Here is a 57,318-nt window from a genome sequence, read left to right as displayed (position 1 = left end):
GGAGGGCCTGGAGAAGCATTTCTACCAGGGTGCAGTGAAAGCGGGCAGCAATAACAGGCACCGCTACACCCTGCTGCAAGTCCTGCCAGATGGCTTTAATCATTGCTCCCGGGTCCATTTCTGCGCCAGTCAGGGCAAAGGGATAGGGCGGCCAGCTGGCCTGTTCGTCTCCGGCAGCCAGGGCGGCTTCCTCCAGCGCACAGGCGGCCTGGCTGTCGTAGGTATTTTCCAGGCAGATGCCACATAAGGCGGCGACGGCATCGAACAGCCGGCCCACGCTGGAAGTGGGAACGAGCTGGAAATTACGGCTGAGCATCTGCAGGACTATCTCCAGGGCCGGTCCCTGCCGGCCAAAGAGTTCCCGGGCCGCGGCTGTCCCCGGGCCGGGACCCAGGTAGTAGTATAGGTAGCTCACGGCCATATACCAGGGATGGCGCGCTCCCTGGTCGCCGCCGGGCAGGGGGACGTAGCGCAGGTGATAGAGGCGCTGGAAACCGTTATAGGAGCCCAGCAAAATTTCCCCGCCCCAGATGGCGCCATCCAGGCCGTAACCGGTGCCGTCACAGATTAACCCTAAAGCCGGCTCGGTAATACCATTTTCAGCCAGGCAACTGGCCAGGTGGGCATGGTGGTGCTGGACGCCGACCACGTTAGAACCCAGTTCGCGGGCCAGGCGGGTGGAGAAATAGGCAGGATGGAGGTCGCAGGCAATAATTTCCGGGCGGCAACCGCATAAAACCTGTAAGCGTTCTAAGGCTTCCCGCCAGGCTACCTGGGTTTCTACTGTGGCCAGGTCGCCGATATGTTGGCTTAAGAAGGCTTCCCTGCCTTTAAGCAGGCAGAAGGTATTTTTCAGATCGCTACCTGCAGCCAGGACATCCGGGCCATCCGGCAGGTCGAGCTGTAAGGCTGCCGGGACAAAGCCGCGGGAACGCCGGTAAAAATGGGTCTCCCCCAGCCGCCAGGCCACCACGGAGTCGTCGCAGCGGTTGACTATCTCCCTGTTGTGGCTTAAGAAATAATCAGCCACACCGGCCAGCTCTTGCAGAGCCTTTGTCTCCTCTTTGATCAAGGGCAGGTCACTGATATTGGCGCTGGTCATGACGAGCAGGGGCGGGCCAGCCTGGAGGAGGAGCAGGTGCAGGGGGGTATAGGGTAGCATGACTCCCAGGCTACTCAGTCCCGGCGCTACCTCCGGGGCGAGATCGGTAGCAGGACGCCGGCGTAAGACGACGATGGGGGCTGCCGGCGCCGCCAGGAGGCCGGCTTCATCCTGGCTGACATAGCAGTATTTTTGGACCATGGCCAGGTCCCGGGCCATGACTGCGAAAGGCTTGGTGAGGCGCCCTTTGCGATGGCGTAAATTGGTTACGGCTTCATGATTGGTGGCATCAACGGCCAGGTGGAACCCTCCCAGGCCTTTGATGGCCAGGATGCAACCCTGGCGGAGGAAGGATGCTGCCTGTTCCAGCCAGTCTCCGGCTACCGGTTGCCCTTTATTATCCAGCAAGGTCACCCGGGGCCCGCAGGCCGGGCAGGCTACGGGCTGGGCATGGAAACGCCGGTCGCCGGGGTTGACATACTCAGCCGCACAATCAGGACAGAGTGTAAAAGGGGCCATCGCCGTCCGAGCGCGGTCATAAGGGAGGGAGTAAATTATGGTAAAACGGGGGCCGCAGCAGGTACAGTTGGTAAAGGGATAACGATAGTGACGGTCAGCCTGGTCCAGGATTTCCCGCCGGCAATCAGGGCACAGGGCTACATCAGGCGAGGCCACAACCTTTTGTTCTAACCCGGCCATACTGGTTTTAATGGTAAAATCCCGCCAGCCTTTAGGGGGCAATTCCTCCTGTTGCCAGGCGGAGATCCTGGCCAGGCGAGGCGGCCGGGTCAGGATCTCCTGGATAAAGCTTTCCAGCTGTTCTGCTTCACCTTCGGCGTCAATGCACACCCCGCTGCTGGCATTATAGACCTCTCCCCGGATGCCCCAGGTCCGGGCCAGGCGGTAAACAAAGGGGCGGAAGCCGACGCCCTGGACGATACCCTGGAGGGTCAGGCGGTAGCGCCGCAGGGGGAGGTTTGCTTTTTTTTCGAGGCTACCAGCTGTTTGAGCCATAAAAACCATTCCTCAAGACCTTCTCCCGTACGCGCCGAGAGGGTTATTACCAGAAGATTGGGGTTTAAAGCTTTGAGGTCCTGGCGGAAGGCGGCCAGGTCGAAGTCGGTATAGGGCAGGAGATCAATTTTATTTAAGAGCAGGACCTGTGCTTCCTGGAAGACCAGGGGGTACTTTAAAGGCTTGTCGCTGCCTTCAGCAACGCTTAAGATGCCAACCTTGACGTCTTCGCCCAGGTCAAACTCGGCCGGGCAGACCAGGTTGCCGACGTTTTCGATGAAGAGCAAATCCAGCTCTTCCAGGGGTAGCTCCGGCAGGGCGGCGGCAATGAGGGCGGCATCCAGGTGGCAGGCACCAGCGGTGTTGATTTGCACTACCGGTACTTTCCAGCCGGCGATACGGGCGGCGTCGCGGCTGGTGGCGATATCACCTTCGATGACTCCTATCTTCATCTCCCCGGCCAGGCGGGCCAGGGTAGCTTCCAGGATGCTGGTCTTGCCGGCCCCGGGACTGCTGATCAGGTTAACTACCATTACGTCACTGGTTTTAAACCGGGCCCGGTTGGCCGCAGCCTGGTCACGGTTGGCCTGCCGCAGGTCCTGGGCCAGGATAACCTTGAAGTCAGCCATATTTTCACTTCCCTTCGTAGGATACCACTTCCATTTCCCGGCCGGATAAGAGCCGGGCGCCGGGGGTATGGCAGCGGGGGCAGAGGAGGAGCCATTCTTCCGGCCGGAATTCCTCACCACAACATGAGCACTGCGCCCAGGCCGGAGAGGTGGTAATATCCAGCTGCGCCCCTTCCAGCAACGTGCCCCGGCTGGCACAGGTAAAGGCCAGGCGCATGGCCTCCGGCATGACTGCCGTCAATTCCCCACACAGGAGCTTTACCCTTGTAACCTGCTGGCAACCCCGCCGGGCAGCATCCCGGGCTACCAGGCGCACTGCTTCCATGGCCAGGGCCAGTTCATGCACCATTACCACCGCCTAAAAGCTGGTAGACGGTTGCCACGGCCAGGGGCAGGGCGGCAGCTACCGGGGGACTTAAATTAGTTTGTCCCGGTGTCAGTGAACCGGCCTGGATGCCCACCAGGATTAACCGCGGCGGGAAGTTGGCCGGGTCCACCAGCCGTCCCAGGGCCAGGGCTTCACCAATACCTAAACTGTGTAAAGAGAGGCTCCGCCAGGAAAGCCGAGCCAGGTCCTTTTCCTGGCAGCAGATTACGGTACCAGGTTCCTGGCCAGCATGGACGGCGTCGACAATGACGGCCTGCTCGGCCCCACGCAAGTAGCCCAGCAGGGCCAGGCCGGGGAGACCGGCCGGGATGGTTTTGACACCCGGCGGCAGTCCCCGGCGTTCCAGTTCTTCAATTACTTTGAGGCCCACGCCGTCATCGCCGGCCAGGGGGTTCCCGCAGCCGATAACCACTTTGGCCATGGCTTATTCCCTCTCGATCTCCAGGCGCAAGGCATGGACTGAGCAGGAGATACAGGGGTCGTAATTACGAATGACCATTTCACACTTCAGGGTAGCTTCTTCGAGGGGCAGGTCCAGGACACCGGGCACAAAGGCCCGTAGGTCTTCTTCCATGCTGGCCACGTTGTGGGCCGTCGGGGTGACAATATCTGCCTCTTCAATCAGGCCCTGGTTATTGAGGCGGTAGCTGTGGTAGAGGACCCCCCGCGGTGCTTCGGTGATGGCAAAGCCCTGCCCGGCTTGAACGGTATAGGGAACTTCTTCCGGTCTAGGGTCAAGACGGTCGATTAGTGCCAAGCAGGCATCGATACTGTGCAGGAGTTCGATGGACCGGGCCAGGGCGCTGTAAAAGGGATTGCCAGTGGGAAAAACCCCGGTCTCTTTGGCTAACTTGCGGGCGGCGGGGGTGAGTTTTTCCAGGTTGAGGTTGACCCGGGCCAGGGGCCCCACCAGGAAACTGCCCCGGCCTTCAATGTAAGAGTGAAGGGCGTTGGAATGCTCCAGGTGGCGCTCCTTAATATGGCTGCGGTACTGCCAGGCTGGGATGTTGAGGCCTTTAGTGGAAACCAGCCGGCCGCTGTTGACGGCATAACTGTCAGTGTCGGTTAAAGCAACGTGTTCGCAATCCCGCTCCAGGACGGGTATGGACAGGGAAGCTACCAGGTCAATGGTGGCCAGGGCATCGGCCCGGGCAACTGCCAGGCGCTCACCGATAGCCTGCAGTTCCTGCCGGCTGGGAACGGAGGTAAAGCCGCCTACGACCGGCGTCACGGGATGCACCTCCCGGCCACCGACCAGCATGGTGAGATCGTTGCCCAGGCGCTTAAGCTCCAGAGCCCTTTGCACTGCCGGCAGGTGGTCTCTGGCTAGAGCAATGGCGCTCTCGTAGCCTAAAAAATCGGGCAAGGCTAGGAAATAGATGTGCAGGGTATGGCTCTGGATCCACTGGCTTAAGGCCAGCAGCAGGCGTAAATCCTTCGTTTGCTGGCTGACCTCGACACCCAGGGCGTCTTCCAGGGCCTGGATGGCCGTTAGCTGGTGGGAAGCGGGGCAAATGCCGCAGATGCGCGAGACGATGCCCGGCACTTCGTCGTAGCGCCGCCCTACCAGGAAGCCCTGGAAAAAGCGCGGCGGTTCGAAGATCCGCAACTGAAGTTCGCTGATATTGCCGTCCTTGACCTTAATCTTTAAAGCTCCTTCGCCCTCAACCCGGGCGATGTAGTCGACCTGGATGGCCTGTTCCGTCATACAGCCTCCGCCCCTTTGCTGAATTCCGGCGTCATGCCGGCGAACTTGCGGAAGTAACGCATAATGTCGCTGTGGTGCAAGCCGTGAGAAACCATGGTCTGGGCCAGGGAGACGGTGTTGGCGTCGTTAGCCGGGCCGCGGCAGCCGTCGCAGGGTTTACCCCGGGAAGGGCAGAGGGCGCCACAGCCGGCTGTGGTGACCGGCCCCAGGCAGATCGCCCCATCGGTTACGAAAAGGCAAACGTTTTCGTGCAGCTTGCACTCCACGCAGACACTGTGGGGCCTTAAATAGGGCCGCACACCCAGCAGGGTACTTTTAATAAAATCAAGTAATTCCTCGCGGCTAACTGGGCAGCCCTTGAGGTAAGCATCGACCGGTACGTAGTAGTCGATGCCGTAGGCAGTGGTGGAATGGATGGCCGCCAGGTTATCATAGACGCGGCTTTCTACCACCCGCTGGGGCTGCCAGTTTTTAATGGAAGGCAGGCCGCCGTAACAGGCGCAGGAACCCAGGGCCACCAGCAGGTGACACTCCTGGCGGGCTTTTTTTAGCCGCTCAATCTCTTCCCCACAGGTGATGGCGCCTTCCACCAGGCCAATGTCGTAAGGACCGGGCTCGTTTTCCCGGCGGGCCATGACGAAATAACTCAGTTCCACTGCCCCCAGGAGATCCAGCAGGATAGGTTCCAGGTTGAGGATCTCCAGCTGGCAGCCGGCGCAGGAACTCATTTTATAGACAGCAACACGGGGTTTGGTCACCTGCCCGCACCTCCTAAAACTTCTTCCGGTAAGGTTAAAAGCTCGGCATAGGCAAAAACGGGGCCGTCGCGGCAGACGAACTTCGGCCCGATCTGGCACTTGCCACACTTTTTGACGCCACAGTTCATGCGCCGCTCCAGGGAAACGTAGATTTGCTCTGGCCGGAAGCCGCGGGCCAGCAACCCTTTCACAACGTAGCTCATCATGATCTCCGGGCCACAGGTAAAAACGGTGGTTTCTTCCGGCCGGGATGACATGTACCGGAAAAGGTCGGTGACCACTCCTACCTGTCCCTCCCAGGTGTTGCCGCTTGGTACGGCGTCTACTGTCAGGCGTAAGGATATCCCTGCCTGGCGCCAGGTGTCATACTCGGCGGGATAAAGAAGTTCTGCCGGGGTGCGGGCACCGTAGAGGACTTCCACCTGGCCGAATTCCTGGCGGCGATTAATGACTTCCTGGATAACCGGCCGTAAAGGGGCTAGGCCGATACCGCCGGCAACAATTAGCAGGTTCTTGATGGGTAAAACATCCAGGGGCCAGCCCGTGCCATAGGGCCCGCGGATACCCACCATAGCGCCGGGTTGCATCTTACTCAAGGCATTAGTGACGTTACCCACATGGCGGACGGTATGCTGGAAGGTCTCCAGATCGGCCGGGTTGGAACTGATGGAAATGGGCGCCTCGCCGATGCCGAAGATGGTGAGCATGTTAAACTGACCCGGCCGGAAGCGAAATTCCTGGCGCCCCCCGTTGTCCAGGAAGCTGAAGGTGTAGGTGGTGGTATCTGCCGTTTCCTTTATAATCTCCTTGATGACGGCGCGTTCGGGCTTAAATGGATTTAACACCCCTATTCCCCCCTCAGCCGGCTGATGACATCGGTGATGTCGATTTTCTTGACACAGGTCTTGATGCAGCGGCCACAACCGACACAGCCCAGGGTACCAAACTGGGGCTCATAGTAGACCAGTTTATGGTAAATCCGCTGTTTCACCCGGGCATCCCGGTCTTTGCGGAAGTTATGGCCCAGGGCCACCTGGGCGTATTCCAGCAGCATGCAAGAATCCCATTCCCGCTGGCGCTTGCCGCTCTTGAGATTGAGGTCAATCTTATCTACCACGTTGTAACAGAAGCAGGTGGGGCAGACCATGGTGCAGGAACCGCAGGCCAGGCAATCGTGCATGAGTTCTTCCCAGATGGGGTGGCGGAAGTTTTCTTCCAGGAGTTCATGCAAGCCCTGGGTATTGAGTTTCTTATGAAACTTGCGCCGGGCATTTTCCAGTACCTTTTGTTTCTCCACCATGGCTACCCGGGGAGCAGGAGCCAGGTCTATGGTCTGGACTAATTCCCGACCCCGGGGGCTGCCGACCTCGATGAGATAACCGTGGCCCAGGTCGGTAAGCAAGAGGTCATAGCCTTCCTTTAGATCCGGCCCTGTGCCCAGGGACTGGCAGAAGCAGTTTTCCCCCGGTTCCGCGCAGTTGAGGGCCACCAGGAGGGTATTGCGGCGTTTGGCAATATAGTAAGGATCGGGATATTCGGCAGTATAGGCTTTATCCAGGATTAAGATGGCGTGGACATCACAGGGATGAATGCCGAAGATGACCTGGGGCCGCTGCTCCGGCGCGGTTTCGACGATTTGCTGGTCTTCGTGGAAGGAAAAAAGAACTTCAAAGGGGAGGTGCAGCACTTTCTTGGGCGGCAGCAGGGTGGTTTGATAATCAAGGGCCAGCTCGCTGGGGTCAGATACCGGCGCGAAAATAAATTCCTTTCCTTTGGCTACTGGGCCGATGACAGTGTAATACTCCTTTAACTCCTGGAGGAAGGGGTTTAATTTTGCCGCAGGTAAATGGTAGAGCTGGGGTATACCCCACTCTGCCTGGCGGGCATAGGCTACGGACATTAATCTCCACCTCCTGAAGACTATGTACTTGCAGGTGCCATCACAAAGATAACTTTTAAAAAATAGCGCCAACCTTATCATTACTTTCTCTTGTCACTTTATGGCCTTGATAGAAGTGTGAAAGTATCATCTAGAACTTACCTCACGATAACCTCCTTTCTCCAGGTTTAAAATACCCTCTACCCCTGCTCTCATTGCATGGTGGGATAAAAAGAGTGTTACCTGTTACTCCGTTAAAGATCTCACCCTCGCCTTGCTAGGAAGTTCACTTTTAACATAAACCTTCTTTCTTATCCCCAGGCAGACCCGGAAGGACTAATTATGATAGTCCTTTCGGACTATTCCTTTAAATTTGTCGTGAAGGGGTAGGCAAAGGTAATTCCGTATATGGAATGCCCTGGCTTCCAGACCTATTCCCTTAACTTTACCAGACCGTGCTGCAGGGCGTAATGGACAGCCTGCTGGCGGTTTTTGGTCTGCAGTTTTTCCAGGATGCTGCGCAGGTGGTTTTTAACGGTATTCTCGCTGATGAAGAGTCGACCGGCGATTTCCCGGTTACTTAAGCCCCGGGCAACCAGACCCAGAACCTCTTTTTCCCGCGGGCTTAAAAGGTCGCCTTTTTCCTGGGCTTTAAGCTGGGGCAGGATTTTTTTCGTCAGGGCAGAGGCCAGGGGTACCTCCCCGCGGGCTACCTCCTGGAGCAGGTAGTAGAGATGTTGGGGTTCGACGGTTTTTAACAGGTAACCTTCGGCACCGACCTCCATGGCCGCCCGGAAGGCTTCGTCGTCGTCAGCCACCGTCAGGATTACCACCTTGATTTCCGGCAGCAGAGCTTTAAGGCGGCGGGTTGCCTCCAGGCCATTCAGGCGGGGCATATAGATATCCATCAGGACAATATCCGGCCGTAGTTCCAGGGCCAGTTCGATGGCTTCATGGCCGTCAGCGGCCTCGCCTACTACTTCAAAGCCTTCCCAGCCGGCCATGAGCAGGCGTAGGCCCTTGCGGATGAGGGTATGATCGTCAACCAGGAGGAGGCGCTTTCTGACAGTCATGGCCGTCCCCTGCCGTTCAGAATATTGTTCGCGAGGACTGTAGATAGTTAACTTTCTAATAGCATTATATGCGCTAGTGATAATTTGTTCAATACATCGCATATAAAGAAAGAAAATTGCGAAAAACAAGGAGCTAATCCGCCCCTCCTACTGGCAACAAGCCTCCATCAGTCTTTTGCCATGATAGTAGGGCTCCCAGATAGATATCTAAAGACCAATCCAGTTCATCGCTCCAGCTAATACCGTAGCCGCCGGCATCACCCGAACCATGCTAAAAATAATGGGATCCCGCAAAATATCAAAGGGGGGCCTCGCGATCAGAGGTTTCATATTCACCCCCTACTCCAGACCAGGAAGTTGCTTGAAATCCTTGGTTTCCCACATTTTCTCCAGCTCCTTTTGATGAATTTCAGCCCATTTCACAATAAGCTTCCGGGCTCGCAACGGCATATCGCCTTCTATCATCTCCAATGTTTTGATGCTGAAAATAGCATTATACTCGTCATAGAGAGCGTGAAAATGAGGTGGTAGATGCCAAACCAGTTTCACGCGCCATCATTTCGGCCATGGCTTCCACGGCGATCCGGCCGTCGGGCAGCTCAGCCCAGGCTGCCACCTGGAAGAGAGACCCTTTTTCTCTGACGATGCGGCTGACGAATTTTATCCTTGCCCCAATAGGGATGGGTTTACGAAACCGTACTTCCAGGCGGGCGGTAACGGCCCACTGGCCCAGGCCTTTAAGCAGATGGTTACCAATCAACTCATCCAGGATGGTAATAACCAGGCCGCCATGCATGATACCGGCATAACTTTCATGGTAGCGTGTGGGCGTAAAATAAGTGGCCCACGTCCCGTCTGCCTGGGGAAAACAGTCCAGGTGCAGGCCAATGGGGTTATCGGGGCTGCAACCGAAACAGAAACTTTGACCCATGTTATGGATGCCTCCAGATATAGCGCTTATGGATAATTATAGCAGATGGATAAGATTTGTTAAGGGGATATTAATTGACGGAGCATGGTTATCATATCCCCCTTGCGATAAATAAGGTTTAAGATTATAATAGGTTAAAATATAAATTTATATAATTTCGCCCGAAGAAACCAAACCCTAGCAAGGGGGAGCGCTTATGAACGTCCTGGTGACTTATCCCGAACGCTGTGTGGGCTGCCGCATCTGTGAACAGTGGTGTTCCTGGAAGCATGAAGGCCTGGTCAATCCCACCAAAGCCCGGGTTCGGGTAAGTCGGGTGCACAGTAAATACCTTAATGTCCCGGTAACCTGCATGCAGTGCGCCAAAAGTCCTTGCATTGCCGCCTGCCGGGAGGGAGCCCTGAGTAAAGACCCGGTAACCGGGGCCGTTATTGTCGACGAAGAGAAATGCATCGGCTGCCGCCGTTGTGTCCGCGCCTGCCCCTATGGCGCTGTGGCCATCGACAAGGATAAAAGGGTAGTTCTCATTTGCGACCTCTGCGGCGGCGAACCCCAATGCGTAGCCCACTGCCGGGAGGGGGCCATAGATTACGTGCCCCTGGCCGTGGCTGACCGGGGCCAGCGGGCTGCTTATGTGGAAATGGTGGCCGCCGCCATGGCTGGCGAAGCAAACGACGGCCGCGGGGCCGCCGGGGAAGGGGGTCGTCGTTAATGGCTGTAAAGGGGGTGGCAGGAAAAATCTTGCGTGTTAACCTCACCAGCCGGGAAATTACCAAAGAGCCGACCCCCACAGACATCTTTGCCGGCTTTATCGGTGCCCGGGGTGTCGGGGCCTATCTGTTACTTAAAGAACTCAAGCCCCATACCGATCCCCTGGGGCCGGATAATAAGTTGATTTTCCTCACCGGGCCGGTGGAAGGCACCCTGGCCCCCGGCGCCAATAAAATTACCGTGACCTTCCGCTCGCCCCTGACCGGGACCTATTCCTTTTCCCTTTGCGGTGGGCACCTGGCACCGGAGGTGAAGTTTGCCGGCTATGACGGCATCATCATTGAAGGCCGGGCCGACCATCCCGTCTACCTCTGGATAGATGACGACAAGGTGACTCTGAGGGATGCCTCCCACCTTTGGGGCAAACTAACCCATGCCACCGAAGATGCCATCAGGGCTGAACTAAAGGACGAGGCCATCCGGGTGGCTTGCATCGGACCCGCCGGGGAAAAATTAAGCCGCTTTGCCTGCATCCAGAGCGATTATCACCGTGAGTTCGGCCGTGGCGGCCCTGGGGCCGTGATGGGGTCCAAAAACCTGAAAGCAATAGCCGTACGGGGTACCGGCGGCATTGAGGTGGCCGACCAGGCGGCCCTGGAAGCCCTGACAGAAAAGGTCTACAGCATCCTGGCTGGTAGTTTAAAGGTTAAAGCGAGGCGCCATTATGGTACGCCGGAGATGGTGGACGGCACCAACGGCGTCGGTTACTGGGGCACCTGCAACTTCAGCACCGGCTATTTTGAAGAGGCAGACAAGATTAACGCTGCCAGTATGAAGGAAAACATTTTCGTTGGCCACTCCTCCTGCTACGCATGTCCCATTGCTTGCGGCAAAGTGAGCTTTATCAAAAATGGCCCCTACGCTGGCACCATGATCGAAGGGCCGGAGTTTGAGTCGGCCGGGCTCCTGGGGGCAAACTGCGGCGTCTCTGATCTGGCAGCCCTGGTGAAGGCGGTAGAGATCTGCGATACTTACGGCCTGGACACCATGTCGGCAGGGGCGGTAGTATCCCTGGCTATGGAATGTTATGAGAAGGGGGTTATCACCTCCCGGGATACCGATGGGCTGGATCTGCGCTTCGGTAACGGCGAAGCCCTGGTAGCCCTGGTAGAGAAAATCGCCCGCCGGGAGGGCATCGGCGACCTCCTGGCCGAAGGTTCAAAGAGGGCGGCAGCAAAGCTGGGCGTCCCCGAGCTGGCCATGCAGGTCAAGGGCCAGGAATTCGCCACCTACGACCCCCGGGGCTGCAAGGGTATGGGCCTGGGTTATGCTATCTCCCCCAAGGGGGCCCACCATATGATCGCTCCCACCATGGGAGCCGAGACGGCCGGCGACGGCAGCAAGCGCTTTGAATACAAAGGCAAGGCCGCCCTGGTGCGGGAAACCCAGTTCCTGCTGGCCATCGTCGACTCCCTCTCCCTGTGTTCTTCCATGCGTTTTGCCCTGGGTCTAAAGGAACAGGTGGAACTGTACCGCGCCGTTACAGGTCTGGCCCTGGACGAAGCCGGGGCCATGCTTATCGGCGAAAAAATAACCAACTTGGAGCGCCTTTTTAACCTGCGGGAAGGTTTCGACCGCAAGGATGACTACCTGCCGCCACGGATGCTAAAGGAGAAGATGCCCACCGGGCCCAGCAGGGGCCACGTGGTAGAGCTTGAGCCCATGCTGGACGAATACTATGACCTCATGGGCTGGGACCGTCAGGGCCGGCCGACGGCAGAAAAATTAGTCGCCCTGGGCCTGGCCGACCTCTGGCGGGAGGTTAGTTGATTAAGTGCGTGGGCGGCATTTGTTAAGCCAATTCCTCCCCTTAATTATATAGCGGGGAAGGTTTCCCACCTTCCCCTAATTTTTAGGCTATGGCCAAAGAAGCTCTGGCCGGTTTCCTTTACGGCATGGAAGAAGACGGCGAGAGTATTCCTGTACCTTCAGATCCGGGAAAAATGGAAATACCGCCCGGTACCTTTGTTGCGTTAGTAGAAGCCTGGACAGATATGGTCAGGGACGAGATAGAAAAGAAGGCTATAAAAAAGAAGGCTATCAAAAAGACCCTGACAATCCCCAAATGGCTCAATGAAATAGCCGAAAGGGAGAAAGTTAATCTTTCCCATCTGCTCCAGACCAATTTAAAGCAGTATCTTGGCATCCCTGATTATAACCACCGTCAAATAAAGAAGCAGCCCTAAGGGGCTGCTTCTTTTGAAAGATGCCTACATTGCCAGGCATTACTGTAATGCCTCCTGCCAAAAATGCGGCAGTAGCATTTGCAGCTAGAAAACCGGTTTTGCTATTGCCAGGCTATTAAAATATGGTTATAATCTCTATAAGTATAAACTTATAATAATCGCAGGTGGCTTTCATGACCATCGATCGTAGCAAGCCCATCCCTTTGCATTACCAGATTACCAGTGATTTGCGCCGGGCCATTAAGGAAGGCGAATACCGGGTAGGGGACCTTTTTCCCACCGACAAGCAGCTTATGGAGAAGTACGGCGTCAGCAGCATCACCGTGCGCCGGGCCGTGGCGGCCCTGGTGGACGAAGGCCTGCTCGAGCGCAGGCCGGGCAAGGGGACCTTCGTCAAGCGGGAACCGGTGGAAGAAACCCTGGGGAAACTTACCGGCTTTTTTGAGGAAATGAAAGCCAGGGGTTACGAGCCGGGTGCAGCCATTATTTTTACCGGGCCGGTAAAGGATCCTGTAAAAGAAATGCAGAGAATACCCGGGTTAAGGGTCTTCGGCGATAAGCCCCTTTACCTCATCGAAAAAGTCCAGCAAATGAACGGGCAGCCCATTACCTACCTGCGCAGCTACTGGCCCTACGAATACGGCAGCCGCCTGGCTGAGGAAGACCTGGAGCGCCGCGGTTTATATGAGCTGGTGGAAGAAAAGCTGGGCCTGGTCCTGGAAAGGGCGGAACAGACCATTTCTGCCGGCAGGGCCGGGAAAAGGGAAGCTGAATACCTGCAGGTAAAGGTAGGGACACCCCTGCTGATTATGGAAAGAGTGGCCTACTCCGGCGACCGCCCAGTCGAACTTTCCATCAACGCCTATCGGCCTGACCGCTACAAATATCGTGTGGAACTGGACCGTAAGCGGCCGCACCCTGGTAGCAGCGTGATTATGGAGTAAGATTGCAACATTGGCAGTATCCTTGGCCGGGTTCGTTATTCCTGCTTAAGCCTGGCCAATATCCCTTGCAAACGCCTGTCAACGCGCAGGCTTTTTGTTTGCTGGCTTAAATAAACCATATCCAGATCTTCCTGGTGAGATAGTATGTTTTCCACATCCCACAGGTCCTTCTGGCCACCGGCTATAAGTTTGAGGATAATAAGATCTTCCGGGCTGATAATTTTTAGGTCGTGGTTTTCATATTGAATAATCTGTGCTCGCTCGATGGCTTTATAATGGTAGGTATATTTGGCGTCGATAAGCTGGACGGGAACAGTTAACTTTATGGTAACAATATCGCCGAGAGGATCTAAAAGGTCGGCCCTGGAGATCTCGAAAAATAGATTTTCTTCTTGTAAATTAGCTTGTAGCTGCTCACTATAATCTTTTAAGCGGGATACCAAAAAATCAACATCAGCGGTATATCTGGGTGCGCCATAGGCAGCAACAGCATAGCCTCCGATGAGGCAATAGGGCATATCTATTTTTTCCAGTATAGCGCTAACCTTAATTATCGGGTCGTCCATTTTTCCTGGCCCTCTTTACTCCTTGCCTTAGCTTTGCCGCATACCGCCCCAGTTCCGGTACCATCTTCATTTTTTGCTCTGGTGTTAGCTGTTTAAAGTACTTGATGAGGAGTTTTCTTTTTTTATCCATAACTAATAGTATCACTCCTGGAATGATTAACTAAATAATATCATTCTTTTTCCGAAGGGACAATAGAAGCGGGGTTGTTCTCCCGCCTTTTTTGATCTAAACTACGGTAGAAAACAATTTTTGCGGAGGCTGACCTATGGCTTATCTGCCGGAGAACCCCCTGGTAGTCCAGAGCGACCGGACCATTCTCCTGGAAGTGGACAACCCCCTCTATCCGGAAGCGCGGGACGCCCTGGCCCGCTTTGCCGAGCTGGTCAAGAGCCCTGAGCATATCCATACCTACCGCCTGACCTCCCTTTCTTTATGGAATGCCGCCGCCAGCGGGCTGGATGCCGCTACTATCATCCAGGTACTTGATAATTTTAGCAAGTACCCGTTGCCGGCCAACGTGGTCGCCGATATCAGGGAATATGTCGGCCGTTACGGGAAAGTAAAATTAATGAAGCAAGGTAACGAATTATATTTGGTGACGGCTGATCCGGTGGTGGCCACTGAGATAATCAACAATAAGCGCATCCAGCCTTACATCAAAGAGCGCCGTGACGCCTGCACCCTGGCCATTGAGCCCTGGCAGCGGGGGCCGGTCAAGCAGGCCTTGATTAAAATCGGCTATCCGGTAGAAGACCTGGCCGGCTATGTCTCTGGGGCACCTTTGCCCTTTAGCCTGCGCGGCAGGACATTGAGCGGGGAGGCTTTCAGCCTGCGTCCCTACCAGGCGGAGGCAGCGCAGGTCTTTTTTGCCGGGGGCAGCTCCCGGGGCGGCAGCGGCGTGATCGTTTTGCCCTGTGGCGCGGGGAAAACCATTGTCGGCCTGGCCGCCATGGCCCTCTGCCAGTGTTACACTTTAATCCTGGTGACCAGCGTCACAGCGGCCCGGCAGTGGCTGGCGGAGATCCGGGATAAGACGGACCTGCCGGCGGATCTGCTGGGCGAATATAGCGGGGAAAAAAAGGAGATCAAACCCGTCACAGTGGCTACCTATCAAATCATCACTCACCGCCGCCGGCGCAACGAGGACTACCCCAACTTCCAGCTCTTCAACCAGCAGGACTGGGGCCTGATTATCTATGACGAAGTCCACCTGTTACCAGCGCCCGTTTTCCGCATTACGGCAGAACTCCAGGCGCGCCGGCGCCTGGGCCTGACGGCCACTTTGATCCGGGAAGACGGCCACGAAGATGATGTCTTTTCTTTAATCGGTCCCAAGAAATACGATTTGCCCTGGAAGCAGCTCGAGGCCCAGGGCTGGATCGCTAAGGCCACCTGTTATGAAGTAAGGCTCAATTTGCCGCCGGAAGCCCAGCTGGATTATGCTGTGGCGGGCGAGCGCGATAAATACCGCATCGCCGCCACCAATGCCGCTAAAGAGCCCATCGTCGAGGCAATTATCCGGCGCCATGAAGGCGAGCAGGTCCTGGTTATCGGCCAGTATCTCGAGCAGCTGGAGCGCCTGGCCCGGCGGCTGGAAGCGCCCATTATCACCGGGAAGACCGGCAACCGGGAACGGGAAAGGCTTTACCAGGCCTTCCGCGAGGGGACACTGAAGTGCCTGGTAGTTTCCAAAGTGGCCAACTTTGCCATCGATCTGCCGGAGGCCAGCGTGGCCATCCAGGTATCGGGAACCTTTGGCTCCCGCCAGGAAGAGGCCCAGCGCCTGGGCCGGATTTTAAGGCCCAAGAAAAGAGGCCTGCCGGCCAGCTTTTATTCCCTGGTGACCCGCGAAACGGTGGACCAGGAGTTCGCCGTCCACCGCCAGTTATTTTTGACAGAGCAGGGTTACCGCTATGAGATTGTCGGGCCGGACCTGCAGCCGGAAAAGGTTTATTCTTTGTCAGCCCGGAGAGAAAAAACCGATCCCGGCAGGCAGGAAATCCGGCAGGAAAAGGCGCCGGTAATGCTTGCAGTTGAGCCGCAGCAGGAACAAATTGCGCAAGGTAAGGTCATTAATCTTGCGGCCTGGCGACAGAAAGCAGGACGTTAAACGGGGTGAGGAAATACACATGGATAGTTACCAGGACATATTAGGGGCAATGCCCCTGGATTTTTTGCAGCGGTTAAGCCAGAACCTCAACCTGAAGGTAAAAATGGAAAAACCATCAATCGCCCAGTATAAGGAAAAGTTGCGGGAAAAATTGTATACAGAGTTGCTTTCTTTTTATAGTTCCCCGGCGAATATAATAAAACTATGGCAAAAAGCAGGTCCGCCGGGCCAGCTGATGCTGGAAACAATCCTTTTCAATAATAATCTGGGTGGCCTTATCAACCGGGTCCATGAAAGGATTAATCAGGTACTGGGCAAGGGTACTGCCAGGGAGGTAGGTAATAAGCTTTTAAACCACGGTTTGCTATTTATCCGGGACGGCGGCTATGGACAGAAGTATTATTACCTTCCCGCGGAAATAAGGGCTTTCATTTACTATACAAAAGCGTTCTCCCTGCTGGAGCAGGAAGAGAGAACCGCCCCGGCGTCCATTGAAGACCAGGGCCAGTTCCTCTTAGTGGATTTCTATATCTTGCTGGCCGCAGTTTTGCGGGGGGACATAAAAATAGCCCAGGCGGGCCATATTTACAAGCGGGACCGCAAGAAAATCTTGCTTTTACAACATTACCCGGAAGCGGAAGAACGCTCTGAATTACTGGAACAGCTGGCGATAAAGATCGGTTTCATAGAAGAGGAAGATGGTAGGGCTGTTTTGAGTGCAGGGGCCTGGGACTGGCTGCAGATGTCCCGTTTTGAGCAATGGGCCTGCTTCGTCGACTGGCTGGTAGGCAGTGATGTAAAAGATAACTGGCAGGTATGGCCGGCCCATATTTTGACTTTGCTCCTGGCGGCGCCCCCGGACCGCTGGCTGTCCCTGCCGGCCCTGTACCAGCTCATACCCATGTATTACAGTAAAACTGATTGCGATTATATCTTCCAGAAAATCAAGGCATTGTTACAAAAATACCTCTGGATCGGTCTGATAGCCCGGAAAGGTGACCAGGAAACCGGGGCTATAAGAATGACTGAAGTCTTTCGCTGTTATTTCTCAGCTGTCGAAAATTGGGAAAAGGGTATAGAGACAGATGAGGAAGAACAAGAAGCGGTAGAATATTATAAGGCGCTGATGGCCCCTTATTTCCCGGAAGAAAGCTCCTTTGTCGTCCAGCCCAATTTTGAAATCATCGCCCCGCTGGAGATTGCCCCGGCCCTTCTCCTGCAGTTGAGCAGCTTTGCCGACCTGGCCAGCGCCGACCGGATGTTTATTTTCAACCTCAATGAAAAATCCTTCTATCGCGGCTTTCGTTCCGGCCAGCAGCCGGAAGCAATGATTCAAATAGTTAAAGAGCACAGTAAATATGAACTGCCGGCCAACGTCCTTGCTTCCCTGGAAGAATGGGCGGCCAGGATGGGCAAGGTTTCCCTGGTCAGGGGGGTGCTGGTGCGCTGCCAGCGGCCCGAGCAGGCGCTGCAGGTCAAAGCCCTCCTGGAAAAAAAGGAATGGCTGATCGAGGCCATAACACCCCGGGATTTTTTGATACCCGAGGATATCGCCCCGGACTTCCTGGATGTCCTGGAAAAGGAAGGTTATATGCCTTACCCGGATATTATTGTTTACGAAACGTTAGACGAGGATGGCTACGAGAATGACTATGAAGATGAATATGACCTGCAGGACCTGTTGAATAGAGCTGTAAAGGCTATTATAAAAGACAAGTGCTAAATCATACCATTATTTTTCCAGGCGGGCGATAGAAATTCCTTTTACTCCCAAAAACTAGCCCCGCTTAACCCGGGATGGTCAGCATCAGCTACCTGTTAGCAGTACTCTATCGTCGGCAAAGGCGCTGCCGCTGGCCTGTTCAAACATTTTCAAGAGATCGGCTACCGTGGTTCCGGCCCGCTGCGGGCCGGACAGGTCCAGGATAATACGCCCCTCGTGCATCATAATGGTGCGGTTGCCGGTGCGCAGGGCCTGCTCCAGATTGTGGGTCACCATCAGGGTGGTGAGCTGATGGCGGGCGATGATTTTTTCCGTTAGCTCCAGCACCGTCCTGGCCGTCCGCGGGTCCAGGGCCGCCGTATGTTCGTCCAGTAAGAGCAGCTTGGGTGTGGCAATGGTGGCCATGAGCACCGTCAGGGCCTGGCGCTGGCCGCCGGATAACAAACCCACGCGCGTGGTCAGGCGTTCTTCCAGGCCCAGCCCCAGGAGGGCCAGGTGTTCTTTGAACAATTGCCGTTCGGCCGGGGTAATGCCGCGGTGTAACCGGCGGGGGCGGCCCCGCCGCAGGGCCAGGGCCAGATTTTCTTCAATGGTCATGGAAGCAGCCGTACCCCTTAAGGGGTCCTGGAAAACCCGGCCAATCCAGGCCGCCCGGATATGCTCGGGCCAGCGGGTAATATCCTGGCCATCTAAAAGCACTTTCCCGGCCTCGATTTCGTAAACCCCGGCAATTACGTTTAAAAGGGTCGACTTCCCGGCACCGTTGCTGCCGATAATGGTAATTACCTCGCCCTGCTTGATATGGAAGGTAATTTCCCTTAAGGCTGCTTTTTCATTAACGCTGCCGGGATTAAAGGTCTTGGTTACGTTGACCAGCTGCAGCACCCTGCTCACTCCTCAAACGTAAGGCTCGCAATCCCAGACGCCGGCGTACCAGGGGAAAGGCCATGGCGATTACTACAATTAACGAGGTCAGCAACTTGAGGTCCGTAGGCGGCAGGCCCAGCTGCAGTACAAGGCTGATAACGGCCCGGTAAATTATCGAACCGGTGATGGCTGCCAGCAAGGCCCGGACCAGGGTTTGACTTCCCACCAGGGCTTCGCCGATAATAACCGAGGCCAGGCCGGCAATAATCATGCCGATACCCATGCCGATATCGGCAAAGCCCTGGTACTGGGCTACTAGCCCCCCCGAAAGGGCTACCAGGGCATTGGCGATGGCCAGGCCCACCAGTTTCATGGTACTGGTATTTACCCCCAGACTGCGGATCATCTGCTCGTTATCCCCGGTAGCTCTGATGCTCATACCCAGTTCTGTTTCCAGGAAAAGGTAAAGCAGGATAAGGACCAGGGCCGCCACCAGCAATCCCAGCAGGGCTGGGCCGAAGGGGCCCAGGGCCGGCAACCCTTTGGCCCAGGTAAAAATGGTCTTGACACGGAGAAGGGACAGGTTGGCCTGTCCCATAATGCGCAGGTTGATGGAATAGAGGGCAATCATGGTAAGGATGCCTGAAAGCAGTGGTGCTACCCTTAACTGCGTGTGCAGCAGGCCGGTAATAAGACCGGCCAGGGCGCCGCAGAGAACAGCCAGGAGCAGGGACAGCCAGGGGTTATAACCCGCGACGATAAACTTTGCCGCCACTGCTGCTCCCAGGGTAAAGGCGCCGTCGATGGTTAAATCGGGGTAATCAAGGATCCTGAAGGTCATATAAACCCCCAGGACCATGGCCCCCCACAGTAATCCCTGCTCCAGGGCTCCCAACCAGATGCTCAAGGACATGAAGTTTCACCTACTTGAAATGGAAGTGGGAAGTTGGAGGTCGGAGGTGGGAGACTTGTAGGAACTGGCTGAAGCCAGTTCCTGATCTAAAGGCCGCGGTTATTAGAATGCGAGCCTACTTCTCACTTCCTGGTAATTTTGCCAATGCGTAGAAGGGGGTATTGGCCCCTATAAGGGCTTTTTTATTAGTACCATGTAAGTGTCTACTCAATAATTTTACTAGCTTTCTTTTTAAGATCCTCGGGAATAGTTACCCCGAAGGCTTTCGCTGCTTTGGCGTTTAAGACGATGTTCAGGTCCTTCTGCTTCTCGATAGGCATATCCTGGGGTTTTTCTCCCTTCAGCACCCGCAGGGCCATCTGGCCGGTCTGCTGACCTAGCTTGTAATAATCAATGCCGATGGTCCCCAGGGCCCCGGACTCGACGGTGTTGCTTTCCCCGGCAATTACCGGTATTTTATGTTGCTCGGCTACCTGGAGTACCCCCGAGATAGAAGACACTACTGTGTTATCGGTGGGAACATAAATGGCCTCCACCCGTCCCACCAGGGACTGGGTGGCCTGGACCACCTCGTTGCTGGCCGTTACCGGGGCCTCCACCACGGTTAAACCCAGGTTAGAGGCTTCCTGTTTAACTATCTTAACCTGCACCTGGGAATTGACTTCACTAGAGTTATAGATGACACCCACTTTTTTAGCCGCCGGGACCAGTTGCTTTAACAGATCCAGCTGTTCTTTTATGGGATTCATATCGGTTGTACCGGTCACGTTGGTACCGGGTTTTTCCATGCTTTTAACCAATTTGGCCGCGACAGGATCGGTGACGGCAGTAATCAGAATAGGAATATCCTGGGTTTCATTGGCCATAGCCATGGCTGAAGGGGTAGCGATGGCCAGGATGAGGTCTTTTTTATCCTGGGCGAATTTACGGGCGATGTTTTGCAGGGTGGACTGGTCACCCTGGGCATTTTGAAAGTCTACCTGGAGATTCTTGCCTTCCTCATAACCATTGGCCGCCAGGGTGGCCAGAAAGCCCTTGCGGGCCGCATCCAGGGCCGGGTGTTCAACAATCTGGATGATACCCAGCTTGACTGCTTTGGCGTCGCTTTTGGTCTCGCTGGACTGGGGCTGAGATTGAGCCCCGCTACTGGACGGCTGTTTGCCCCCTCCTGATCCACACCCGGCCAATAATAAAGCTAGCATCAGCACCACCAGCAGTGACAACAACCAGGACCCTTTTTTCACTTCCTCCTTGCCTCCTTTACGTTTTCCCGGCTGACAAGGCAGTTTTTCCGCGCCAGAGTCATAAATAAAAATACTCCCGGCGGGAGCATCATTGCCCTTCCTGCCATCCTACCGTTTTTGGTTACGGCGGGCCAACCGGCGTATATTACGATTTAATCTTAATTTAATGTGGCGGAGCATGTCAATAGCTGCTGGCGACGATATTTTTTGTCCTGGCAGGAATTTTACTACCCGCGTCGAATTATTCATCATCTGAAATAAAGTTCTATATCTGAAACAAAGGAGAATAATGGCTCAAGCAATGGTAACAACTAGCACAAACGCTAAGAAGGTTAACGACCCTACGCCTGTGAAAACGTTAGAAGTGCTGGAAGTTTTGGCCTCGGTCAACGGCGGTATGGGGGTTACCGAAATCAGCCGGGCGTTAAACCTTAGCAAGAGTACCGTCCACCGTATCCTCACGGCCCTGGTGGAGAGGCAATACGTACTGAAAGACGAAACAAGCCGGCGTTACCGGCTGGGATTTAAGTTGCTTTTATTATCCAGCCAGGTGCTTGATTCCCTGGAACTACGGCAAATAGCCCGTCCTGAACTAGTTGAACTGGCTAATAAAAGCCGCGAAACAGTCCATCTGGTCTGGCTGGAAGGGGACGAGGGCGTCTACGTCGAGAAAATAGATACTCCTGAAACCATCGGCCTGCTATCGCGGGTGGGTAAACGGGTGCCTTTATATTCCACCGCGGTGGGCAAGACCATGCTAGCGTTTATGGAAGATAAGCGTTTGGCATCCTATTTGGCAAGGGTTAAGCTAACCCCGGTTACACCTAACACCATTACCGATCCGATAATGTTAAAGGAACACCTGGTCCGTGTACGGCAGCAAGGTTTTGCCCTGGATTGTGAAGAAAACCGCCTGGGGGTTATCTGTGTGGCGGCACCCATTTTTCACTCCAACGGGCAGGTAATAGCGGCCATCAGCATTTCAGGACCTGAATTCCGCTTTCCCGTGGCCAGGGCGCAAGAACTGGGACCGGTAGTCCGGGAAGCAGCCCTGCGCATTTCCAAAAAACTGGGCTTTATTCAAGGATTTTAGGCGGTTTGCTGTATGGATATAGGTGCAATTAGACAGCCTTCAGGCATCGAAATTGGTTTGCTGTTGCTGGCCTGTTACCTGGTGATTCTGGTTTTCATTTTCAATCAAATGAACCTGATACCGGCCTTTTTAATCAATATTATCCTCAGCGGCCTGTATGGCCTGCGTCTGGGGTTAACATGGCCACAGGTCGAAAAGCGCCTCGCCGACCGGGCGGGGGAAACCTTTATTTCCTTTTTCATACTATTGCTAATTGGGTTATCAATTGCTGCCTGGATAGCTGCCGGAGTGTTGCCGGCTCTGTTATATTATGGCGTAGCCTTTGTTTTACCCCGGTTTTACCTGGGAGAAGCTTTTATTATTTCCTTTATTACTGCGGTTGCCCTGGGTTCTACCGTAGGCGCTCTGGGGACGGTAGGAATCATCCTTTTAAGTATCGGCGTGACATTTAATATTCCCCAGCCCCTCGCCGGCGGTGCCATTATTTCCGGGGCCATAGCCGGCAATATCCTATCGCCGTTATCAGAGATGGTAGTCCTGGCCATGGCAGTGACTCGTGGCAATTTGCGTGATCACCTTTTCCATAGCGGGCGGATAATAATTATTGCTGTGGCGATCGCCTTTTTCCTGTATAGCTTAATAAATATATTTTGGTTCCAGACCGGCTTTGAAACCGCCATCGGACAGATTCAAAATGAGATTATGGTTAGGTATACGATCAGCCCCCTGCTGGTACTACCACCGATCATGATCCTAGTCTTAAGTATCACTAGGATCCCGTTACCCCTGACGCTGTTTTTAAATATGCTCATCAGTGTCTTACTGGGCTTTTTGCTCCAGCCAGGTTTTGCCCTGCAGCAAGTCCTGGTTGTTATTTCCGGTAGTTCCGTATTAACCGGGGTGGAATTCCTCGATTCCTTATTAACGAGGGGTAGCATTGATAATTATACCAGCGTGGCCGTCATGATGCTCCTGGCCAGTGCCTGGGGAATGTTGCTCCAGGAGCTGGGAGTGGTGGAAAAGGCTTTAGGTTGGTTGCTCAAGAGAAATAATTCCCCGAGGGATTTAATGCTAACGGCCCTGGCAACGGCTTTTCTAATTGGAGTGATTACTTGCGCTGTCGTGCCGGGAATTGTCATTGCCGGGACTTGTTTCCGGGAAAAGTTTATCCAGGCCCGGCTAAATACCGCCAATCTTTCCCGCGTAATCCTGGAGGGTACCCTAGCCTGTGCCCCCTTCTTTCCCTGGACCAATTTAACCTTTATGATTCAGGCTGCCCTGGGAATTAATCCGCTTAGCAGCGCCCCTTACTACTTTACCGGCTGGCTGGTACCGCTGGTTTCTATTCTGGCGATAAGTTTTTGTAAAGATCAAAAATCCTGGCGAGGGTAGTCACTGTTATGGCAAAATAAGTAATATCATTTTTTATTAACACCAGGCAGGAGTTAGCCTGCCAATGTCGAATAATGCTATATAAGAAACAATGTTCCATATATGGTACAAACTAAGGAAAGAGGCTTGCTTTAAATGACCAGGATCACCTTTAGTAATCCTTTCTTTAGCCATTTAGATATTGAGGCCAATATTGTCGCTGATGAGTATCATCCAGTTAATACCGAAAATTTATCTCTAGCTATGGAAGAAGAAATTATTAAAGCCGGCCTCGATAATCCCATCGGGACACCGGCTCTGGTAGAAATGCTCTCACCTGACCAGAAGGTGTTGATTATTGTTGATGATAATACCAGGACTACACCGGTAAATCGCATTTTACCTTATCTATTAGCAGAGCTAAAGGCGGCTGGGATCAGTGATGCCAATATAAAATTTCTGGTAGGACTAGGTACCCACCGGCACATGGAGGCGGAGGAGTTAAAGCTAAAGCTTGGCATTGAAATATATCAATACTACTCAGTTTATAATCATGATTGGCAAAAGCAGGATGCTTTAATCAATATAGGCAAAACCGCTTCGGGTATTGATATTTGGATCAACAGGCATTTAACGGAAGCTGATTTTATTATCGGCATAGGTCATATCGTCCCCCACCGGGTTGCTGGGTACAGCGGTGGCGGCAAAATTATTCAACCGGGAGTTTGCGGGCCAATTACCACCGGGCAGACCCACTGGCTCAGTGCCTATTATTCAGCGGCGGAAATTTTAGGCCACCCTGATAACCCTATCCGCCGGGAGATAGAAGAAGTAGCCATCCGGGCCGGTTTAAAGTTTATCATTAACGTCGTCCAGGATAAGACTGGCCGTTTAGTGGGGGTATTTGCCGGTGATCCAATTAAAGCCCACCGGCAAGGTTGCGCATTGGCCCAAAAGATCTATGGCGTTAGTATCAAAGCAAAGGCTGATATCGTCATCACCGAAGCTTTCCCAGCGGAATTAGAACTCTGGCAAGCCACCAAGGCCCTGCAAGCTGCTGATATAGTTGTAAACTCGGGCGGGGTGATTATTTTACTGGCTGAATGCCCCGAAGGTATATCTAAAAGCCATGGTCAGTTAATCTTAAAATATGGTTTTCGTCCCCTGCCGGAGGTTGAGAATTTAATCGCCAGGCAAGAAATAACGAATCTAAATGTTGCCTCCTACTTAGCCCGAGTTGGGAACATTGTTAACAGAGTTAAAGTTATTCTTGTAAGCAGAGGTATTGCGCCGGCAGAGGCTAGAGTCCTTGGGTTTGAGGCCGCCGCTACTCCGCAAGAGGCCTGGACTATGGCTTTAGGGTTAGCTGGGCAAAAAGCCAGATTAGCGGTTTTACATCATGGCAGTGAAATCTTACCCGTTTTATAAAATTTAAATCAAGCTATTACATTTACGATAAGGTGGTGATTAATAACAAATAATTATTTTTAATAAAAAAGAAGGGAGGTCACAAGGAAACTTTGATGCTGCCAAAATTTAGAGCTATAAAATAAAACTCAAGGAGGTACGGAAATGTTACGCTTACCTAAAAAATTAATCCTGCTTTTTAGTCTCCTGGTAATAACAACCTTGATGATTACCGCATGCGGGCAAAAACAGCAACCCAATCAAGCTAATCAAGTTAAAGAAGATGCCAATAAAGCTGCTACCGTAAAATATCCCGAGAAGGAAATTACTTTAATTTGTCCCTGGCCGCCTGGAGGTTCAAGCGACCTGTTAAGCCGGGCCATCGCCCAGGCAGCAAGTAAAAATTTACCTAAACCAATTGTGGTTATTAATCGAGATGGTGCCAACGGGATGGTAGCTACTACGGAGTTAGCCAAAACCAAGCCGGATGGTTACACCATTGCCCAGGGAGCAAGCGGGTTATTCGTAACGCAACCCTTCATCCAAAACAATTTAGGCTATAAACAAGACGATTTTGATTTCTTAATTGGCCTTACTAATGAACCCATTCTCCTTACAGTAAACGCCAACTCGCCTTACAAAACCTTAGAAGATTTAATTAAGGCAGCAAAAGAAAAAAATTTAGTTATACGTTACAGCAACTCGGGTATGGGCGGTATTCCACAACTTTCAGCAGCTTATTTATTCCAATTAGCTGGTGTTAAGTCTCAACCAGTACCATTTAAAGGTGGTGCACCAGCATTGGCGGCCATCTTAGGTGGACATGTAGAAGCTGCTGTTTCCCATCCGGGTGAAGCTTTACCCCATATCAAAGCAGGTAAATTGCGGCCACTGGCGATTTCCTCGACGCAAAGATTTCCTGATTTACCTGATGTGCCAACAATGAAGGAAAAAGGCTTTGAGATTGATATGGGGGTAAAAAAGTTCATTTTTGTTCCTAAAGGTGTTCCCGAAGAAGCCAAAAAGGTATTGACTGGGGCTTTACAAAAAGCAGCAGCTGATCCGGAATTTAAAAAAGCCATGGCCGATATCAATTTAATGTTGGAACCCATGACGGGCAAAGAAGTTGTTGATTATTTCAATAAGCAGGCTCCGATTATGAAGAAGCTAATTGAGTCAATGCCCAAGACTGAAGCAAAATAAGGCTTTGGGAAGGCGGAGAATATTTCCGCCTTCCCTTCTTGCCAAAAAATATAAGCAAGGGGTAAGAGGTTATGTTTAATGTCTTAATTACCGCCCGTGTATTTGGACGCTATTCCCAAGAGCCTTTCCGGATATTAGAAAACGGCAACTGCCGTATCGCACCAAATCCCTGGCCTGGGCAGAAGCTTAAAGAAGCGGAAATATTATCTTTAGTAGCTGACGTAGACGGAATTATTTGCGGTGAAGATGAAATAACGGCCAGGGTTATTGCCGCCGCCCAACAGCTAAAGGTAATTTCCAAGTTCGGCGTTGGGGTGGATAAAATTGATGTGGCAGCGGCAACGGAACGTAAAATTGCCGTATGTAATGCCCCCGGAGCCAATAGTAATAGCGTCGCCGACATGGCCTTTTGTTTGCTGCTGGCAGTGGCTAGAAAATTAACTTTAGCTGATAAACAGGTTCGCACTGGTGTCTGGCAAACGGTTGTGGGGATTGAATTATGGAATAAAACCATAGGCATCATTGGCTTAGGAAAAATCGGTAAAGCAGTGGCCCTGCGGGCCAAAGGTTTTCAGATGCGGATTCTAGCCTTTGATTCTTACCCCGATAGGGATTTCATTACGAGAGAAAGGATCGAGTTGGTTTCGCTGGAGGAACTTTTAAGCCAGGCGGATTTTATCTCCCTCCACCTGCCAGCTACTCCGGAAACTCGGGGATTAATTGGGGCTAAGGAATTAGCCCTTACCAAATCGGGAGCTATCCTGGTGAATACTTCGCGGGGGGACATTGTCGATGAAGCCGCCCTGTATACGGCCCTTAAAGAAGGAAGGTTAGGCGGCGCCGGTCTGGATGTTTTTAACATAGAACCTCCTGATACTTCTTCACCCTTATTTGAACTTCCCAATGTAGTAGTGTCTCCCCACAGTGGTGCCCATACGGTGGAGGCGATTAATAAGATGGGGACCATAGCAGCTCAGAATGTAGTTAATGTTTTAAACGGCATCCCCCCTATCGCCATTCTCAATCCCAAAGTTCTAAGGAAGGGGGATTAAGGTATGGCCAGGATTTCCCGGAATGTTATGGGGGCACTGGGTATAGGAATAATTACCTTGATATATCTGTATGAGGCTTTTCAATTACCCTTTGGTTCAGCAGGGGCACCCGATATGGGTTTTGTCCCGGTGTTAATGGGGATAGCTTTATTAGTCTTGTGTATTATGCTTATTGGTAAAGAATTATTATTACCGGCTAAAAGTGTTGGCCAGGAAGTTGACTTATGGGATGAAGAAGGAGAAGGGGAGAGTACAGGGTTTAAAAAACCCTTGATAATTATTGTTGCCTTACTTATTTACCCCATTATTCTGGTTAATCTGGGATTTATCTTATCAACCATTATCCTTTTATTTATTGCCTTAAGGGTAATGGAATACCGGAGCTGGCTAATCTCCCTCCTGGTAGCCTTAGTAACAACAGTGTTGGCTAATATAATTTTTTCCAGTTGGTTGAGTATTTATTTCCCCAAGGGTATCCTGGGCTAGGAGGAAGAACAATGGCAGGATTGTTACAAGGTTTTGCGGTGGCGCTGACACCCATGAATCTTCTCTTCGCCTTCATAGGAGTATTTTTGGGTACTTTAGTCGGTGTGTTACCGGGAATTGGACCGATAGGCTCCATGGCCTTGCTATTAGGGGCTACCTATGGCCTGCCGCCAGCAACGGCGCTCATTATGTTTGCCGGTATTTATTACGGTTCTATGTATGGGGGCTCCACAACTTCTATACTGGTCAACATCCCCGGTGAGGCCAGCTCCGTTGTTACAGCTATCGAAGGCAATAAAATGGCCCGCAAAGGCCGGGGTGGAGCTGCCCTCTCCCTGGCAGCCATCGGTTCCTTTATAGCTGGGACTATCGGGCTAGTAATTTTAACCTTATTGGCTCCTAAACTGGCCGAAGCAGCCCTCAAGTTTGGGCCGCCGGAGTATTTTGCCATTGCTGTCTTCGGTTTACTGGTGTTATCCCAACTCAGCGGCCAGGGTCTCCTGAAATCTTTTATTATGGTGGGTGTAGGCTTGCTTTTGGGGACGGTAGGGCTAGATATGATTACCGGCCAGCCGCGCTTTACCTTTGGTTCAGTAGAACTCCAGCAAGGAATAGATTTTGTCCCTATCGCCATGGGTTTATTTGGGATTGCCGAGGTACTGCAGGTTGCTGAAGAAAAGCTGGCTGAGAAAAAAGATATTATCCGGGTTAGGTTCAGGGAACTCTTACCCAACCGGACTGAAGCCAGGCGTTCGGTCGGTCCAATTATCAGGGGCTCGTTTTTAGGCTTTCTAATAGGTTTGATTCCCGGTCCGGCAGCAGTTATCTCTACTTTTCTCTCTTATACTTTAGAGCGCAAGATAAGTAAGTACCAAAAGGAATTTGGCCACGGTGCCCCGGAGGGCGTGGCCGGGCCGGAAGCAGCCAACAACTCAGCGGCTGTAGGAGCTTTTGTCCCCCTTTTATCGTTGGGCATACCCTTTGCGCCGCCGACAGCCTTACTGTTGTCAGCCATGATGATCCATGGCGTTACACCAGGCCCTCTTTTAATCCAGGAACATCCGGAAGTTTTCTGGGGGGTCATTGCCAGTATGTATATTGGCAATATCATGCTTCTGGCCTTAAATTTGCCCCTGGTAGGCTTGTTTGTCAATGTTTTGCGTACACCCAAGAACCTGTTAATGCCCATAATTTTGCTGTTATGTATAGTGGGCGCCTTTGCTATTAATAATTCAGTTACTGATCTTTGGATTATGCTGATAGCGGGTATTGCCGGTTATATCTTACGCAAATTACGTTTTTCCGTGGCTCCCCTGGTCCTGGCTCTGGTGATTGGCCCTATGATGGAAAATTCCTTACGCCAGTCTCTGATGCTTTCCCAAGGTGACTTTAGGATCTTTATTACCCAGCCTTTATCAAGAGCCCTTTTCATTCTGGCCGGAGCTGTTTTAATAATACCATTGCTGGTCAGGCTGGTTAAGAGAGGTGTTAAGAATACTAATGTAGCTGCTCCCCAGCAGAGATAGAGCATTATCTTTAATTTTTTAGGTTTCTAGGGGCAGGTTTATTTACTAATATCGGGAACAAGGTTCCATATATAAAATTTAGGGGGTTTTAAATTTGAACTACAGAAAGTTGGAAGGCATTATTGCAGCAACAGTTACGCCAGTTACAGAAGAAGGACAACTAAATTTAGAAGTGGTGGCCAGACTTACCCATTTCCTAATTGAAAAGGGGGTGCACGGCCTCTTTCCCTGTGGTTCCACCGGCGAAGGCGTCCTCCTAACAACGGTGGAGCGCAAGCAAGTTGCCGAAATTACCGTCAAAGAAGCAGCAGGGCGGGTACCGGTGGTTATCCATACCGGGTCCATTAATTTAACTGAAGCCATCGAGCTTACGACCCACGCTCGTGATATTGGAGCCGACGGGGCAGCGCTCATTCCGCCCTACTATTACAGTATCGATGAAATTACGATGCTGAATTACTACCGTGCCGTTGCCAGACAGGTACCCGATTTCCCTTTATATATTTACAATATCCCCGGCAATGTTAAGAATGCCGTTTCCCCAAAGGTTGTTGCCCAATTGCAATCTGAGTTTCCCAATATTGTTGGTATCAAAGACAGCAGCATGGACTTCATGAACTTCATTAACTTCCGGCAGGCTGTAACGGAGGATTTTTGCATCCTAATGGGTAATGATGCGCAAATCTATGCTAGCCTTTTAATGGGTTGTAGCGGGGCGGTTGCAGCAACGGCGACGGTCTTTCCCGAACCGGTGGTAGAGATTTACGAAAGCCTTAAGGCCGGCGACCGGGAAAGGGCTTTACGGGCCCAGGACTTGGTCATCAAACTGCGGGCCATCTTCAGGAGCTATACCCACGTTGCTCCTTATAAAAAAGCCCTGGAGTTCCGGGGAATAGATGCCGGTGTGCCCCATAGTCCCCTCCGGCCCCTGACATCGGAAGAGAGCAGAAAGCTGAGAGAACAGCTGGAAGACTTGGGATTACCCTTTTAACGCGGCTAGTATAGCAGCCGTGATATTGCAGACAGTCATTAACGGCAAGCTGTGGAGTAATTCATGCGGCTCATTACGATCCCACCTCTAACTTCTCACCTCGCACATCCCATTTACGGAGGAACCATATATGCTTACTAAAGATCATCGCTACCGCAGCTATGAAGTAGTTGAGGGTATGGACCGCGGTGGGCCGCGGGCCCATTTAAAGAACATAGGTATTTTGCCCGGGGAAATGCACAAGCCTTTCATCGGTATCGTCAATACCTATAATGAAATGCACCCCGGCCATTTCCACTTAAACGAGTTAGTTAAACATATCCGCGACGGGGTCTATGCTGCTGGGGGTATTCCCTTTGAGTTTGGTACCATTGCCATTTGCGACGGCTTTTCCCAGGCAAACCAGGGCATGTGTTATGTACTGCCCAGCCGGGAAGTAATTGTGGATTCCATTGAAGTAATGGTTGAGGCCCAGCGCTACGACGGGCTGGTCCTGGTGGGGGGGTGCGATAAGATTGTCCCGGCCCTGCTCATGGCTGCAGCCCGGCTGGACCTGCCGGCCATTGTGGTTACCGGTGGTCCCATGCTACCGGGACGGTACCGTGACCGGGAATATGCTACCTATGAATTAAAAGAAGCCGCCGGTATGGTACAGCGTGGATTGTTGAGCGAAAAGGAATTTGAAGAGATGGAAAACTGCCTCTCGCCCACGGCTGGTTCTTGCGCCATGATGGGTACGGCCAATAGTATGTCCATTGTGGCCGAGGCCCTGGGGATGACCCTGCCAGGTTGTGCTACTGCCCACGCTGTCGAAGGGAAGAAGCGGCGCCTGGCTAAAGCCAGCGGCTACCGCATCGTCGAACTGGTAAATAGCGGCTTTAAGCCCAGTTCGATTTTAACACGGGAAACTTTCTTTAATGCCATCAGGGTGGCCATGGCCGTAGGCGGCTCTACCAACTGCCTGTTGCATATCCCGGCCATTGCCCATGAACTGGGGATTAAGATTAGCCCTGATGATTTTGAAAGCATCAGCAGTTCCACCCCTTACCTGGCCAAAATCAAACCTAGCGGCCAGCATACCTTAAAGGACCTGGAAGACGCCGGCGGCGTGCCGGTGGTAATGAAGGAGCTGGGAGATCTTTTAGATAATTCCCGGCCGACGGTAAGCGGCATGACAATCGGCGAGATAGCTGCCGCTGCGGAGAATAAAGACCCGGAAGTAATCCGTCCGGTAGCAAGGGCCTATAGTTCCCAGGGTAGCCTGGCCATCCTTAAGGGTAATCTGGCTCCCCACGGGGCCGTGGTCAAACAAACGGCAGTCAAGCCGTTAATGTTGCGTCACCAGGGGCCAGCCAGGGTCTTTAACAGCGAGGAAGAAGCGGTGGCGGCCATTGCAAGCGGGAAAATTAATCATGGTGACGTAATTGTCATACGCTACGAAGGTCCGAAAGGCGGTCCCGGTATGCGGGAAATGCTGACGGCAACTTCTTACCTGGTGGGCATGGGTTTGGAGGATGTTGCTCTGGTAACCGACGGGCGCTTTTCCGGCGCTACCAGGGGGCCGGTGGTAGGTCATATATCCCCGGAAGCAGCCAGCAGTGGCCCGATTGGCCTGGTGCAAGAAGGAGATCAAATATTAATTGATATTCCTGAGCGCAGAATAGAGTTATTGGTACCTGAAACAGAAATAAATCGGCGCCGTGCTAGCTGGCAACCGCCTGAATTAAAAATAAATAAGGGCTATCTCAAGCGTTACGTTCACCTCGTTACCTCGGCGGATGAGGGAGCCATATTGAAGGAATAGTTATACCCGGGCAGCGTTGAAAAGAAGGCATATTGCAACAAAACTTAAGCCCCGGTGGCCTGAAACCTGCCGGGGCTTTGGCTTTCCTTGGAGCAATTATCTAACATAGATAGAGCGCCATTTTATGTTGAATAACAGTATACCGGCGGGCTAAAAATGTATCAACCTTCACGCCGCTTTACCCAGCAAAAGGCTTAACACCAGCATCAATAAAACATAGGTCGAAATAATAGCGTAGCTATAGTCACGGCGCAGCAGGAAAGCAACTATGGAGGCGGCTACCCAGAAGATGGGTGTGGCGAGAAGGATAAGCAGGCCGAATTCAATTATAGCGAAAGGCTTGAGCTGGATCAGGCCGGCCAGGACCTGCGTAATGGTGGTGGGAAAGGTGCCGGCCGGGTAACCGCTCTGGCCGGTGATGAGGAGTAATACCAGGCCGCTGGCCGTAATAACAGAGCTGATGATAACGCCGATCCGCAGGGCCAGGCTGATTAAGTCTTCCACCATAAAGGCAGGCTTTGCTTCTGTTTGTTTTTGCTCACCGGCTGAAGCCATAGGATCACCCCCGTATTCCTTTGATTAGCATTTGCAGGGCGACGTACACCAGGACGGGGAGAAACACTTTGCGTATGGTAGCGTTGCGCAGGCGAACCATCAGGCGTGTCCCCAGGATAGCGCCCAGGACTACACCCAGGGCCACCGGGGCTGTAATAGCAGGGTTGATATACCCCCGGGCGAAATAGATGCCGGCGCTGGCGGCTGCCGTAATGCCGATCATGAAGTTGCTCGTTGCTGTTGACACCTTCATGGGCAGCTTCATGAACATATCCATGGCCATTACCTTGAACACGCCGTTGCCGATGCCCAGGAGGCCGGAAAGGATGCCGGCAGCAAACATGGTGCCAAAGCCGGCATAGACCCCGGCCGAGATATAGTTAACCTGCTGGTGCAATACCTGATCGTAGTAGCTACCGGCAAGTTGTAGCTTGATAGCCAGGGGATGGGGGGGCAGATCTCTGGCCAGTTCCACGTTGCGGCGCTGGAAAAGGGCCATGGTGGAATAACCCATCACGAAGGCGAAAATGAAGTATAAAAGCCGCGAGCTGATCAGGCCTGCCATAAATGCTCCCACAATAGCGCCAGTGGTAGTCGCCATCTCCAGGAACATGCCGATGCGGATATTGGTAATGCGGTCACGGATATAGGCCGCCGCGGCGCCGCTGGAGGTAGCGATGACAGAGACGATGCTGGCGCCGATGGCGTAGCGGATGTCAATGCCAAACACCAGGGTAAGCAAAGGGATAATTATGATCCCCCCGCCCAGACCCAGCAGGGCACCGATGACGCCGGCCAGAACAGAGCCGGCGAAAATCATGAGGGTCAAAGAAAGACTGACCAAAAATAAGACCTCCTGCCAGATGTTTCTCCTGCAAACGCCCCCTCCAGTCATTGACCATTATAGCAGCCACTTTATTTAGCAGGTCTGATTAACGAGCCTGAGGCAGGCTGCTATCTTCACCCGGAGAGCAGCGAAGAGGTTTTTGCAGGGGAATCGTCATTTTGCGCTAACAACAAACTACTTAACATTCTTATTTTCTAATCCCACGGGGTGTCTTTGCAGGTTAACGTGATACTCGTAGCGGTCGCCACGGTAAATAGCGCAGGAGAAGTCGATGGGTAATCCTCCTTCGACGTAGGTGGTGCGCTTGACGACCAGGACGGGGCTGCCTGCCTTGCACTGCAGGTACCTGGCTTCTTCCCGCGAGGCGCGGCCGGCGCTAATCCTTTGCTTACCGTTGCTGATTTTATACCCGTAAAGCTCAAGCTGGGTATATATGAGATCTTTGGAAAGGTCGAGGTTCTGGAGCAACCGACCGATAGTTAGCGGGAAATAACTATGATCAAGTACCAGGGGCTGCTGGCCGGCGGTGATTAAACGGGCTACCCAAAAGACAGGCTCGCCTTCAGCTAGCTGGAGTTCCTGGCGGATCTCAGGTGTAGAGTCTTGGATAACGGTTTTAATAACCTTGATCTCTACCTCCAGCCCTTCCAGCGTTAGTTCTTCGGCTACGCCCAGGAGCCTGGCAAGGGGCCGCTCGATGCGTTTGGGGGCGACAAAGGTGCCTTTGCCATGATGGCGGTATAATAAACCTTCGTTGACCAGTTCGCCGATGGCCTGCCTGACGGTAACCCGGCTGACACCGTAGGTATCCATTAATTGCCTTTCACCAGGCAAGGCTTCCCCGGGCTTAAATTCCCCGGCGGTGATTTTTTGTTTGAGGATGTCTTTGAGTTGTTCATATAACGGTTTAGCGCTGCCGGGATAGAGCACAGGGGAAGCCTCCCTTAATTTCTCAATTAAAGCCTCTCACTTTCGCTTAGTTTGGTTTATGCCATGGAGGTTACAGATATAGCTTTTATCCTGTACTGATGCCGTCTGGGCCGTAGAAGTATACCCATCCCGTCGGGCCCTGCAGGGGTACACATGCCTGGTCTACTTACGTTTTAGATGTACTGAGACCTTCAGGAAAGATTCAGGGAGCACCAGGATGCGCGGGTTCTTACCCACATATTTTTCGGCTCGCTTCAAAGCTTCGGCAAAGGTATTGGTGGGGATACACCCCATGGCCCGGGCATAACCCGGTTTCCTGGCGCCAGGAATAAAAATGGCACTGGTGTGCTTTAAAGCTACGCCTCCCATGGAAACCATGGAAAGGGCATGGAAGGGGTGATAGCCGTAAGCGTAACGGTATTTATATATATCCTCCGGGTCATGGGCAATTTCATCCTCAAAGCGGACGGCTTCTGCAAAATCGGCTACTTCCTGGAGCTTATTAAATACCTTGCGGTAAGAGGGGAACCATTCGTCATTGAACCAGCCGTCGCACAGGGATGGGGCGATGATGACGCCGCCGTCGTTAAATACGTCAAAGTTGCGTGCCAGGTTGGCACCGATAGCCTGGAGCATCAGGATGGGGTTGGTGCCCATGCCCGGCCCATAGTGAAAAGTCCGGGGCAAACCAAAAACCATAATATCAAATTTATCTTTGATGTCCAGATAAACATTGGTGCGGCGCTCGGCCAGCTGCCAGCTGGCTTCCTGCACTTCTTTGGCAGCGCCTGCATAAACTCCCAGGACCTGGGAATTGGTGCCGGTGACGGCATCTACGCAGAAAAACTTTTTACCCATACCTTTTTCAATAGCCTGGCCGATGGAATCGAATTGCCGGCGCATTAAACTTTTGTTGGTGTTGACGGGGATAAAATCATCCCGGTGCATGGTATCCGGGCAGTGGTGGCAGCGAATGGAGCGCCAGGTGGTGACGCCGGTGACGCACATCTTATAGCCCCCGCTATAACCGCCGTAGGGGTTGCCCTGGACGTGGCCGATCATAATGGCCAGGTCGGCTTCAGCCACATCGCGGTTGACGTTGACGACGTTGCCCATTTCATCGTAGCCATACTCGACGATGCCCTCAGGGTCTTCGGCGTCGTGCATCACCAGGCGGTCGGGCCAGAAGGCGTCGACGATCTCCCGGCCCAGGTACCAGTAAAGTTCATCTTTGGTATTCTTGCGATGCAGCCCCATGGCGCAGATGAGCTTGATGTCCTTAGCCTCGACGCCGGCTTTCTGCAGTTCCTCAACAATAATGGGGATGCATACCCTCCGGTGAGCCCTTGCATGGGCGCCTCCTTTAACCCGGTCGGGAAAAGCGATGACCACCCGGCTGCCCTTTTTAACCAGCCGGCATAAAGGCGGCATGCCCAGGGGATTGGCCAGGGCCCGGCGCGTGGCTTCATAGGGATCGACTTCCGGCGGGTCGACGTTATCCCTGCCCACCTGGAAGATGGTGGCCGTATCCGGCACTTCAATGGGCATTTTGGCGTCGCCGTATTCTATCAGGACTTCCTGCACAGGGAACAACTCCTTTCTTTTACCTTCAAATAAAATTCCTGCCGTGCCGGCATTGTTATTGCTCACTTTCCGGTTTTGTCCAGAGCGGCTGAACCGTCCGGACCAGGTCGCTCGCTGCCGGTAGATGCCAGTAATGTTGCTGCAGCGGTATGGATGCCTTGATAACAATTAAATGCTACTTAATGAGCACTCCGGTTTCTCTCCACTTTCTCTCCGCTTCCACTCCGTTTTATGAACAAATGGATGATAAAGTATAATTTAATTAAACCATACTCCCCTTTTTAACCATCTCGATCAAGGGAAACAATTCTAAAGGATAAGCCCCTTGTTCTTAAAAAGATTATGCCACGTACTTGGCAATGATATTTTTCAATCCTTCCGGTTCAAAACCTATATCGCCGGTGAACCTGGTTAAAGCGACCAGACCGCCGCCTATTGTCTCAATTTCTGCTATCATTTTTGCGTTTTCTTCTTTCAGACCGCCGCCGTAGACAACAACAGGGTCGAAGTTAAATCTTTCCTTCACTATCGCCTTTATAGTTGCAGATACAAAGCTTATATATTCCCTGCCCGGGGGTGTCTTACCAGGGCCTATGGCCCACACCGGTTCGTATCCGATTACAATTTTATTGTCACCAGTTTTACCTTCAATACCCTGTAATCCCATTTCAAGCTGGGATCTTAAGACAGCTTCAATACGGGGTTTTTGTTCGGCAAAGCTCCCATCCCCTCTTTCGACTGCTGTTTCACCTACACACAACAATACATTTAACCCCGCCCGGAGAGCGCAGATAACTTCTTCATTAATGATACTGTTCAAAGCATGCATCGCTTTAGTTCTTGCCGTTTCACTATCATTATAAGAAGGATCATAACGCTCAATAATTCCCAGTTTATCTCTGCGCTCTTCGGAATGGCCGATGATCGTCCAGGTACAGCCCAGGTTTTTGGCCGCAGCGGCCGGCAGGTTGGTGGTGAAGGCGCCAAAGTTACCGCCGGGAGTGACATCTTCCCGGAAAACCCCCTGGCAGCCGATCTGCAGGTTTTGCACTTCGCCCGCCGAATAGGAGGCCAGTTTTGCTAAAGCGCTGATAATGAGAGCCTCGGGTAAAAGGTAGGTAACTCTTATGTCGGGCAGTTTCCCTAGCCCGTATGTTACGCTTTCCTCCATCACCCATTCAATCCATTTTATGGGATTGTCGAGCGGGCATATACCCCCCAGGTTTTTCGGAACTTCAAAGCGTTTGAGGTTAACGAAGATTTCCTTCATAGGCCTCCTCCTTGCTTCCCCTTTGAGGTATGCTGGTTAGTACCAGTATAATATATGGGAAAGTAAAAGGCAAGATGTAGGGATATTAAAAAAATAATACGGTACTGGAGAGCAGGGGTATGAAATGTACGTAACAAGGCTAAAAAATAATTGAGAAAAGTGATGGTATATGCTTTCCGATAGGATATAATATTTGAGGTGGCCTGATGTTAGCCAAAAGGCTTAATATAATTGGAGGTATTAAATATGGATGCATCATTTGCAATCCTGAAATTTTAGGCGGGAAACCAGTAATAAAAGGTACCAGAATAGCGGTTTATTTAATATTGGATCTACTTTCTGAGGGATATTCCTTTGACGAAATCATTAAGCTGTATCCGCATTTGACTTCAGAAGATATTAAAGCCTGCATGAGATATGCGGCGAAATTATGTAGGGTGGGGGAAATAGAGGAATCATATGGAGTCGCCAGCAATGGTTAAATTTTTAACCGATGAGAATGTTTTCCCCTCCACCTTGGCAATTCTTCGTTCCCCGTATCAAACCGGCGATTCCGCCAAGAATAGATAGGGCAATGGAAGACTTTTTAAGACAAATGGACCCTAAAAAGATTGAAAGAGCACTCGTTATTATAAGCGAAGATAAGTTTAGAATAAGGCGGTAAATAGTACCGCCTTATTTTTTTAGAACGATGTGGTATAACCCGCTGGTACTTGCGTGCGCTCTAAGCCTTGCCGGCGCACCCGCACAGGTGGATTTTATGCTTTACCACTTCCCGCACGGCTTCCCTGGCCTTAATCGCCGCCTTCCAGGGTTCCTTTTCCCCGGTTGTCAGGGCTGCCTGCATGGCTTCCGCCCAGGCAACCTTCAGTTCCGTACCAATGTTAACTTTGGCTATCCCCCTGCTGATGGCCTCCCGGATCATGGTGTCAGGGATCCCGGAGCCGCCGTGGAGGACCAGGGGTACCGGCGTCAGCTCCCGGATTTTATCCAGGCGTTCAAAGTCGATTTTCGGCTCGGATGTATACAGGCCGTGGGCCGTGCCCAGAGCGGGGGCCAGGGCGTCGATGCCACTTTCCTGCACCAGCCGCGCCGCTTCATCGGGGTCGGCCAGGCCGGTACCAGCGCTGCCCCGGTCAACGGAATCTTCCACCCCACCAATATGCCCCAGCTCGGCCTCGGCGGTAGCACCGGTGGCATGGGCAGCTTCAGCCACCTGCCGCGAGAGGGCGATATTTTCCGCCAGTGGCAATTTGGAGGCATCGATCATCACTGAAGTAAAACCGTGGGCCAGGGCCCAGACGATCCATTTAAAACTGTCGCTGTGGTCCAGATGCAGGGCTACCGGTACTCTGGCGGCGACTGCCGCTTCCCGGGCCATGGCGGCAGCGGCCGTAGCCCCGATTTTCTCCAGGTAGGCAGGCGTGATCTGCAGGATTATCGGGGCTTTTTCAGCTTCTGCGGTTTCGATTATGGCCTGCAAGATTTCCAGGTTGTGAAAATTAAAGGCGGCAATGGCATAGTTCCCCCTTTGCGCCCGGTCTAACAGTTCAGTAGCTGGTGTTAACATTTTTTTAACCTCCTTTTAAAAAAACTGCTTGACGCAATAATACTAACAAAATATAATTAAAGTGTAAAGACGCAAATATATAATATTACAAAGAGGAATGGGGCACCCCCTATGGCTTTTAATAAAAATGAACCCCTTCCATTGCACTACCAGCTCACCAACGACCTGCGCGAGGCCATCAAGAATGGCAAGTGGAGCGTAGGCGATCTTTTCCCTACCGATAAAGAATTAATGGAGAAGTACGGCGTCAGCAGCACCACCGTTCGCCGGGCGGTAGCTCAACTGGTGCAGGAAGGCTGGCTGGAGCGCAAGCCTGGCAAAGGCACATTTGTAAAGAAAGAACGGGTTGAGGAAACCTTGGGCCAGCTGACGGGTTTCTTTGAAGAGATGCGCCGCCACGGTTTTACCCCCAGCGCCGATGTACTGGACCTCCGTCCTGTGGAAATTACCCCGCGAGAACTAGAAAAAACGCCTGGCCTTAGTGTCTTTGGCAACCAGAAGATGTTCCTGGTGGAAAGGCTGCAGAAATTAAACGGCAAGCCCGTGGTTTATCTGCGCAGTTACTGGCCCTATGAATACGGCAAGCGTATGGCCGAATTCGACCTTAGCAAAGAAGCTCTGTATGAGATCGCCACCAGGGAGCTGGGCCTGACGCTGACCAGGGCCGAGCAGACCATTGCCGCCGGTGTGGCGCGCAAAAAGGAAGCCCAACTACTGGGCGTAAGGGTGGGCTTTCCTGTGCTCATCATGGAACGCCTCGCCTACGCCGGCGACCGCCCTGTGGAGCTTTCCATCAACGCCTATCGGGCCGACCGCTATAAGTACCGTGTCTTTTTGTACCCAAGTAACAAAGACATAGAAGGGATTTTGCTACCATAAAATGGAATTAAGCCAACATTAATTAAACATATACGGAGCGAGTGGTAATTTGAAATGAAGCAGAAGTCGTTGTTTGTGGCCCAATCAGGCGGTCCCACTTCGGTAATCAACAGCACCTTGGCGGGAATTATCGCTGAGGCCGGAAGGCAGGTGCAGGTAGACCGGGTATATGGCTTATTCCACGGCCTGGAAGGCGCTTTAAGGGGAGAAATTGTCGACCTAAGTAACTTAAGCAGGGAAGAGTTGCAAAAGTTACGGCACACACCGGCGGCTGTGCTGGGAGGCAGCCGTTATCCCCTGACTGATGAAGATATACTTAAGATTGTCAAGTTTTTTAAAGACAATGATTGCCATTATTTTCTATTTATTGGCGGGAACGGTACCATGGAGACCTGCCTACGGCTGCAAGAAGCCTGCCGGCAAAAAAACATGGCTATAGAGATTGTCGGCGTGCCCAAGACCGTAGATAACGACCTGGAAGTGACCGATCATGCCCCCGGTTACGGCAGCGCGGCCCGTTATGTAGCCATGTCGGTGAGGGACCAGGTTCTGGACCTACAGGCCATGCAGCGCTTTGAGCAGGTACGCATTATTGAAACCATGGGCCGCATGGTGGGGTGGCTGGCGGCTGCTTCTTTCCTGGCCATGGGCCCCACCACGACCATTAATCCCCTCTTTATCCCGGAAGTACCTGTTGATGAAGACGACTTTATCAATCATATTGAAAAGGTATACAAAAGCCAGGGCTATGTGGTAGCGGTTATCGGTGAAGGCCTGCGCAACAAGAAGGGTGAACCCATGGGCAATACGCCCTTTACTGGTATGACTGATGCGGGATGTCATACGGTGAGAACCGGGGCGGCTGAATACCTGGCGCAGCTGGTCAACGAAAGGCTGGGCGTACGGGCGCGGGCGCAGATCCTGGGGATGAATCAAAGGAGCTTTGCCGCCTGCGTTTCTCCGGTTGATGAGGAAGAAGCCTACCGGGTCGGGCGCAAGGCGGTGCAGGTGGCCGTTGCCGGGGGAGGGGGGCAAATGATAACCCTCATCAGGGAGGGGGACTACTCGGAAACCGGTGTTACTCCCCTGGAGCAGGTAGCCGGAAGAGAGAAACAGGTACCGTTGAACTATTACGACCAGGTCAATAAGAGAGTGACCCAGGAATTCGTAAAATGGCTGGCGCCCCTGGTAGGAGCGATAGAGCCGGTTCTATGGCCGGGCGATTTAAGAACTGGAAATGCTGCAACATGCGCTGTTTGTGGAGGGAGGACTTGCCTTGGCAGGAGTTAGGCTTGAAGGAGTGAGCAAGGTTTTCGGCAACACCACGGCTGTTGCCAGGACTGATCTGGAGATTAAAGACGGTGAATTTTTAGTTCTCGTGGGGCCTTCCGGTTGCGGCAAGAGTACCACCTTGCGGATGATTGCCGGTCTGGAGACGCCCACAGAAGGAGATATTTACATCGGCGAGCGGAAGGTAACCCACCTAGAGCCCAAAGACCGGGATATAGCCATGGTCTTTCAGAACTACGCCCTCTATCCTCATATGAAGGTCTTTGATAACATGGCCTTTGGATTGCGTTTGCGAAAATTGCCTAAGAAAGAAATTGAAGCCCGCGTCAAAGAAGCAGCCGAGATTTTAGGCATAGCCCACTTGCTGGACAGGTATCCCAAGCAGCTTTCCGGTGGCCAGCGGCAGCGGGTGGCCCTGGGCCGGGCTATAGTCCGCCATCCCCAGGTGTTTCTTATGGATGAGCCATTAAGTAACCTGGATGCCAAGCTGAGGGTGCAGACCCGGGCCGAACTGATCAAATTGCACCAGCGTCTAGAAACGACGGTTATTTATGTAACCCACGACCAGACGGAAGCCATGACCATGGGGACGCGGATCGTCGTCATGAAGGATGGGGTTGTCCAGCAAGTAGGGACCCCGAGAGAAATTTATAATAATCCGGGCAATATCTTTGTAGCCGGGTTTATAGGGTCGCCACCAATGAATTTTATCAAGGGCACTCTCGAAAAAACAAACGGGAAGTGGCTGTTTAAAGCCCAGGGGATCACCTTAACCCTTTTGGCAACAGATATGGCGACATCTCCGAACAAAGACGTTATATTGGGCATACGCCCTGAAAGCCTGTCTATAGTGAATGGCGAGAACAGTAAGAACGAATGTATATCCTGCGAAGTGGAGGTGGTAGAGAATATAGGCTCGGAAACAATTATCCATGCCAGAACTCCAGGTAAAGAGGAGGTTGTCATTAAGGCGAGCGGATTTGAGAAGGCGCCGCAAATAGGCGCAGTTATTAAAGTTAAAGCCAGTCAAGGAAACCTGCACCTGTTTGATGGTCAAAGTGGTACCTGTGTGAAGACTTTTGGTGTGGAAGGTTAAAAATGTAGATATCTGTTGCCTTAAAAGAAAAATTTAATATTTAATTCTGGGGGGTTCATAGATGGCTAAACAAAAATTAAAGATTTTAATTATTGTTGCGGGGCTACTTTTGAGCATCCTAAGCATTGTAGGATGCGGTGGGCAAAAAAATAATACTGTCGGGCAAAACCAACAGAATGTTTCCAAGCAGGGCGAAACGATTAACCTTTTGACTCAAAAGCATCCTTGGACGACTGCGATTGAACCCTTCATTCCTGAGTTCGAAAAAGAAACGGGAATTAAAGTAAATATGCAAATATTAACGGAGCAGCAGACACGCGATAAATCCTTAATGACCTTACAGGCTAAAAGCCCAGATATCGATGTGTGGATGTCATTGAAATCTTATGAAGGACTAGCCTATGCTAAAGCCGGTTTTTATGAGCCATTGGATAAATACGTTAATGATCCCAATTTGACACCACCAGATTATAAATTTAATGATTTTATGAAGGGGCCCCTGGAAGGAGAAAAAATAGAAGGGAAATTAGTTGGTATCCCTATAATTGTTGAAGGTCCAGTAGTATTTTACCGGAAAGATTTGTTCACAAAGTATAATATCCCTTTGCCTAAAACCTTGGACGATTTAGTGTCCATTGCTCGAACTATCCAGGAAAAGACCAATGGAGAAGTATATGGTGTGGCCCTGCGCGGTCTTCCGCCGGCAGTATGTTATACCTTTGGCCCCTTCTTTCATAATATGGGTTTAGAATGGCTGGATAGCAATGGTAAACCTAATTTTGACAAACCGCAAGCTATTAAAGCAATTGAGCTTTATGCTACATTAGCAGGCAAATATGGTCCTCCAGGAGTAGTTAATAATACATTTTATCAATCAACATCGCTGTTTACTCAGGGTAAGGTAGCGATGGAAATAGATGCCTCAAATGAGCTGGCAACAATAATTGATCCTAAAAGTTCTAGGGTCGTAGAAAATGTAGGTGTAATTCCAATTCCACCCGGGCCTGGTGGTGATCATCCTACCGTTTTACAATGGGGTATTTCCATCTCAGCGTTTTCGCAGCATAAAGAGGCTGCCTGGAAGTTTGTACGCTGGGCTACCAGCCCAGAGATGCAGTTAAGACTGGCTTTAAAAGGCATTGCTAGCCCGCGAGCTTCAGTATGGGAGAATGCTGAATTTAAGAAATCCCTAGCCGAGCCAGTCCGTCAAGAATGGGCCAGTGCCTTAAAAGTGATTATGGAAAAAGGTAATCCCCAAGTAGGTCCTCCAGCTGTTAAACAAGCTGAAGTGAGAAAGATCATTGGTGAAGCTATTGATAAAGCTATTCTAAGTCAGGCTACACCAACCCAGGTTGCTCAAGAGATTCAGCAAAAGTTGGTGGAGGTTTTAAAGCAACAATGAGTATATTAAGAAAGGGGGATGGGGCTCTGCCCCATCCCCACCCTTCTAATATGTGGAAAGAAATCTGGACACCATTTTTTATGGTAACACCAGCAGCTTTATTTACTCTGATAATGATTTTATTCCCCATAGGATATGCTGTTTTTCTTTCTTTGACAAAATGGACACCAGGTGGTGGGGTAACGGAATTTGTAGGTCTCAGTAATTTTACCCGAATGCTTAGAGATGAAGTTTTCTGGCTTGCTCTTCAAGTGACGATTAAACTTTTCATAATCTGTTTGTTCTTTGAAACATTGATCGGCACATATTTGGGCATTTTATTAAGCAGAGACATTCCGGGACAAAAAATATTTCAAGCTTTAATCTTAGTGCCTTCTATAATTGCCTCTGTTGCTATTGGGATGATGTGGATTCAGATTTATGATCCTACTTTAGGAGCAGCCAATTATTTACTTAAACTGGTTGGTTTAAAACCTCTGGCTTGGTTGGGTGATCCTAAAACTGTTTTGCCATCTTTGGCTATCATTGATATTTGGGAATGGACACCCTTTATGGCTTTAATTGTTACAGGCGGTATGAGAGCCCTTCCAACCGAACCGTTTGAGGCAGCTTTGATTGATGGAGCTACAAAATGGCAGACTCTTATCCATATAACTTTACCACTTTTGCGCCCGGTCATTGTGGTAGCAATGTTATTGAGAAGCGTTGATTTAATTCGTTTTTTCGATACGATTTATATAATGACCAAAGGGGGGCCCAATAACGCTTCTACTACCCTGAACGTTTACTCCTACCTCCAGGGCTTTAATTATATGGATATGAGCTATGGTAGTGCTATAATGCTGTTTTTATTACTTTTAGTCATGGCCTTTAGCTTGGTGTTTAGCGCTTTACGTAGGAGGGCTAATTAACATGTTTACGAAGAGAGAGCGCATTTGGATGTACATCCAGTATTTGATATTGCTTATAATTTTTTTGGGACCAGTTATATGGATGATATTATCCTCCTTTAAAAATAATATTGATATTACAGCTTACCCGCCAGTACTTATTTTTAAACCTACAATGATGAATTATATTGATCTCTTCCGGGTTTACCCGTTTGAGAGATATATTATAAATAGTATTGTTATTGCTGGTGGTTCAACTATGGTAGGCCTGGTACTTGGTGTCCCGGCTGCTTATGCCATAGCCAGATTTCGTTTGCAAAAGATAGCTATTTTTACCTTGGTAGCCCGCATGGCACCTGGTGTATTATTCTTAATTCCTTGGTATTTGATTGCCACACGCTTGCAGATAACTAGCAATAATGTAGCCGATTATATGATGCTTGTTTTTACCCACGCAGTTATCACCATGCCCCTAATCATCTGGTTGATGATCTCCTATTTTGAAGATATACCTTTAGATATAGAGGAATCGGCCTTAATTGACGGTTGCTCTCGATGGCGCCTCTTTTTCCAGATAGCTTTGCCATTGTCTTTACCTGGACTCGCTGTTTCACTTATTCTAGCCTTTATTTTTTCCTGGAATTACTTCCTTTTTGCCCTGGCGCTCGCCAATACCAAAACTATGCCTCTGACGGTGATCGCTTTTAACTTTATTGGAGAAGGCTCGACTAATTGGGGGGGGTTAATGGCTGCTGCAACTATTATTAGCTTACCTGCTTTGCTACTTACTATTTTTGCACAGAGGTTATTAGTAAGAGGCTTAACAGCAGGTGCTGTTAAAGGATAGGAGGATAAAAATGCTGGCTGCTATTTTTAAAGGAAATGAAGAAATAGAGATTGTTGACAAAGAAATGCCTGTAGCGGGACCGGACGATGTATTAATAAAAGTTTCCTACTGTGGCCTTTGCGGTTCTGATAAAAGGCTTTTTTATCAGGGAAGCGCTATCGTTCCCGGGCATGAAATTTCCGGAGTGATTGTGCAAAGTGGAGCCAATGTTAGTTTAAAAGCCGGTACAAAAGCGATAATTTATATACCTCTATTCTGTGGCAAGTGTGTTGAATGCCGGACAGGAAATAATAACCGTTGCCCCAATATAAACGGTCTAGTTGGCTGGCAACTTCCTGGGGGATATGAGGAATATCTGGTAGTGCCGGCGCGAAACGTTATTCCGTTGCCACCTGATATAAGCTTGGATGAAGGGGTTTTATTGCTTGATACTATTGGTACCCCAGCCCACGGGATAAGATTATGTAGCAAATGCGTTGGCCACCCAGCAACTGGGAAAGCTGCAATTATAGGATGCGGTCCATTGGGTTTGGGAAGCATGCTGGTGTTACAGGCTATGGGGTGCCAGGAAATATACGCCTATGACGTAGCAGAAGACAGGCTTGGATTGGCTATTTCTTTGGGAGCAAGGCCTTTACCATTACCAGCACAAAATCAGGAGGCGACTTTTCCTTTAATTATTGAGGCTACTGGGAATGAAAGGGGCCGGCAATTAGCCTTGGATTTGGTAAAAGCTGGGGGCGCAGTACTACTCCTTGGAGAGAGCAATAATCCATGGATAATTAAACCATCACCAAAATTAAGGCGTAAAGATTGCTTCTATATCAGATCGTTCTATTTTCCATTAAACGAAGTTGATGACAACTTTAAAATTTTCCGGGAGAAAAGAGATAGCTTCAAAAAATTAATAAGCAAGGTAGGTTCCTTGCTGGATATCGAAACTATGCATAAAGAATTTTGTGCAGGCAAAACGATTAAGCCTTTAATAAAACTGGAGACAGTTATGCATGAAGTTAAATAGAATTTCCTGGACAGAGGCTTTAGCTGCCCTAGTCCCGGCTATCCTGTTTTTGATAACGGCAAGCCTGCTGGGCTTGCCGTTACAGCTTCCCTTTTTGTTTGGGATATTTTTGGCCGGTGGGGTTGGCCGGCGTTGTGGCTACAGGTGGACGGAAATCGAAAAGGCTGCTTTAAAGGGCATGAACCAGTGCAGCTTCGCTTTGTTGATTTTAATTCTAATTGGGGCCACTATTGGCATCTGGATAGCAGCGGGTATTATCCCTACATTTATTTATTATGGCCTGCACTTGTTGTCACCAAGGTTTTTCCTGGCTGAAGCTTGCCTGTTAACTTTTTTGATGGCCCTGGCGACAGGTTCCGATGCCGGTGCCTTCGGGACGATAGGGGTGGCCTTGCTGGCTATTGGCCATGGCCTGGGGGTACCTGTTGCTATTACGGCTGGGGCAATTACTGCCGGGGGGATAGCAGGGCACATTATTTCTCCCTTGAGTGATTTAACAGCGCTGGCCGTAAGTACCAATGGAGGCAATACACCCGCTTTGATTAAATTATTTACCCGGAGGGTTATAACGGCTCAGGGGATCAGCCTATTTTTGTATAGTCTTTACGGGTTTTTCTGGATTGGCAATATAAATATGACAGCGACAATCAACCTCGCCGCCAGCCTGGAAAAGCTATTTGTTATCAGCCCATGGCTCCTAACCCCGATAATTATTTTGTTCTGTTTAATTGCTTTACGGCTGCCCCTGGTACCGGTCCTGGGCCTCAACCTGTTATTATCAGCTTTAGTAGCTATAGTTGTTCAGGGGCTAAAAATTGATGCCATTATCCAGGCTATGAGTGCAGGGTATGTCCCGGCTACCAGGGACGAAATAGCCGGTATGCTGGCCAGGGGTGGCATAATTAGTTTCGGTAATGTTATTGAACTGATTTTCCTGGCTTCGGCCTGGGCCTCTATTTTGCAGCACATTGGCGTACTTGAGTTCTTGCTGGGCAAACTTACTGACCTGAAGCTATTGAAAGGCAGGATATGTGCTACTGGTACTTTGCTGGGCGTTTTAATGTCTGTACTCACCTGTGCCATCATACCGGCGATCCTGGTTCCATCCTTATGGCTTAAAGACAGGTACATTGCTGCAGGCTACCGGGCTGAACATCTTTCCCGGGACCTAGTGGAAAGCTCCTTTGCCGCGGCGGCCCTTGTTCCCTGGTCCAATTTAAACTTTATTGTGTTAGGCACCCTTGGTACGGGTGCTTTTCAGACTACACCTTATAATTTCTTTGCCTGGCTAATAATTATCCCTGGTTTTGTGGCAGGATTGCGAAGCAAGGCTAGAACTTTTAAACAAAAAAGTTAGAGGAGGAGTTGTTAAAAATGCCGACTAAACTTGGCGTAGGCGTGTTGGGTTACGGTTTTATGGGTAAAGCCCATACTAATGCTTTTATAAAAATCTCTTATATTTTTTACCCCTTTCCAGCGGAACCGGAGCTGGTGACCATCTGCGGCCGCAATGAGGCCAATGTCCGGGATGCAGCCGCCCTGGTGATCCTGGGCGACAGGAAGTATATAGTAGCCCCAAAAAATGAAATCGAGCGTTTCCTGGAGGAGCAGGTGCCCGATCTGGGCTTTGAGCCCTGGACTTATGAATGGTATGAAAGCAGGGAAGAAGCCATTGCGCAACTTGCAGGCAACCGTAAGATCGGCAGCGATATACCCATGGGCGGCTGGCCGGTGCTGGGCGCCGACCTCAACCGGCTCCGCTACAGCCTGACAGACGAGGAGATTGCCCGGGCCAGGGATATAGGCGCTATGTTGGTGGCCGCTTCGATAAGAATAATAAAAGCATACTTGGCTGACCTGATAGCTTCCGCATTGTTTAAAAAGTCCTCATCGTTGCGGGCTGCATAATCGCGCAACACAGCCAAAGCTTCCTTGATATCAGCAACTTTTTGGCTGAGACGAGCTATGTTAAGATCCCTATAAGCCATAGGGCTTTAACTCCTTTTTGAGACCGAAATATTTGTCTCGTAATTATTTTACCATATTATGACGAGAACCTACCACTGGGAATCCTCTTGCCAGGGCTAAAAAAATAAGACTCAGGTTACCCTAAGCAAAGAAATACCGGCTTAAAGGGGGACCATTGTGGCTGCCTATCCGGGTTATCTTGATAGTTCCAGGAGCGGCAGGCTGAAGGAACTGGCCGCCGGGCTCATGAAGCTCCTTAAGGATTGCACTGTTTGTCCCCACCATTGTCATGTTAACCGGCAAAAAGGAGAGCTGGGCTTTTGCCGGGCTGGCCTGGAGGTGGAGATCGGCGGCTATGGCCCCCACTTTGGCGAGGAACCGCCCCTGGTGGGTAGGGGTGGCTCAGGGACCATTTTCTTCAGCCACTGTAACCTGGGTTGTGTCTTTTGTCAGAACTTCGATATCAGCCGTGGGCACCATGGCGAAAAGGTTTCCCTGGAGAAGCTGGCTCGCATTATGCTCTCCTTACAGGCCAGGGGCTGCCATAACATCAACCTGGTTACACCTTCCCATTATGTCCCCCAGATTATCGCCGCCCTGGCCATTGCCGCCGCAAGAGGCCTGAGGTTACCCCTGGTCTATAACTGCGGTGGTTATGAAGAGAAGGCGACCCTGGAGCAGATTGAGGGCCTTATAGACATCTACATGCCGGACTTTAAGTATGCTGAACCTGATGTTGGCAAACGCCTTTCCCATGTGCCGGATTATCCCCAGGTGGCTAAGGAAGCCATCAAAGAAATGCAGCGCCAGGTGGGCGACCTGCAGGTAGATGAAGAGGGAATAGCAAGGCGGGGGTTAATTATCCGTCACCTGGTCCTGCCGGGGGGCCTGGCCGGAACCAGGGAGGTCATGGAATTTATCGCCCGGGAAATCTCACCCTATGCCTACATCAACGTCATGAACCAGTATTACCCGGCCAGCGAGGCTTACCGCTACGGTCCTTTGAGCCGGCGGATTACCAGAGAAGAGTTTAAAGAGGCTTTAGAGGCAGCCCGCCGGGCCAGCCCCCATTTCCGCCTTGCCGAGTAGTCAGGCTACAGAATGCTAATACCACTCCAACCCAGGATTGCATAGCATATAAGGAAACAATTTCCGGGAGTGGTTTGCATGGCCGAAACACAAAGCTGGTGGCCGTCATGGCAGGCGGTTCCTCCCGGCGGGCACCGGCTGCCGCCCCTGCCTTACCCATATAATGCTTTAGAACCGGTAATCAGCGAAAGGCAACTGCGCACCCACCATGACCGCCATCACCTGGCTTATGTCGAGGGGCTCAACAAAGCGGAGCTAAAGCTGGTTGAAGCGCGGCAGAAAGGAGACTTTTCCCTGGTGAAGCACTGGGAGCGGGAACTGGCGTTTCACGGGTCCGGGCACATCCTGCACAGCATCTACTGGACGGTAATGGCCCCCTGGAGCGGGAGCGGGCCGGGTAGTTTACTGCGGGAGAAAATAAATAGTTATTTTGGTAGCATGACGGCCTTCCAGGAGCAGTTTATGAAAGCGGCTATTGATGTGGAAGGCTCCGGCTGGGCGATTTTAATCTGGCAGCCGGCCTGGGGTCGTCTGGAGATCCTGACAGCAGAGAAGCACCAGGATTTGACCCAGTGGGGTGGCATCCCCATCCTGGTGCTGGATGTGTGGGAGCATGCTTATTACCTGGACTACCAGAACCGGCGCGCCGACTATGTCAAGGCCTGGTGGCAGCATGTCAACTGGCCGGAAGTGGAAAGGCGTCTGCAGATGGCTATCCCGGCCGGGGTGCCTTTGACCTGTTGCCCAGGAGCCTTATAGGGAAGCAGGCCTTGTCGTGGTTCGGACCTACACCACCCGGACCATGCCTGCGTCATCTACTGGCTGGCGAAGACCCGGTAGTTTAGATCCGGGAATATATTATTACCTTCCTCCATGGCCTGCACCTTCTCCGGGTCCATGGCATTTTTATCGATGGAACGGGTAAGGTACCAGAAATTGAGCAGGTGTTTTTTCGTCCGCTGGACGGCGTAATCTACCATGGTGCCAGTTTTCATGATAAAGGCCCAATCGCTGCTCTGGGCCACCAGGAGTTCCCGGGCGGCCTGGTTTAAGGCGCGCAGCAACAGGCCTTCGGCGGTCTGGTACTGGTTGGCCAGGCGGATCATTTCGTCAGCGGCGTGGTGGAGATGGCGGTAAATCCAATCGTTGGAACCCTCCAGCCAGACCTCGTTATAACCGTTATTCCCCCAGCTGGACATGCAGGGCGTGGCCGGCTGGTTGACGGGGAAACGCTCCAGGTACTCGCTCGGCGTGATAAAGTTAAAGGGTTGATGGGTGAGCCCCGCCACCTGGCGGAAGAGCGATTCCAGGAACTGGGGTCCCTCGAACCACCAGTGACCGAAAAGCTCAGCGTCATAGGGGCAGACAATGAGGGGCGGCCGGTCCATGTAACCGGCCAGGTAGTTAATCTGGTGTTCCCGGTTAAATAAGAAGTTGCCGGCATGGGTATGGGCTTTAAAACTGGCCCATTCCGGGACGTAAGGCTCTTTATAGTTGGACTTGCCGGTGATGCGATAGTATTTTATGCCCGTATCCAGGCGTAGGCCCGACGGATGGATGTACGGCTTGATATACTCAAAATCCAGGTCATAACCAATATCCCGGTAAAACTCCCGGTAATCGAAGTCTCCAGGGTAGCCTTCCTGGGCACTCCATACCTGCTCCGAAGACTCCAGGTCGCGGCCGAAGGCAGCAACTCCTGCCGGGGTGTAGACGGGGGCAAAAATGCTGTAGCGGGGCCGCGGCGTGGCGTAAAGGAGGCCGTGGGCGTCGACGAAGAAGTATTTGATGCCGTAATCCCTTAAAATGGCGTCATCTCCCGGATTATAGGCACATTCGGGCAGCCACAGGCCCGCCGGTGGCCGGCCAAATAGGCGGCGGTGGTTGTTGACGGCTACCTCCACCTGGGCGCGGACTACCTCCCGTTGCAGGCCGATTAAAGGCAAGTAACCATGGGTGGCGGCGCAGGTGATTATCTCCACGTTGCCGCTATCCTGGATTTCCCGGAAGGCATTGATCAGGTTGCCGTCATAGGCCCGGTAAGTACGGTAGGTCTGTTCAAAAAGGTCCTGGTACATGCGGGCCACCAGGTGGAAACGCGGGTCGCTCCTAGTGCGCCAGACCTCACGGGCGGCCAGCTCCCGCAGGCGTTCCAGGTAACGGCGGTAATGCTCCTGGACCAGGTTATCGGCCATCATAGCAGTCAAAGGCGGGCTTAAAGAGATGGTCAATTTATAGGGTACCCGGTCCTGGTTGAGGCGCTGGCAGACATGGATCAAGGGGATATAGGTTTCGGTGACGGCTTCATGGAACCATTTTTCGGCCAGGGAAAAGTCGTCTTCCGTGTCACGGACGTAGGGTAAATGGGCGTGTAAAACCAGGGCGACATAACCACGGGGCATAGGTCTCTTCCTTTCATACATTCATACAAGCAGCCAGGAAGCGCTGGTTGGCATTCTGCTTGAGCCCCCAGGATAACTCCCATGCACTTGATGGCCTGGGAAGCCTTCAGAGAGGACTTTATGTAAATAATAGGGACGGGTCCTTGATTAAAGGGAATCCGTCCTTATTTTTGTGTTTTCACCAGCTGGGGAGAGCTGAAACCCCTGGCTTTACCGTAACGTTCCACCGCCTGCCAGCAGACTTCCAGGGGCGGCCATAAGGGGTCAATAACGCTGCTGGGTTTATCTGCCGGGGTAGTGACGATATTGGACCGGGCTATGGTAACAAAACCATATTCAGGAAACCAGCGTCCCAGGTCAACGCAAAAGGTGCTGGAGGGTTTACCGGTATGGATATACCAGTTGTCGGCCATGTCCGTAATGGCAATTTCAAAAAAGGGTGCCTGGAGAAAATCGTAGGGGTGGTTGGTAAGGTCGTAAACCCTGAGTAAAGGACGGGATTTTTCCCAGGCACCCGGGCCAAAGCGGCGCTTAAGCTCCTCCTTTTTGGCATCGCTTAATTCCCAGTAGGCATAGAGCCAGTAGGGGTCCTTGACCATGAGGACAACTTCGTCTTTACCATATTTTGCCGGCAACTCCCGGCCTGCCGGTGCCGGGACTGGCAAGGGTTTGGCTGCCGGGCGGGCGGTCTGCCAGCGCCGGTACCAGAAGAGCGCCCCGGCCAGGATGGCTATGATTAACAGGACAATAAAGGTTATCATGCAATAATCCCCGCTCTCTGGTGGAATAATGCTAAAGGACCGTTAAACTCATCGCTTAGTATATCCACTTACCTTTACTTTATTGCCGTTAAGATGAGGAAAGTGAAGGGGCGAGAACCATGCCGCGAGAACTGGCCCTGGGGAACGGGCGTTTGTTGATTAATTTTGATGCTGAATTTAATATGCGTGACTTATATTACCCTTATGTTGGCTGGCCCAATCACATTGGCGGGGAAAGAAATCGCCTGGGCTGCTGGGTGGATGGCCATTTTAGCTGGCTGGGAAGCCGGGAGTGGGAGCGGCAGGTAGGTTATGAAGCGGATACCCTGGTAGGCCATTGCCGGGCCAGGCATAAGGATATGGAACTGGAAATAAATATTAACAACGCCGTCCATTTTCAGGAAGATATTTACCTGGCCCGGATCACGGTTCACAACCTGGCGGGCCGCTCCCGGGAAGTGCGGCTGTTTTTTTATCATGATTTTACTTTAAATGAATCCCCCATCGGCGATACAGTGACTTACCTGCCGGACCAGAAGGTGTTGCTTCATTATAAAAGGGGACTATACCTTTTAATCAATGGCCGTGCTGGGGCCAATATTTTTTTCCAGTATGCCACCGGTAACAAGCGCTTTCGTGGTGCCGAGGGTACCTGGCGGGATGCCGAGGACGGCTGGCTGGAAGGCCATCCCATCCACCACGGTTCGGTAGACAGTACCTTTAGCTTTCGCCTGCAGCTGTCCGCGGGAGAGAGGGGAGAGATTACCTACTGGATTGTGGCTGCCGAGAACTTTACGGCTGCCGGAGAGCTAAATAACTGGGTGCTGTCCCAGGGGGTAAAAAACCTGCTGGCAGCCACGGCGGCCTACTGGCGGGGTTGGGTCTATAAAAATGGACGCGACTTTGCCGATTTACCCCCGGCGGTAGTTGACCTCTACCACCGCAGCCTCCTGGTCGTGCGCACCCAGATTGACAACCGGGGGGCGATCCTGGCGGCTACCGATAGCGACATCCTGGCGGAAGCCCGGGATCACTACGGCTACTGCTGGCCCCGGGATGGGGCCCTGGTAGCCAGTGCCCTGGACCAGGCCGGCTATGGCGAGTTAACGGCCAGCTTTTTTTATTATTGCTCCCGGGTGCTGGAGCAGGACGGCTTTTTTTATCAAAAATACAATCCTGACGGCAGCCTGGGATCCAGCTGGTTACCGCCGGTGCACCGGGGTGAGCGCATTTTGCCCATCCAGGAAGATGAAACAGCCCTGGTCCTCTGGGCCCTGGGCCAGTCCTTCCGCCTGGGGCGGAACTGGGGTCTCATCCACGACCTCTACCCGGCCCTGGTACGGCCGGCAGCCGATTTCCTGGTAGATTACCGCTATCCAGACCTGGGCCTGCCCCTGCCGAGCTATGACCTCTGGGAAGAGCGGCGAGGCATCTTTACCTTTACTTCTGCCGCCGTCTACGCCGGGCTACTTGCCGCTGCCGATATGGCGCGCCTGGCTGGTGACGTAGGCCTGGAAGACCGTTACCGGCGGGCGGCGGTGGAGGTCGGTGTGGGTATTAGCGAACACCTATATTCCCCGGACCTGGGGCGTTTCATCCGGGGTATTTACAGGGAAGATGACGGCCGCCTGGTGCCTGATTTTACCCTGGATGCCAGCCTCACGGCCCTGGCCCTGCTGGAAGCAGTGCCTCTGGCTGACCCGCGCCTGTCCCGGACTATGGCGGCAGTGGAGGAAGGACTGCAGGTCAAGACGGAAATAGGAGGAGTGGCCCGCTATACCGGGGATTACTACTTCCGTAAAAGCGATAACCTCCAGGTGGCCCCGGGTAACCCATGGTTTATCTGTACCCTGTGGCTGGCCGAGTGGCACTCCTTACGGGCGCAAAATTTAAATGACCTGGCCGCGGCCCGTGCCATTCTCACCTGGGCGGCAGAACGGGCAACGCCGGCGGGGATGCTCCCGGAGCAACTGCACCCCTTTACCGGCGAACCCCTGTCGGTTTCCCCTTTAACCTGGTCCCATGCCACCTTTGTTAGCGCCGTGGAAAAATACCTCGCACGGAGGCGTCAGTTGCTGGCATAATTTCTATAAAGGCTTTTCAAACACCCGGGGTTGTTATATATTTAGGCCATAAGGCCCGTTTAGTTAAAGGCTTAATGAGGTGGAATTTATGACAGGAGAAACGGAGAAAATGCCCTGGAATTTACGGCAGTGTCTCCTGGTATTACTGGGGATGCTGGCGGCAGGTTATGGTACGGCGTTAATGGTCCGGTTCTTTGCTTCCTGGTTACCCCTGGCCTACCGTTACCTGCTGGTGGGCCTGGCCCAGGGGGCGGCCGTCCTGGGGGGACTGCATTATTTCGTGCGCAAGAAAAACGGCCTGGGCCTGGAAGCTGTAGGTTTAAAAGCCGCTTCTTTGGTCCGGGCCATAGCTTCAGGCCTGGGAGGCGGCCTGGTTTTATTTCTACTGGTAGTTATTATCGGCAGTCTGTTACAGTTCTTTTTACCCGACCAAGCCCCCCAGCCCTTTACCGAACTGGTCATCAACGCCAGGCAGCCCCGTGACCTGATTATACCGCTATTTCTCGGTGCTTTTCTGGCTCCCGTTACAGAAGAACTCTATTTCCGGGGGTTTCTCTTCCCGGCCCTCAAAGCCCGCTACGGCTTTGTCAGGGGCCTTCTGGGGAGCGGCCTGATCTTTGCCCTCCTGCACCTGGACCTGGTGCGTTTCTTGCCCCTTGCTCTCGGCGGCATGGGCCTGGCTTACCTTTATGAGCGGACAGGAAATATCCTAACCCCCATCGTTGCCCATGCTACCTGGAATACCATTATGATTCTCCTCCTTTATTTTGCCCTGCGGCAGGTTTGAAGATATGGAATGCTGTGCCCTGTTCATAAGGGGAGGAATGCCTGGCCGGGTTGCAGTCAGGGGAACGAAATGTTAACATAATGAGAGAACAAGGCTGACCATACAGGGAGGGGAGAATAATGGCCGGGACTGCCAGGGATTTCTGGGGAGAAACCTTTAATGCGCTGCAGCAGGGAATGATCTATGTCGACGCCGGCGGTCACATCCTGGTGGCCAACTCCCTGGCTGCCGCCATCCTGGGGCTGGCCGGCCGGGATTTAAAGGGCCGGCGGCTGACGGAGGTCTTCCCGGAGACGCGTCTGGCCGAGGTCTTTACCCACCGCCGCCCCCTCCAGGGAACCTGTTTTGCCGCCGGGGGTAAAAACTACCGCGTCGATTATTTCCCCGACGGCCAGGGGGGAGTCGTCGTTCTTTTTACGGAAGAACAGCCGGACGCAGCCCACCTTGAGGCCCTTAATGAACTCTACGCCGCCCTCCTGGATGATTTTCCCCTCTACCTGGTGGTGGTTAACCGCCAGGGTGTAATCGTCAGTATCAACCAGATGTATGCCGAACTCCTGGGCCAGAGGGCTGATGTCCTGACAGGCCGGGAGATAAGAGATGTTTTAACCTTCAGCCGCTTGCCGGAGGTCCTGGCTACTGGCCGACCGGTAGTCGGCTTTGAGGTCCAGTATGCCGGCAAGAAACTGTTATTGTCGGAAATGCCTGTCAAAGATGCCAGCGGCAACCTTCTGGGTGCCGTAGGCAAGGCCATGGCAGTTGAAGACCTGGCCGCTTCAGGCCTCAAGGATATTTCCCGGCGCCTGCAGGTTTTAGAGGGCAAGGTCCTCTTTTACCAGCAGGAACTAGCGTCCCTCCATGGGGAACAAGACGCCTGGCAGGGGATACTGGGGACGAGCCTGGCCGTGGTACAGCTGAAAAAGCTGGCGGCCCGGGTGGCCCGGGGCGAGGCTAACGTTTTAATTACCGGCGAGAGCGGTACCGGGAAGGAATTGCTGGCCCAGGCCATCCACCGGGCCAGCTCCCGCCGCAATGAGCCCCTGATTAAAATCAACTGCGCGGCCATCCCGGAAAACCTGCTGGAGGCCGAACTCTTTGGCTACGAAGAAGGGGCCTTTACCGGGGCGGCCCGGGGCGGTAAGCCCGGCAAGTTTGAGCTGGCCGATGGCGGCACCATATTCCTGGATGAAATCGGTGACCTGCCTTTGAGTATGCAGCCCAAGCTCCTCAGGGCTTTGCAGGAACGTTCCTTTGAGCGGGTCGGGGGACGTAAGACTATCAAGGTAGATGTGAGGATTATTGCTGCCACCAACCAGGATCTCCTGGCTCTGGAGGCGGCCGGCAAGTTTCGCCGCGACCTTTATTACCGCCTGGCGGTGGTGACCCTGCATATACCGCCCCTGCGGGAGCGGCCGCAAGATATCGAGGTTTTGACGGCGGCCATTATACGGCGCCTCAATAACCGGTATGGGATGGCCGTCAGGGGCCTCGCCCCGGCGGTGCAGGAGCTTTTTTACCGCTATACCTGGCCGGGCAATGTCCGCGAACTGGAGAATGTCCTGGAGCATGCCTTTAATTTCCTGGAGCCAGGGGAAGACATTATCCGCCGGGAACACCTGCCGGCGGCCCTGCAACAGGTGCGCGGTAGAGATGCAGGCCTGGAATTGAAGGAGGCCGTTGCTGAAGCTGAAAGGGAGGCCATCCAGAGGGCCCTGGCGGTCGCCGGGGGTAATAAGCAGGAGGCGGCAAAGCTCCTGGGCATCCATCCTTCCGGCCTGTACCAGAAATTAAAACGCTACAGTATTGAGTGAACTCTTCCGGGACAGGCCCCAGAGTTTTCCGGGGCGAATTTCTGGCAATAAACGAGGGATTGCTGATGGCTCTGGCCGAGTTACAACAAGGGATAGTTAGCCTTTTCCAGGGCGAGGTGGAAGTAGCCGTGGACCGCTGGGTGGCTACCACCTGCGGTTATTGCGGTACCGGCTGCGGCCTTTACCTGGGGGTTAAAGACGGCCGGGCAGTGGCCGTCAAACCTGATACCGCCGCGCCGGTAAATAAAGGCCACCTGTGCCTCAAGGGCCTTTATGAGTGGAAAACCCTGCACCACCCGGAGCGGGCGACGGTACCCCTCCGCCGCCAGGGTAAGGAGATGTACACCGTCACCTGGGAAAGGGCCCTGGAGCATTCCTGTAATGATGTAAGGTAGGTGTTGCCAATAAAAAAGCCTCCTGGTAAAAAAATAATAGACCAAAACAAACAAACCAACCAGGAGGCGAGAAACCGAATGAATGAGGTGCAAAAGAAAT

General features: G+C 52.3%; 55 protein-coding genes (1 of these 55 only partly in view). 31 read left to right on the top strand and 24 right to left on the bottom strand.

The annotated features are described in order from the left end of the window. The 12 genes from hypF to MOST_RS00900 form a co-directional block, all read right to left on the bottom strand. Positions 1-2,116, bottom strand: partial view of a carbamoyltransferase HypF gene (hypF, locus tag MOST_RS00950; RefSeq protein ID WP_054938276.1) — the 5' portion only. 218 nt of this gene lie to the left of the window's left edge; only the first 2,116 of its 2,334 coding nucleotides appear in the window; its start codon is at positions 2,114-2,116; its stop codon lies beyond the left edge, outside the window. Continuing rightward, entirely contained in the window at positions 2,053-2,745 is a 693-nt protein-coding gene (gene hypB, locus MOST_RS00945; RefSeq protein WP_054938226.1) for a hydrogenase nickel incorporation protein HypB, read from the bottom strand. The genes hypF and hypB overlap by 64 nt, the downstream gene beginning before the upstream one ends. A 4-nt stretch (positions 2,746-2,749) precedes the next feature. Next, positions 2,750-3,094, bottom strand: a complete 345-nt coding sequence (gene hypA / locus MOST_RS00940; RefSeq protein WP_083476846.1) for a hydrogenase maturation nickel metallochaperone HypA — start codon at positions 3,092-3,094, stop codon at positions 2,750-2,752. Then, on the bottom strand, positions 3,084-3,554 hold the full coding sequence (locus MOST_RS00935) for a hydrogenase maturation protease (protein WP_054938228.1): 471 nt from the start codon (positions 3,552-3,554) through the stop codon (positions 3,084-3,086). The genes hypA and MOST_RS00935 overlap by 11 nt, the downstream gene beginning before the upstream one ends. A 3-nt stretch (positions 3,555-3,557) precedes the next feature. Further along, the gene (locus MOST_RS00930; protein WP_054938229.1) at positions 3,558-4,841 is read right to left on the bottom strand and encodes a Ni/Fe hydrogenase subunit alpha; all 1,284 of its coding nucleotides are present in this window, start codon (positions 4,839-4,841) and stop codon (positions 3,558-3,560) included. Then, entirely contained in the window at positions 4,838-5,599 is a 762-nt protein-coding gene (locus MOST_RS00925; RefSeq protein ID WP_054938230.1) for an NADH-quinone oxidoreductase subunit B family protein, read from the bottom strand. Before MOST_RS00925 ends, MOST_RS00930 begins: the two co-directional genes overlap by 4 nt. Further along, positions 5,596-6,444, bottom strand: a complete 849-nt coding sequence (locus MOST_RS00920; protein ID WP_054938231.1) for an FAD/NAD(P)-binding protein — start codon at positions 6,442-6,444, stop codon at positions 5,596-5,598. The genes MOST_RS00925 and MOST_RS00920 overlap by 4 nt, the downstream gene beginning before the upstream one ends. A gap of 2 nt (positions 6,445-6,446) precedes the next feature. Next, positions 6,447-7,499, bottom strand: a complete 1,053-nt coding sequence (locus MOST_RS00915) for a 4Fe-4S dicluster domain-containing protein (protein WP_054938232.1) — start codon at positions 7,497-7,499, stop codon at positions 6,447-6,449. Between the two features lie 410 nt (positions 7,500-7,909). Then, complete coding sequence (locus MOST_RS00910) at positions 7,910-8,551, bottom strand: response regulator (protein WP_054938233.1); 642 nt, start codon at positions 8,549-8,551, stop codon at positions 7,910-7,912. A 207-nt stretch (positions 8,552-8,758) separates the two neighbouring features. Continuing rightward, complete coding sequence (locus MOST_RS18110) at positions 8,759-8,881, bottom strand: hypothetical protein (RefSeq protein ID WP_277995737.1); 123 nt, start codon at positions 8,879-8,881, stop codon at positions 8,759-8,761. A 9-nt stretch (positions 8,882-8,890) separates the two neighbouring features. Then, entirely contained in the window at positions 8,891-9,100 is a 210-nt protein-coding gene (locus tag MOST_RS00905; RefSeq protein WP_054938234.1) for a DUF4160 domain-containing protein, read from the bottom strand. Beyond that, positions 9,054-9,482, bottom strand: coding sequence for a hotdog fold domain-containing protein (locus MOST_RS00900; protein ID WP_083476848.1), 429 nt, complete (start codon positions 9,480-9,482; stop codon positions 9,054-9,056). The genes MOST_RS00905 and MOST_RS00900 overlap by 47 nt, the downstream gene beginning before the upstream one ends. A gap of 196 nt (positions 9,483-9,678) precedes the next feature. On the opposite strand from MOST_RS00900, the gene MOST_RS00895 reads away from it, so the two are divergent. The 4 genes from MOST_RS00895 (at position 9,679) to MOST_RS00880 (ending at position 13,383) form a co-directional block, all read left to right on the top strand. Continuing rightward, positions 9,679-10,194 (top strand): 4Fe-4S dicluster domain-containing protein, encoded by a 516-nt coding sequence (locus MOST_RS00895; protein ID WP_054938235.1) that lies wholly within the window; start codon positions 9,679-9,681, stop codon positions 10,192-10,194. Then, on the top strand, positions 10,194-12,023 hold the full coding sequence (locus tag MOST_RS00890) for an aldehyde ferredoxin oxidoreductase family protein (protein ID WP_054938236.1): 1,830 nt from the start codon (positions 10,194-10,196) through the stop codon (positions 12,021-12,023). The genes MOST_RS00895 and MOST_RS00890 overlap by 1 nt, the downstream gene beginning before the upstream one ends. An 89-nt stretch (positions 12,024-12,112) precedes the next feature. Continuing rightward, positions 12,113-12,439, top strand: coding sequence for a type II toxin-antitoxin system HicB family antitoxin (locus MOST_RS00885; protein ID WP_054938237.1), 327 nt, complete (start codon positions 12,113-12,115; stop codon positions 12,437-12,439). A 173-nt stretch (positions 12,440-12,612) separates the two neighbouring features. After that, on the top strand, positions 12,613-13,383 hold the full coding sequence (locus MOST_RS00880) for a GntR family transcriptional regulator (protein ID WP_054938238.1): 771 nt from the start codon (positions 12,613-12,615) through the stop codon (positions 13,381-13,383). A 35-nt stretch (positions 13,384-13,418) separates the two neighbouring features. Here the strand turns inward: MOST_RS00880 and MOST_RS00875 are convergent, their stop codons facing one another. Continuing rightward, positions 13,419-13,949, bottom strand: coding sequence for a nucleotidyl transferase AbiEii/AbiGii toxin family protein (locus MOST_RS00875; protein WP_054938239.1), 531 nt, complete (start codon positions 13,947-13,949; stop codon positions 13,419-13,421). 266 nt (positions 13,950-14,215) lie between these two features. On the opposite strand from MOST_RS00875, the gene MOST_RS00870 reads away from it, so the two are divergent. Beyond that, positions 14,216-16,060 carry a DNA repair helicase XPB gene (locus tag MOST_RS00870; RefSeq protein ID WP_054938240.1) on the top strand — a complete coding sequence of 615 codons (1,845 nt, stop codon included), beginning with the start codon at positions 14,216-14,218 and terminating at the stop codon, positions 16,058-16,060. Next, entirely contained in the window at positions 16,005-17,783 is a 1,779-nt protein-coding gene (locus MOST_RS00865) for a helicase-associated domain-containing protein (RefSeq protein WP_153060769.1), read from the top strand. The genes MOST_RS00870 and MOST_RS00865 overlap by 56 nt, the downstream gene beginning before the upstream one ends. An 84-nt stretch (positions 17,784-17,867) precedes the next feature. On the opposite strand, the gene MOST_RS00860 is transcribed toward MOST_RS00865, so the two are convergent. The 3 genes from MOST_RS00860 to MOST_RS00850 form a co-directional block, all read right to left on the bottom strand. Beyond that, positions 17,868-18,668: an ABC transporter ATP-binding protein gene (locus MOST_RS00860; RefSeq protein ID WP_054938242.1), complete on the bottom strand. Its 801-nt coding sequence runs from the start codon at positions 18,666-18,668 to the stop codon at positions 17,868-17,870. Beyond that, entirely contained in the window at positions 18,634-19,563 is a 930-nt protein-coding gene (locus MOST_RS00855) for an ABC transporter permease (protein ID WP_054938243.1), read from the bottom strand. The genes MOST_RS00860 and MOST_RS00855 overlap by 35 nt, the downstream gene beginning before the upstream one ends. 203 nt (positions 19,564-19,766) lie before the next feature. Further along, on the bottom strand, positions 19,767-20,807 hold the full coding sequence (locus MOST_RS00850) for an ABC transporter substrate-binding protein (RefSeq protein WP_054938244.1): 1,041 nt from the start codon (positions 20,805-20,807) through the stop codon (positions 19,767-19,769). Between the two features lie 289 nt (positions 20,808-21,096). Here MOST_RS00850 and MOST_RS00845 point away from each other — a divergent pair, with 289 nt between their 5' ends. The 9 genes from MOST_RS00845 (at position 21,097) to ilvD (ending at position 31,740) form a co-directional block, all read left to right on the top strand. Continuing rightward, positions 21,097-21,900, top strand: a complete 804-nt coding sequence (locus tag MOST_RS00845) for an IclR family transcriptional regulator (RefSeq protein ID WP_083476849.1) — start codon at positions 21,097-21,099, stop codon at positions 21,898-21,900. Between the two features lie 12 nt (positions 21,901-21,912). Then, on the top strand, positions 21,913-23,292 hold the full coding sequence (locus MOST_RS00840; RefSeq protein ID WP_054938246.1) for a Na+/H+ antiporter NhaC family protein: 1,380 nt from the start codon (positions 21,913-21,915) through the stop codon (positions 23,290-23,292). A 135-nt stretch (positions 23,293-23,427) separates the two neighbouring features. Continuing rightward, positions 23,428-24,699 (top strand): nickel-dependent lactate racemase family protein, encoded by a 1,272-nt coding sequence (locus MOST_RS00835; protein WP_054938247.1) that lies wholly within the window; start codon positions 23,428-23,430, stop codon positions 24,697-24,699. A gap of 144 nt (positions 24,700-24,843) precedes the next feature. Continuing rightward, positions 24,844-25,881: a tripartite tricarboxylate transporter substrate binding protein gene (locus tag MOST_RS00830; protein WP_054938248.1), complete on the top strand. Its 1,038-nt coding sequence runs from the start codon at positions 24,844-24,846 to the stop codon at positions 25,879-25,881. A gap of 71 nt (positions 25,882-25,952) precedes the next feature. Beyond that, positions 25,953-26,933, top strand: a complete 981-nt coding sequence (locus tag MOST_RS00825) for a phosphoglycerate dehydrogenase (RefSeq protein ID WP_054938249.1) — start codon at positions 25,953-25,955, stop codon at positions 26,931-26,933. 3 nt (positions 26,934-26,936) lie between these two features. Further along, a complete protein-coding gene (locus tag MOST_RS00820; RefSeq protein WP_054938250.1) occupies positions 26,937-27,419 on the top strand; it encodes a tripartite tricarboxylate transporter TctB family protein in 483 nt (160 codons plus the stop codon). A gap of 11 nt (positions 27,420-27,430) precedes the next feature. Next, complete coding sequence (locus MOST_RS00815; RefSeq protein ID WP_054938251.1) at positions 27,431-28,945, top strand: tripartite tricarboxylate transporter permease; 1,515 nt, start codon at positions 27,431-27,433, stop codon at positions 28,943-28,945. 94 nt (positions 28,946-29,039) lie between these two features. Next, positions 29,040-29,936: a dihydrodipicolinate synthase family protein gene (locus MOST_RS00810; protein WP_054938252.1), complete on the top strand. Its 897-nt coding sequence runs from the start codon at positions 29,040-29,042 to the stop codon at positions 29,934-29,936. Between the two features lie 130 nt (positions 29,937-30,066). Further along, entirely contained in the window at positions 30,067-31,740 is a 1,674-nt protein-coding gene (gene ilvD / locus MOST_RS00805; RefSeq protein WP_054938253.1) for a dihydroxy-acid dehydratase, read from the top strand. Between the two features lie 168 nt (positions 31,741-31,908). On the opposite strand, the gene MOST_RS00800 is transcribed toward ilvD, so the two are convergent. The 5 genes from MOST_RS00800 to MOST_RS00780 all read right to left on the bottom strand — a co-directional run bounded on the left by MOST_RS00800 (position 31,909) and on the right by MOST_RS00780 (position 36,926). Then, a complete protein-coding gene (locus MOST_RS00800) occupies positions 31,909-32,295 on the bottom strand; it encodes a DUF1634 domain-containing protein (RefSeq protein ID WP_208974889.1) in 387 nt (128 codons plus the stop codon). A 4-nt stretch (positions 32,296-32,299) separates the two neighbouring features. Beyond that, positions 32,300-33,115: a sulfite exporter TauE/SafE family protein gene (locus MOST_RS00795; RefSeq protein WP_106006988.1), complete on the bottom strand. Its 816-nt coding sequence runs from the start codon at positions 33,113-33,115 to the stop codon at positions 32,300-32,302. A 201-nt stretch (positions 33,116-33,316) separates the two neighbouring features. Beyond that, positions 33,317-34,072, bottom strand: coding sequence for a GntR family transcriptional regulator (locus tag MOST_RS00790; RefSeq protein WP_054938255.1), 756 nt, complete (start codon positions 34,070-34,072; stop codon positions 33,317-33,319). Positions 34,073-34,234: 162 nt separating this feature from the next. Beyond that, the gene (locus tag MOST_RS00785) at positions 34,235-35,656 is read right to left on the bottom strand and encodes a lactate racemase domain-containing protein (RefSeq protein WP_208974890.1); all 1,422 of its coding nucleotides are present in this window, start codon (positions 35,654-35,656) and stop codon (positions 34,235-34,237) included. 340 nt (positions 35,657-35,996) lie between these two features. Continuing rightward, positions 35,997-36,926: a triose-phosphate isomerase gene (locus MOST_RS00780; RefSeq protein ID WP_054938256.1), complete on the bottom strand. Its 930-nt coding sequence runs from the start codon at positions 36,924-36,926 to the stop codon at positions 35,997-35,999. A gap of 206 nt (positions 36,927-37,132) precedes the next feature. On the opposite strand from MOST_RS00780, the gene MOST_RS00775 reads away from it, so the two are divergent. Next, the gene (locus tag MOST_RS00775; protein WP_106006985.1) at positions 37,133-37,408 is read left to right on the top strand and encodes a DUF433 domain-containing protein; all 276 of its coding nucleotides are present in this window, start codon (positions 37,133-37,135) and stop codon (positions 37,406-37,408) included. 242 nt (positions 37,409-37,650) lie between these two features. Here the strand turns inward: MOST_RS00775 and MOST_RS00770 are convergent, their stop codons facing one another. Further along, positions 37,651-38,496: a class II fructose-bisphosphate aldolase gene (locus MOST_RS00770; RefSeq protein ID WP_054938257.1), complete on the bottom strand. Its 846-nt coding sequence runs from the start codon at positions 38,494-38,496 to the stop codon at positions 37,651-37,653. A 111-nt stretch (positions 38,497-38,607) separates the two neighbouring features. On the opposite strand from MOST_RS00770, the gene MOST_RS00765 reads away from it, so the two are divergent. From MOST_RS00765 to MOST_RS00715, 11 genes are all read left to right on the top strand, one after another. Continuing rightward, complete coding sequence (locus MOST_RS00765) at positions 38,608-39,375, top strand: GntR family transcriptional regulator (RefSeq protein ID WP_054938258.1); 768 nt, start codon at positions 38,608-38,610, stop codon at positions 39,373-39,375. 54 nt (positions 39,376-39,429) lie between these two features. Next, positions 39,430-40,665, top strand: a complete 1,236-nt coding sequence (locus MOST_RS00760) for a diphosphate--fructose-6-phosphate 1-phosphotransferase (protein WP_083476850.1) — start codon at positions 39,430-39,432, stop codon at positions 40,663-40,665. Beyond that, on the top strand, positions 40,652-41,761 hold the full coding sequence (locus tag MOST_RS00755) for an ABC transporter ATP-binding protein (RefSeq protein WP_054938260.1): 1,110 nt from the start codon (positions 40,652-40,654) through the stop codon (positions 41,759-41,761). The genes MOST_RS00760 and MOST_RS00755 overlap by 14 nt, the downstream gene beginning before the upstream one ends. A gap of 61 nt (positions 41,762-41,822) precedes the next feature. Then, positions 41,823-43,163, top strand: a complete 1,341-nt coding sequence (locus tag MOST_RS00750) for an ABC transporter substrate-binding protein (RefSeq protein WP_054938261.1) — start codon at positions 41,823-41,825, stop codon at positions 43,161-43,163. Continuing rightward, positions 43,160-44,074, top strand: a complete 915-nt coding sequence (locus tag MOST_RS00745; RefSeq protein ID WP_054938262.1) for a carbohydrate ABC transporter permease — start codon at positions 43,160-43,162, stop codon at positions 44,072-44,074. The genes MOST_RS00750 and MOST_RS00745 overlap by 4 nt, the downstream gene beginning before the upstream one ends. 1 nt (position 44,075) lies before the next feature. Next, positions 44,076-44,900: a carbohydrate ABC transporter permease gene (locus MOST_RS00740; protein ID WP_054938263.1), complete on the top strand. Its 825-nt coding sequence runs from the start codon at positions 44,076-44,078 to the stop codon at positions 44,898-44,900. Between the two features lie 10 nt (positions 44,901-44,910). Further along, the gene (locus tag MOST_RS00735) at positions 44,911-45,921 is read left to right on the top strand and encodes an alcohol dehydrogenase catalytic domain-containing protein (protein ID WP_054938264.1); all 1,011 of its coding nucleotides are present in this window, start codon (positions 44,911-44,913) and stop codon (positions 45,919-45,921) included. Beyond that, complete coding sequence (locus MOST_RS00730) at positions 45,908-47,278, top strand: Na+/H+ antiporter NhaC family protein (protein WP_054938265.1); 1,371 nt, start codon at positions 45,908-45,910, stop codon at positions 47,276-47,278. Before MOST_RS00735 ends, MOST_RS00730 begins: the two co-directional genes overlap by 14 nt. A gap of 17 nt (positions 47,279-47,295) precedes the next feature. Next, the gene (locus tag MOST_RS17535; RefSeq protein WP_054938266.1) at positions 47,296-47,829 is read left to right on the top strand and encodes a hypothetical protein; all 534 of its coding nucleotides are present in this window, start codon (positions 47,296-47,298) and stop codon (positions 47,827-47,829) included. 237 nt (positions 47,830-48,066) lie between these two features. Continuing rightward, positions 48,067-48,978 (top strand): radical SAM protein, encoded by a 912-nt coding sequence (locus MOST_RS00720; protein WP_244267276.1) that lies wholly within the window; start codon positions 48,067-48,069, stop codon positions 48,976-48,978. 78 nt (positions 48,979-49,056) lie between these two features. Beyond that, the gene (locus MOST_RS00715) at positions 49,057-49,737 is read left to right on the top strand and encodes a superoxide dismutase (protein WP_054938268.1); all 681 of its coding nucleotides are present in this window, start codon (positions 49,057-49,059) and stop codon (positions 49,735-49,737) included. 56 nt (positions 49,738-49,793) lie between these two features. Here the strand turns inward: MOST_RS00715 and MOST_RS00710 are convergent, their stop codons facing one another. Beyond that, positions 49,794-51,380, bottom strand: coding sequence for a glycoside hydrolase family 57 protein (locus MOST_RS00710; protein ID WP_054938269.1), 1,587 nt, complete (start codon positions 51,378-51,380; stop codon positions 49,794-49,796). 164 nt (positions 51,381-51,544) lie between these two features. Continuing rightward, a complete protein-coding gene (locus MOST_RS00705) occupies positions 51,545-52,141 on the bottom strand; it encodes a DUF4912 domain-containing protein (protein ID WP_054938270.1) in 597 nt (198 codons plus the stop codon). Positions 52,142-52,260: 119 nt separating this feature from the next. Here MOST_RS00705 and MOST_RS00700 point away from each other — a divergent pair, with 119 nt between their 5' ends. The 4 genes from MOST_RS00700 (at position 52,261) to MOST_RS00685 (ending at position 57,218) form a co-directional block, all read left to right on the top strand. Further along, the gene (locus tag MOST_RS00700; RefSeq protein ID WP_054938271.1) at positions 52,261-54,225 is read left to right on the top strand and encodes a glycoside hydrolase family 15 protein; all 1,965 of its coding nucleotides are present in this window, start codon (positions 52,261-52,263) and stop codon (positions 54,223-54,225) included. A gap of 88 nt (positions 54,226-54,313) precedes the next feature. Then, complete coding sequence (locus MOST_RS00695; protein WP_054938272.1) at positions 54,314-55,012, top strand: CPBP family intramembrane glutamic endopeptidase; 699 nt, start codon at positions 54,314-54,316, stop codon at positions 55,010-55,012. Positions 55,013-55,131: 119 nt separating this feature from the next. Then, a complete protein-coding gene (locus MOST_RS00690; RefSeq protein WP_054938273.1) occupies positions 55,132-56,823 on the top strand; it encodes a sigma 54-interacting transcriptional regulator in 1,692 nt (563 codons plus the stop codon). 65 nt (positions 56,824-56,888) lie between these two features. Next, positions 56,889-57,218, top strand: coding sequence for a hypothetical protein (locus MOST_RS00685; RefSeq protein ID WP_054938274.1), 330 nt, complete (start codon positions 56,889-56,891; stop codon positions 57,216-57,218). Positions 57,219-57,318: the final 100 nt, after the last annotated feature.

It is taken from the genome of Neomoorella stamsii, from assembly GCF_002995805.1.
GTDB lineage: Bacteria > Bacillota > DSM-521 > Neomoorellales > Neomoorellaceae > Neomoorella > Neomoorella stamsii.
The sequence above is the reverse complement of the archived record's forward strand: the minus strand, read 5'-3'. Positions and strand labels throughout refer to the sequence as shown.

What these genes read in the sequence shown, in the direction of transcription:
- hypB (WP_054938226.1), bottom strand. Translation starts at nt 2,745, where the DNA reads ATGGCTGACTTCAAGGTTATCCTGGCCCAGGACCTGCGGCAGGCCAAC.
- hypA (WP_083476846.1), bottom strand. Translation starts at nt 3,094, where the DNA reads ATGGTGCATGAACTGGCCCTGGCCATGGAAGCAGTGCGCCTGGTAGCC.
- MOST_RS00935 (WP_054938228.1), bottom strand. Translation starts at nt 3,554, where the DNA reads ATGGCCAAAGTGGTTATCGGCTGCGGGAACCCCCTGGCCGGCGATGAC.
- MOST_RS00930 (WP_054938229.1), bottom strand. Translation starts at nt 4,841, where the DNA reads ATGACGGAACAGGCCATCCAGGTCGACTACATCGCCCGGGTTGAGGGC.
- MOST_RS00915 (WP_054938232.1), bottom strand. Translation starts at nt 7,499, where the DNA reads ATGTCCGTAGCCTATGCCCGCCAGGCAGAGTGGGGTATACCCCAGCTC.
- MOST_RS00910 (WP_054938233.1), bottom strand. Translation starts at nt 8,551, where the DNA reads ATGACTGTCAGAAAGCGCCTCCTCCTGGTTGACGATCATACCCTCATC.
- MOST_RS18110 (WP_277995737.1), bottom strand. Translation starts at nt 8,881, where the DNA reads ATGAAACCTCTGATCGCGAGGCCCCCCTTTGATATTTTGCGGGATCCC.
- MOST_RS00900 (WP_083476848.1), bottom strand. Translation starts at nt 9,482, where the DNA reads ATGGGTCAAAGTTTCTGTTTCGGTTGCAGCCCCGATAACCCCATTGGC.
- MOST_RS00895 (WP_054938235.1), top strand. Translation starts at nt 9,679, where the DNA reads ATGAACGTCCTGGTGACTTATCCCGAACGCTGTGTGGGCTGCCGCATC.
- MOST_RS00890 (WP_054938236.1), top strand. Translation starts at nt 10,194, where the DNA reads ATGGCTGTAAAGGGGGTGGCAGGAAAAATCTTGCGTGTTAACCTCACC.
- MOST_RS00885 (WP_054938237.1), top strand. Translation starts at nt 12,113, where the DNA reads ATGGCCAAAGAAGCTCTGGCCGGTTTCCTTTACGGCATGGAAGAAGAC.
- MOST_RS00880 (WP_054938238.1), top strand. Translation starts at nt 12,613, where the DNA reads ATGACCATCGATCGTAGCAAGCCCATCCCTTTGCATTACCAGATTACC.
- MOST_RS00875 (WP_054938239.1), bottom strand. Translation starts at nt 13,949, where the DNA reads ATGGACGACCCGATAATTAAGGTTAGCGCTATACTGGAAAAAATAGAT.
- MOST_RS00870 (WP_054938240.1), top strand. Translation starts at nt 14,216, where the DNA reads ATGGCTTATCTGCCGGAGAACCCCCTGGTAGTCCAGAGCGACCGGACC.
- MOST_RS00855 (WP_054938243.1), bottom strand. Translation starts at nt 19,563, where the DNA reads ATGTCCTTGAGCATCTGGTTGGGAGCCCTGGAGCAGGGATTACTGTGG.
- MOST_RS00845 (WP_083476849.1), top strand. Translation starts at nt 21,097, where the DNA reads ATGGCTCAAGCAATGGTAACAACTAGCACAAACGCTAAGAAGGTTAAC.
- MOST_RS00840 (WP_054938246.1), top strand. Translation starts at nt 21,913, where the DNA reads ATGGATATAGGTGCAATTAGACAGCCTTCAGGCATCGAAATTGGTTTG.
- MOST_RS00835 (WP_054938247.1), top strand. Translation starts at nt 23,428, where the DNA reads ATGACCAGGATCACCTTTAGTAATCCTTTCTTTAGCCATTTAGATATT.
- MOST_RS00830 (WP_054938248.1), top strand. Translation starts at nt 24,844, where the DNA reads ATGTTACGCTTACCTAAAAAATTAATCCTGCTTTTTAGTCTCCTGGTA.
- MOST_RS00825 (WP_054938249.1), top strand. Translation starts at nt 25,953, where the DNA reads ATGTTTAATGTCTTAATTACCGCCCGTGTATTTGGACGCTATTCCCAA.
- MOST_RS00820 (WP_054938250.1), top strand. Translation starts at nt 26,937, where the DNA reads ATGGCCAGGATTTCCCGGAATGTTATGGGGGCACTGGGTATAGGAATA.
- MOST_RS00815 (WP_054938251.1), top strand. Translation starts at nt 27,431, where the DNA reads ATGGCAGGATTGTTACAAGGTTTTGCGGTGGCGCTGACACCCATGAAT.
- ilvD (WP_054938253.1), top strand. Translation starts at nt 30,067, where the DNA reads ATGCTTACTAAAGATCATCGCTACCGCAGCTATGAAGTAGTTGAGGGT.
- MOST_RS00800 (WP_208974889.1), bottom strand. Translation starts at nt 32,295, where the DNA reads ATGGCTTCAGCCGGTGAGCAAAAACAAACAGAAGCAAAGCCTGCCTTT.
- MOST_RS00795 (WP_106006988.1), bottom strand. Translation starts at nt 33,115, where the DNA reads ATGATTTTCGCCGGCTCTGTTCTGGCCGGCGTCATCGGTGCCCTGCTG.
- MOST_RS00780 (WP_054938256.1), bottom strand. Translation starts at nt 36,926, where the DNA reads ATGAAGGAAATCTTCGTTAACCTCAAACGCTTTGAAGTTCCGAAAAAC.
- MOST_RS00775 (WP_106006985.1), top strand. Translation starts at nt 37,133, where the DNA reads ATGTTAGCCAAAAGGCTTAATATAATTGGAGGTATTAAATATGGATGC.
- MOST_RS00770 (WP_054938257.1), bottom strand. Translation starts at nt 38,496, where the DNA reads ATGTTAACACCAGCTACTGAACTGTTAGACCGGGCGCAAAGGGGGAAC.
- MOST_RS00765 (WP_054938258.1), top strand. Translation starts at nt 38,608, where the DNA reads ATGGCTTTTAATAAAAATGAACCCCTTCCATTGCACTACCAGCTCACC.
- MOST_RS00760 (WP_083476850.1), top strand. Translation starts at nt 39,430, where the DNA reads ATGAAGCAGAAGTCGTTGTTTGTGGCCCAATCAGGCGGTCCCACTTCG.
- MOST_RS00750 (WP_054938261.1), top strand. Translation starts at nt 41,823, where the DNA reads ATGGCTAAACAAAAATTAAAGATTTTAATTATTGTTGCGGGGCTACTT.
- MOST_RS00745 (WP_054938262.1), top strand. Translation starts at nt 43,160, where the DNA reads ATGAGTATATTAAGAAAGGGGGATGGGGCTCTGCCCCATCCCCACCCT.
- MOST_RS00740 (WP_054938263.1), top strand. Translation starts at nt 44,076, where the DNA reads ATGTTTACGAAGAGAGAGCGCATTTGGATGTACATCCAGTATTTGATA.
- MOST_RS00735 (WP_054938264.1), top strand. Translation starts at nt 44,911, where the DNA reads ATGCTGGCTGCTATTTTTAAAGGAAATGAAGAAATAGAGATTGTTGAC.
- MOST_RS00730 (WP_054938265.1), top strand. Translation starts at nt 45,908, where the DNA reads ATGAAGTTAAATAGAATTTCCTGGACAGAGGCTTTAGCTGCCCTAGTC.
- MOST_RS17535 (WP_054938266.1), top strand. Translation starts at nt 47,296, where the DNA reads ATGCCGACTAAACTTGGCGTAGGCGTGTTGGGTTACGGTTTTATGGGT.
- MOST_RS00715 (WP_054938268.1), top strand. Translation starts at nt 49,057, where the DNA reads ATGGCCGAAACACAAAGCTGGTGGCCGTCATGGCAGGCGGTTCCTCCC.
- MOST_RS00710 (WP_054938269.1), bottom strand. Translation starts at nt 51,380, where the DNA reads ATGCCCCGTGGTTATGTCGCCCTGGTTTTACACGCCCATTTACCCTAC.
- MOST_RS00705 (WP_054938270.1), bottom strand. Translation starts at nt 52,141, where the DNA reads ATGATAACCTTTATTGTCCTGTTAATCATAGCCATCCTGGCCGGGGCG.
- MOST_RS00700 (WP_054938271.1), top strand. Translation starts at nt 52,261, where the DNA reads ATGCCGCGAGAACTGGCCCTGGGGAACGGGCGTTTGTTGATTAATTTT.
- MOST_RS00695 (WP_054938272.1), top strand. Translation starts at nt 54,314, where the DNA reads ATGACAGGAGAAACGGAGAAAATGCCCTGGAATTTACGGCAGTGTCTC.
- MOST_RS00690 (WP_054938273.1), top strand. Translation starts at nt 55,132, where the DNA reads ATGGCCGGGACTGCCAGGGATTTCTGGGGAGAAACCTTTAATGCGCTG.
- MOST_RS00685 (WP_054938274.1), top strand. Translation starts at nt 56,889, where the DNA reads ATGGCTCTGGCCGAGTTACAACAAGGGATAGTTAGCCTTTTCCAGGGC.